Source organism: Halorubrum orientale (assembly GCF_059623105.1).
This window is the reverse complement of sequence record NZ_JBSPSR010000006.1, coordinates 1-54,983: the sequence shown is the minus strand read 5'-3', so window position 1 is coordinate 54,983 and position 54,983 is coordinate 1. Positions and strand designations below refer to the sequence as shown.

Sequence of the window (54,983 nt, the reverse complement as noted above, 5' to 3'; positions counted from 1 at the left end):
CCGCGTGAGCAACACGTAGAACGCGAACACGCCGACGAGCAGCATGACTCCGTACAGGAGCCCGTCGACGACCGGCTTCGGGTTGTTCGGGATGAGCGTCTGCTGGACGAGATCGAGGAACCCGAGATACGGATCCCACAAGAAGAACGTGCGAAGCAGCGCCTCAAGCGGGTCGGTGTAGTTCAAGATGAGGCCGCCGCCGCCGCCGAGCCCGACTGTGTCGGCGCGTAGCCCGAGCGCTGCCGGCACCTCGACCGACTGGAACGTCCGCGACATCATGGTGAACCGGATGATCTCGGAGAACGCAACCGTCACAATGGCCAGGTAGTCGGCGCGGAGTCGCAACGCAGGAAGCGCAACGAGCAGACCGAACAGCCCCGCGACGAGCACGCCAGCGAGGATGCCGATGCTGAGCGGGAGCCCGAACCCGCCGACCTGTGCGGCACCGCCCTCGGCGACCGGCGGTTTCGAGACCAGCGCGGTCACGTAGATGCCGATGCCCATGAACCCGACGATGCCGATGTTGAACAGGCCGGTGTATCCCCAGTGGAGGTTCAACGCCAGCGCGAGCATCCCGAACACGCCGACGTAGAAGGTGAGGTTTGCGATGGAGTTCAACTGCCCGCGGAGTTCATAGCCGAACGCCACCCCCGCGAGCACGTACGCGACGTAGATCACGGCGAGCACCACGAGCACGAGCGATAGATCCCGGTCGAAGAGCGCGTCGAACCAGCCGCCGGTGTCGGCACCACTCATGCTGTTGTCCTCCCGCTGAAGATTCCTTCAGGCTTGAACAGTAAGATGACGATCATGACGAGGAACGCCGCGGCACGGCCGAACTCCGACGGGATCCAGATGACGGAGACAGAGGCGGTGAGACCGATGACGATACCGCCGCCGATCGCACCGTAGATGGAGCCGATACCGCCGAGGATCACCGCAGCGAACACGAGCAACAACAACAGCCAGCCGTCGTTGAACCCGAGCGTCCCCTTCCAGAGGACGAACATGTACCCGGCGACCCCGGTCAGTCCGCCCCCGACGATCCACGTGGTCCGAATGACCTGTTCGGTCGGAATGCCGGTGATCTGTGCGAGGTCTTCGTTGTCAGACATCGCCCGCATCGCCTTGCCGAGTTTGGTCCGCTGTAACAACAGGTGGACTCCGAGCATGAGCCCGACGGCGACGACCACGAGGGCGATGTCGTGGGCCGTGATTCGCACGGTGCCGTCGAGCATCGGGACGTTCACCCGCGGAACCGAGCCCGCGGCGGTCGTCCCCCGAACCCCGGCGCCGAAGACGAACTGGATCAGGTACCGGAGCGCGAACGCGACCCCGATGCTGGTGATGAGCAGCGCGATACCGCTCTCGTCGCGGATCGGTCGGTAGGCAATGCGGTCGAGCGCGAGCGCGAGTACGACCGCAAACCCGCCGGCGACGACTGCGCCCAGAAGCACGGCGAGCGGGGCTGTCGTGACACCGATCCCGAGTGCGCCGCCGAACACCGACCCGCCCGCACCGACGAGCAAGAGCGGCCCGATGCTGTTCTCACCGATGCCGGCGACGAGGTAGCTCGTCGCCATGCCGGCGAATGCGCCACTCGTAAGGTAGTCGCCGTGTGCGAAGTTCGCGAAGTTGAGAATACTGTACGTCATCGATAGTCCGATACCTGCCAGCCCGATGATCAGTCCCCGGAGCAGTCCGTCCCAGACGAGCGACGCGAGACTGCTCACCTGGACTCCCCCGGTCAGTAGCCCGCTCACGAGAGAGAGGACCATCCAGAGGACGACCAGCGCGACCCCGATGGCGAGCGGATCTCCGGCCAGGGTTTGACGGTATCGGCCGTACGTGTCAGCGATACTCACGTGATAACACTCCTCAAAATATCGTGTGAAATCAACGTATAAGACGTTTACTACCTCTCGGGCCGGGCAGTGGAATTTCTGTACGTGTGTTGATGCTCTCTCGGGTCACGCCCTCGATCGAGCCGAGACACCGTGTGAACACGGTCTCCCACAGCCCCACCGAGACGTAGGTATTTGTCCACCGGGCCGCTCGATCTTCATCATGACCACCTCGCATGCACCCACCGCTGACTCGGACATCCCAGCCGACGAGATCCCCGACTCGATACCGGCTCGGTCGCGACTGATCGAGACGAACGACGTCCAGTTGCACGTCGTCGAGGCGGGTCCAGAAGACGGGCCCTTGTTGGTGCTGCTCCACGGCTTTCCGGAGTTCTGGTACGGCTGGCACGAGACGATCGCGCCGCTCGCGAACGCGGGATACCGGGTCGTCGTGCCAGATCAGCGTGGCTACAACCTGTCGGCGAAGCCGGGCGGCGTCACTAACTACCACATCGACGAACTCGCCCGTGACGTGGTCGGACTGGTCGACGCCTACGACCGCGAGACGGCCGCCGTCGCCGGACACGACTGGGGTGCGGCCGTGGGGTGGTGGCTCGCGATCCACCACTCGGACCGCCTGTCGGCGTTCGTCGCACTCAACGTGCCACACCCGACGGTCTTCGAACGCGCGCTGCGCGGGTCGTGGGACCAACGGCTCAAAAGCTGGTACGTCCTCGCCTTCCAGCTCCCGCGGCTCCCCGAAGCCGTCGCCCGGGCCGGTAACTGGCGGCTCGCGACGCGCAGTCTCCGTGAGACCAGTGCACCAGGGACGTTTTCTGAAGACGACCTTCGCCGGTACCGTCGAGCGTGGGATCGACCGGGCGCGTTCGAAGCCATGGTGAACTGGTATCGAGCGATCGTTCGGGATCGCCCACGTCCAGCCACCACCCGCGTCGAGGTACCGACCCTCGTGATCTGGGGTGCACGCGACCAGTTCCTCGAAAAACGACTCGCCGCTGAGAGCGTCGATCACTGTGTGGACGGCCGCCTACACACGATCGACGAGGCGACCCACTGGGTGGTCCACGAGTATCCACATCGCGTCGCCGAGGCGATCGCAGACCACGTCGACCCGGTGCCCTCGTGAGGCCCGGCTGTGGTGTTCACCCTCGGCCGACGCGTTTTAGCACTCGCGCCACAAGCATCTCGACATGACGCTCGACCGATACGCCGATGCAATCGATGACCGCTCTCCGGGGCGCGATGAGGTCGTCACCGCAGAGGTTGCCGTCTCCGATGACGTCCTGGTGAAAGCCTTCATCCTCGGGCCTGGCGGCGAGATCGACCCGCACGAGCACGCAGACGCGACGAACGTATTCCACGTACTGGAGGGTGAGCCCACGGTCGTCCGCGACGGCGACGCCGAACAGCTCGCTGCGCCCGCCGTTGTGTACAACGCGCGCGGCGTGGTCCACGGCGCGCGTAACGAGACCGACGAGCGCGCGGTGCTCACCGCGAGCCTCTGCCCACTCCCCTGATGGACGGCGAGATATCTCCACCAGAGCTGGCCACACTGCTCGCAGGCGACAACGATGACGTCGAACTCCGGATCGTCGACATCCGCAGCGAGCGCGCGTTCGACCGCGGCCACCTCCCCGAGAGCGAGTCGATTCCGTTCCCACAGTTGACGACGCGTGTCGACGAGTTGACCGGTGCCGACCACATTGTGACCGTGTGCCCACACGGGATCTCCAGCCGACAAGCTGCCCAACTCATCGCCAGCTATCAGGAGACGACAGACGCCCGCGTCGAGAGCCTGCACGGCGGCGTCGAAGCCTGGGAACGACAGGGACACGATCTGGTGGCGTCGCCCACTCCCGACACGCCAGCAGAGGGACCGGATGCGCCGTTTTGACGCCGACGGTCACGGTGTCTCGCTCACTGCTTCCCCTCCCGTCGGCGGGCGAGCTGTGCTGTCGCGAGGAGCGCGACGATCGCGACGATCGGCCCGAATCCTGGGGTTGACACCGCTCCGTCGTTGGAGTCAGTGCTCTCCTCGCCCGCGGCCGATTCGGGTTTCGCTGTCTCGGATGCGACAGTCACCGTCGTCTCCGCTGTGCCCTCTGGCCCGAGCACTCGGATGGTAACGGGCAGGGGATCATCGGTGATCTCGTCCGGATCGATCGGTAGTTCCCACTCGACAGCCGTCGCTTCGCCAGCGTCGAGCCAGACCGTGCGAGTCGCCACGCTCTCGCCATCCACTTGGACGACGATCGTCGAGTTCGCTGGGACGAGCGCGTCTGACCCGACCTGGGCTGTCACCCGAACCGACTCACCAGCAGTGAGTTCGTCTCGATCGGTCGTAACGTCACGAATCAGAACCGGTGCTGGCTCGGTGACGACAACGGTCACCGTCTCACCGGCGACGCGGACGGTGTGCTGGCCCGTCTCGGTAAACCGATGCTCGAAGTTGGCCGCGGTCTCGACGCCGGGATCAAGTCGTCCGGTCCGGGTTGCGATCGTTCGGTCGTCGACCGTCAGCGACACCTCGTAGGATCCTGCCCGTCCGCCGGTGTTCGAGATCGTCACCGGCACGATGAGCGTCTCACCCGGGACGAGTTGTACCGGGCCCTGTGCCACCGTTCGGTTTCGGTACGGCCCAGTTGCCTGCACGCCTTCGTCTGCGATCCGATACCCGACGAGTGCTGGCGTCTCACCGAAGGCGTCGGCGTGGGCGCGTCGGTCCCACGGCGTCGCTGTCGCCTCCGTGTCCGTCAATCGGCGCGCCTCCTCGCGAACCGCCGCCGCGGCCGCCCGATCCCCGCTTGCACCCGCAGCCGACTCGACCGCGTCGAGGACCATCTCGTCGGTTACAGGGGCTGGTACCTCGTTGAGGTCGCGGACGACGGTGACGAGAGACGCCTGTCCATCACTCGCGAGCCGTATCTGGCGGTCAAGCTCTCCCGCGACGAGCGCGCCTTTCGTATACGGTGTCTCCACGCGCCATGTGTTCGGGTCGGTGAGTATCGCTGTGGCGTCTGGCTCGTGGGTGCCTCTCGCGAGCACACGCTCGAACGCGTCGAAGTCGACCGCCCCCCGTTCGAAGGCGAAGAGCGCGGCGTAGTACGTCGCCGTCGCTTCGGTGATCCAGCGCGCACTCGGCTCCGCACGATACGTCTGTCGCGTATGAACGTACTCGTGAGTCCAGACGTCGTCGGCAGACGCCGTTGGCTCCATATCACGCACCCAGAGGTCAGCCGAACCAACCTGGGACCCACGGACACCCCACGAAACACCAGCCGTCGTGGGCGCAGCGACGGCGAATACCTCCGTGTCGGGTGAGCCAACCCGAAGGGTTCGCTCGGCGTTCGCGAACGACTCGAAGACGGCTGCCGGCGACGGCTCGAGGGTGGCCGCGTCGGGTACGATCAACCGATAGCTCCCGGTTGGTCCTGATCCGGTGTGGGCTTCGTAGGGGCCGAGCACCGCGATGGACGCCGAAGCGATGCCGTCACCGATCACGCGACTCTCCCGCTCGACCCGGATCTCGCCGCGGCCGACGTACCGCCCGGTGACTCCGACGCGCGGCGTGCGAACGATACCCCACTCGCCGGTGTCGACGAATCGGTAGGTCCCGCCCGTAGCGATCGTGTCGGAGTGGAGGCTCGGTGCGGCAGGAGACTCACTGATGAAAGACGCACCCACAGCGGATGCGCCGACTGCCGTCGACCCCGTATATCCGGCCGGCACTGTCGATGCCGGACCGACCGTATCGTCCACCGTCTCGTTCGCTACTATCGCGTAGGTTAGTGCTGGCCGTGTCGTCTCTCCGTCCCACTCCCAGGTCGTCTCGTCTGCGGTCCGTTCGACCCGCTCGAACCCCTCGGGCCGCACCCTGCCGTCGGTCGGACTCGCGAGCGTGAGCCGGAGCGACGTGACCCGATCTGGAATCTGTCTGGCACGGGTGACGACGCGTACGATTCCTGGTTCGTCGGTCGGCGTCAGTTCGTGCCGGACTCGAATCGTGTCCTCGGTCGACTCGGTCTGCGCTGTCTGGTCGCCGTCGTCAACGGCAGCCCTCGACACGTGATCGGGCGGTCGGTGGACGGTGGCATTGAATGGGCTCGCGGTGGCCGGCCCCGGTGTGAGCGGACGCATCGCGACCGTGTTCTCGGCCGAAGGACCCGCTGTTGAGTGTTCCGTGTCACCAGCGCCTCCCGTCGCCGGCTCGACGCCGGTCACTCCGCCGCCGAGTAGAAGGAGCCCGCAGAGGAGCGCCACGGCAGCAAGGCGGCCGAGCCGGATTGTCTGTGCCCGAGTCATGCCACCTCTGTGTCGGTATTACCTAAAGATGATTGGGCCTGTGAGCACGCACCGGTCGTCTCAGTGTTTTTTTTCTTGTCGGGTGAAAACTCTCTCCGATCACTATCTTGTTGCAACAACAACAGTAAGCTGGCATGTTCTCGACGCAAGCACGCGTAATCGTCCTGTCGTTAGTACTCGTCTCGTCGGTTTCGGTGGCAGCCATGCCGGCGGGCGCGGTAGTCTCTGCGGCTCCGAACGATGGACCATCCGCCACCATACAGCCGGCGAACACGTCGAATACGTCGAACACAACGAACACGTCAAATGAGACGGGAGTCCCGGCGAATCAGACCGTCTCGAACGCCACGGTCACACAACTGCGTGAGCAGCTACGTCAGCGCAACGGAACGCTCAACGACATCGGCGAGCTGCTCCGGCAACAGAACCGCACACATCGGCGGCTCCTCGAGGCCCACCGGCTGGCCGAAGACGCAACCGAGCGTCTCCAGCGCCGCGGTCGCGAGCAGCGTCGGCTCGCTACGACGCTCGGCGAGCAGGCCAGTTCACGGAACGGTCGGGACACCGCGTCCAGGCTTCGTCGGCACGTCGACGAACAGGAAGCGACTGCCGACCACCTTCGGACGCGCCTCACACAGAGCAACCAGACGCTCGCCACCCTTCGCGAGCAGCATCGACGACAAAACCAGACGTACGCCACCCTCCGTACACAGCTGAACCAGACACAAGCACTCGTCGACCAACTCGAGAACGGTTCGACTCGAGACCGTGCCCAGACGATAACAGCGCTTCGCGAACAGCTCCGGGCACAAAACCAAACACTCGAGCGGTTGCGAACACCACCCGAGAATTACACCGCGCTTCGGGTGCACCTGCGAGCCACTGACCGCCTCACTGCGACGCTCCAGACGAACCTTCGCACACAGCGACAGACCGCTCGTCGCTTCGGCAATGGACAGCCGAGTGGTCAGACACAACGTGCGGACCGCGGGCTGTTCACCATCGCTGCGGTCGACACGACCGACGAGCCGGAAGTCCAGCCGTCAACCGTGGGTAGCTACCAGATGATCGTCGACGAACAGATCACGGCCGCCAATGACGTACTGGCCGCGGTCGACGACCAGCAGGGTGCGGTGGACGCTGCCGAGTCGACTGCGGCCGAGATCGACGAGCGAGCCGACACGCTTCGATCACAGACCGACGTCGTGTTGACGCTGACAGCGACGACAGACCAATCGCCAAGCGAGTCAGCGTCGACGGACGAGACGGCCGACGACACGTCTGGGTTCAGCGTGCCGTTGGCTAGTGCGGCCGTTCTCGCGGCTGCCCTCCTCGCTCGTCGACGACGATAGCTGACCCGTGGTCGCCAACGGGGTGTTCCGTGTGAATACCTCTCTCAAAACGCCTGCACCCGTACCGTCCAGAAGTCGCGGAAAGCATCGGTAAGCGCCTCCGCTGGTGTCCCAGTCGCGTCAGTCACGTCGGTGTAGTCGGCGAGATCACGCACCTCCCCCAAGACGCTTCGCTCGCCGACGACGATCGTTCGATTGACGTCGGTCGTGCCCGCGAGGACCGACCGCGCTTCCTCGAGGTGTTCGGCTATCTGATCGTCTCGCCGGCGTTCGAACCGGCCCTGAGAGAAGCCACCCTTCGAGTGTGCGGATTTGACGTCGGTAGTAACTCCCTCGAAATCGACACGTTCGTCCGTCTCATACACACCGCAGGCGAAGGTGTCAGAGCGCACCACTGCGAACGCGAACCGCCCAGTCGGCCGGAACCAGGCTGCGGGCAGTCGCGGGCGAGCGGCCCAGCGGTCAAACGGCTCTGGCGGCAGTGGGGTGGAGAGTGCAACGCTCACCGCATCGGTATCGTCGGCTACCACGACCGCCGGTGCAGCTCGGCGGACCAGCTGGCTACGGTCGCCAAAGTGGTCACGGACCGATTTGGGGAGGGCGTCGTCACTCGGGACGAAGGCGGTGAGGACACCCTCTGGATCGTCACTCTCGACGCCTCGTAGTCGCCCGAGGATGTCGGCTACCTTCGCCCCGGACGCGGCCGTCGTGTGGCGGAACGACAGCGAGTGTTCATCGCGCTCGGCGCGCTCGACCCGGTCTTCGAGCGACGCGATCCGGTCTTCGAGGCGGTTGACGCGGGCCTCCGCGCGCTGGCGGTCTGCAACGGCGTCGGATCGGCGCTCGGATTCGGCTTCGACGCGCCGCTTGAGGTGATGGTTTTCTGATTCGAGCTCGGCGATGCGATCTTTGAGCTCGGCTCGACCGAGGAGTCGGTCTATCATGTGCGCCCATCACGCCACGGGCGCAAAGCGTCGTCGCCATCGAACGGGGCGACTCGACGGTCCTCAGGCGTCGACGCCCGGTTCCCAGCCCTCCCAGCGGAGGAGTCGCTTTGCTCGGTCGGCGTCGGCGAGGAGGACGCCGCGCTTCGATGGGAGGCCATCGTCTGGGGCGAGCTGTCGTGGAATCGCGAGTGTGCCGCTCGGAACTCCGTCGTCGGCTCCGACGGGGAGGTGACCGGTGCCCACCTTCATCACGAGTGGTGCGTCGAGTCGCGTGATCCCTTCCCCATCCGCATAGAGCTGCTCGTTTACCCGCTCGTGGTCAGCTCGCTGGATGACGGCGCGGTCGCCATCATGTGGTTCCACGTACAGTTCACCCAGATAATACCCGCTCGAAAATCGTTCGAACATTCTGTGCATGACACCCTCTAGCACGGCAGCACATAAGCGTTTCTCGCCCACCGATGATCTACAGCGTTCCGCGATGGTGGGAGACCGTCGATCTCTCGAAGCACGTTTCGATGCGGTACTTCCCCCTTCTCGTGCAGTGGCGCGCGCCTCGCAGGCCGCCGGAGGCGGGCTCGCGAGCGCGTGCGAGGGATGAGCGGGTCGCCGAAGGCGACTCGCGAATCGGTTGGGGAGGGTGTGGCTGAAAGTAGTGTCCGTGTGTCGCAGAGTCGTATCGATGACACACCTGCTGTCACACACGTAGAGAATCGACTACTCGGTGCGTGCAACCTCGTGCCGACCGAATCCGTATCGCAGCCGGTTGGCGAGCCGGCGAGAGAACCGACCCTCGTTTCGCGAGTCGAACCGCTCGGCGAGCGCCCCGTAGATGAGCGGCACGGGCACGTCCTGTTCGAGCGCCTCCCGGACGGTCCACGTCCCAGTCGACCCCCCGGCCACGTGGTCAGCGACGTCACCGAGGTCGCTCCCCTCCTCGTGAAACGCTTCTTCACACAGCTCGAGCAGCCACGACCGAATCACTGCGCCGTTGTTCCACGTGTGGGCGACCGCCTCGAGATCGAGGTCATACCGTCCGTCGGCGAGTAACTCGAACCCCTCGCCGTACGCCTGCATCAGTGCGTACTCGACCCCGTTGTGCACCATCTTCACGTAGTGGCCTGCACCAGCCGGCCCCATCCGGTCGTGTCCGTCCGGACCGGTCGCGACCGCATCGAAGACGGGCACCAACGCCTCGTAGGCGGCCGCGGGCCCGCCGACCATGAGCGAGAACCCCGCCTCGGCGCTGGCGGGTCCCCCGGAGGTACCACAGTCGAGGTAGGCGGCGGTCGTCGACTCAGCCCGGCGAACTGACGCCTCGAAGTGTGAGTTACCACCGTCGACAACGACGTCGTCGGCCGTGAGGTGCGGCTCGAGGTCCGCGAGGGTGGCGTCGACGGCGTCGCCGGCGGGCACCATGAGCCAGATCCGCTTGTTGGACCCGAGCCGATCACAGAGGTCTTCCACCGAGTCGGCGGGGTCGGCACCCGCCGCGGCGGCCCGCGCGGTCGCTTCCGCGTCGAGGTCGAACGCGACGACCTCGTGGCCCGCATCGAGCGTTCGCTCGACGACGATCTGTCCCATCCGGCCGAGGCCGACGACTCCGAGTTGCATGCGCGAGCGGTTGCCCGCGATGGTCCTAGTGGTTCCGGTCTCGTCGCGGGCGCCGTCTCCGAGGTTCTGGTCGCGCCGTCGTCGACACCACTCACGTTGACGCCACCACTCACGTTGACGCCACCACTCACGCCGACGCCACTCACTTCGACGACGGCTCCGGAATCACGTCCGACTCGGCGAGCCGCCGCAGGTCCGCATCGTCGTAGCCGTACTCGCCGAGGACCTCGGTCGTGTGCTCGCCGAACGTCGGCGGGTGTCGACGCATCGTCACCGGAGTCCGCGAGAACTTCATCGGCGAACCGGGCACCTCGATCGTGCCGGCGGTCGGATGGTCCATCGTGATGCGCATGTCCCGCGCCTCGATCTGGGGGTCGTCGAACAACTCTTCCATGTCGCGGACGTGACTCGCAGGCACGTCGTGGCTGGTGAGCGTCTCGACCGCCTCGTCGGTTGACATCGCCGCAAACTCGGCTTCGAGCGCCCCGTCGAGCGCCTCGCGGTTGCGCACCCGCTTTTCATTGATCTCGAAGCGCTCGTCGGCGAGCAGGTCGGGCCGGTCAAGCGCCTCACATAGCCGCGGCCAAAATGAGTCGGCCGAACAGCCGACAACGACGTAGTCGTCTTCGGTCTCGTACGCCTGGTAGGGTGCAATGTTCGGGTGTTTACTCCCCATGCGACCCGGTGGGTCGCCGCTCGCGAAGTAGTTCGCAGCCATGTAGCTCATCCAGGCTGCCTGCCCATCGAGTAGGCTCACGTCGATTTTCTGGCCGGTGCCGTCACCGAGCTCGCGCTCGAGTAGTGCGGCTAGGATCGCCTGGGTAGCGTACATCCCGGCGCCGATGTCGGCGAGCGCGACGCCGATCCGCACCGGCGGACCGTCCTCGACGCCCGTGATCGACATCAACCCGCCTTTCGCCTGCATCACGATGTCGTAGGCGGGCGCGTCGCGGTCCGGTCCCCACTCGCCGTACCCGGAGAGCCCGCAGTAAATAAGCCCGGGGTTCTCGTCGACGAGGTCCGGGTAGTCGAGTCCCCACTCGGCGGTCTTGCCGACACGGAAGTTCTCGACGACGATGTCGGCTTCGCGCGCGAGATCCCGGAACACGTCGCGCCCCGCCTCGCTCGCGAGGTTCAACACCACCGAGCGCTTGTTGCGGTTGACGCTGCTGTAGTACGCACTCTCGGCGTCGTCTCCCTCACCGAACGCCGGGGGGACCCACGTCCGGGTCTGGTCGCCGACGCCAGGGCGTTCGAGTTTGATCACGTCTGCGCCGAGGTCGCCGAGTTGCATCGTACAGAACGGCCCCACTAGCACGCGGGACGCGTCGAGCACGGTGACCCCGTCGAGCGGACCGACGTCGCCGTCCGGTGTGCGTGCTTCACCCACCATGGCTGCCTCGCATGTGCGGACCTCCGAGCCCACTCGTATAAACCCGCGGTCGCCGGCTCCCGATGCCGAGTCGCTAATGATTAAATCATCGGGTGCGGAGGACGTCGTATGGACTTAGACATTGCTGGCAACGTAGCACTGACGACAGCGTCGAGCGACGGTCTCGGGAACGCGGCCGCGACGGCGCTCGTTCGCGACGGCGCCTCCGTCGTGATCAACGGTCGCGACGAGGACCGCCTCGAGGCCGCTGCCGAGGCGCTCCGTGAGGAGGCGACCGGTGACGCGCGCGTCCACCCGGTGCAGGGCGACCTCACCGTCGAGGAGGACGTCGTCGGCCTCGTCGAGGAGACGCTCGACGAGTTCGGCCGGCTCGACCACCTCGTGACGTCCGCCGGTGGCCCACCGTCTGGCCCGTTCCTCGGGACCGACGACGACGACTGGTACCACGCGTACGACCTCCTCGTGATGAGTGTCGTCCGACTCTGTCGGGCGGCCGCCGAGCCGCTGCAAGCAGACGGCGGCGGCACCATCGTGAACATCACCTCGCGCTCGGTCAAGGAGGCGATCGACGGACTCGTGCTCTCGAACGCGGTTCGGATGAGCGTCATCGGCCTCGAGAAGACGCTGGCGACAGAGCTCGGTCCCGACGTCCGTGTGAACGCCGTCCTCCCCGGTCCACACGAGACGAGCCGGATCGAAGACCTCGTCGAGCAGGCGGTTGACCGCGGCGAGTACGACTCCTACGAGGAGGGACTCGCGGCCTACGGCGAGGGTGTCCCGCTCGAGCGCATCGGCGACCCGATGGAGCTCGGGAACACCGTCGCGTTCCTCTCGTCGCCGAAGGCCGGCTACATCACCGGACAGTCGATCGTTGTCGACGGCGGATCGGGCAACGCGAATCTATAGGCGCTTGCCGGCCCTCACGCCGGCAGCGTGTCGATGCCGTCGATTTCGACGAACCCGTAGCCACACGCTGGGCACCGCCACTTCGTCTTCTCGCCGAGGTGCAGCGTCATCGCGGCGGTCCGATAAAACGAGCGCGTCTCGCCACAGGACGGACACAGCACGTCCTTCTCAAGTGTCATACCTATCAGGCCGGCCGCGGTCGACATTAACGTACGGGTTCACGGGGGGCGTCTCACACTGCGGTCACCCACACCTTGTAGTCTGCCTCGAGCGCGTACACCTCTCGAAACGCGCGTTCGATGAACCCGGCGACGCGGTTCGCGTCCGACCGGGCGGTGACGACGACGTGGGTTCCCTCGGCCGACTCGGGCGTGACGAGCTCGTCGATCCGAAACTCCGGAAACGCGCCGAGTAGCGTCTTCAGCCTGTCGAGCTCGTCGTCGGTGCAGTCCATGACGAGTTCGGTACCGGCGAGCTGAATCCACGGCGGGATTTTGCCGCCGTCGGTGCCATCGCTGTCGGGGTCAACGTCGACGGTCATCACGTCACTCGACCGGGCTCGGTGGGCCGTCGCCGCCTCCGCGTACAGCGCCAGCCGCTCGGTCTCGGTCGCGGCGTCGAATCGGGTCATAGCTCGTTTCGGTCGCCACGGGACCTAAATCCTCGCGGTCGACGTGGATCATCGCACCTGCGGTCGCCAACGGCACCCGATCTATCGTCTCACCCGCGGTCGGTCTCTTCGAGCACCGCGTCGATGATCTCGAGGGTCTGCTCGGCGTCTGTGAGTCGGTCGTCGACAGCGCCGGAAGCGACCAGCTCGTATTCCCGGTCGTCGAGGGCGTCACGAACCGCCGCGACACGACGAAGTCGGTCGTACTCGTCGGTGCGCGCGAACGACCGAAGCTCCCGGAGGGTTGCGACCGTCTCGTCGTCGGTGATACGCGAGACCAGCGGAATCAACTCGTCGATCTCGTATGGCAGCTCCTCGCCCGGCGCCGGCGGCCACGAAAGTTTCAGCGGATCGGCATCGATCCGGTCGAGAAACGTTCGATGGACGGCCACGGCGGTTCGGAGCGCTCCCGGGTCCGCCACGTAGTGGTCCAGCTTCGAGTTCGAGTAGGCCGCGTACTCGAGCAGTGTCGGAATCGGCTCTGTGCCCGCGTCGTGCTCATCGACGTACGACCGGAGATCAGCCGGTGGGAGGTCGACGTCGACGAAGGGCGTTGCATCCGCGCGCTCCAGAAAATCGAACACCTCCCGTGCCGACCGTTCTCGAAGCGCCGACTCGACGGCCGTTTGCACCGACTCGTTGTACGTGTCGATCGGTTCACGAAGCCGGCCGAGGTCGGCATCGACGTCGGCGTCGGCCATCGATGCAGCCGCCCGGAGCTCCTCGAGCCGGTCGACGAGCGTATCCCGGGCGTCCTCCGCGGCCTTCCGGGCCTCACGGAACGCCGAGACCGCTTCTTCGCGCTCTTCGAGAAGGGCGACGGCCTCACTGGCGGGTTCGAGCGCCTCGCGGGCCGCGGCGAAGTCGCGCTCGGTGAGCCGCCGTTTGTCGACCGCCTCGTCCGCGGCCGCGAACGCGTTGGCCGCGAACGCGTCCGCGTCGACATCGACTGCGTCGGCGAACCGCCCCTCGAATTCGAGGTACGAGCCGAAGTCTCCGGTGCCGACCGCGTCCTCTGCGTACTGGTCGAGTACCCGGTGTGCTTCGCGGTACGCGTCCGCAGCGGCCTCGACGCGCGCCTCACCGATCGTCTCGATCTGGTCGTCAATTACGCCGAGCTCATCGTATCGCTCGCGGAGCACCGCGGCCGCCTCACCAGCATGCCGAATCTCCACGGCATCGCTTCCCCCCGACGACTCCCCGTCTACTGCCGAGCCGTCCGCGCCGACCATCAGTACACCTCGTCGGGGTCGAAGACGCGCTCGCCGACCGCCTCTCCGTCGACCGTTCGGTAGAAACACGACCGGTGGCCCGTGTGACACGCCCCGCCAGCTTGGTCGACGAGGTACAGCAGGGTGTCGGCATCACAGTCGACCCGGATCTCCTCGACGGTTTGGGCGTGACCGGACGTGCCGCCTTTGTGCCACAGCTCCGCTCGCGATCGGGAGTAGTAGTGCGCCTCGCCCGTCTCTCGCGTTCGGGCGAGCGCCTCCGGCGAGACGTACGCCAACATCAACACCTCGCCGCTGTCTGCGTCTTGGGCGATTGCTGGAACGAGACCGTCCTCACCAAACTCGACCGCGACGTCCCCGTTCGCCGTTGATTCGGTCATACCATCCGGCAGACACCCCCGGCGAATAGGCCTTGTGTCACTCCCGTCGCAACACGAGGGCGTCACCGTCCGCGTACGCGTTGGATCGTCGGCCAACGACGGTGAACCCACACGCGTCGTACAACGCGAGTGCGGCGTCGTTGTCGGGATGTGCCTGCAGCGTCACGGCCCCCGTTGTGTCCTCGACGACCGCCTCAAGGAGCCCGCGTCCGCGACCCGCCCGTCGATATGCGGGAGCGACAACGAGCTCGGCGAGGTGTCGGCCGGACCGGTTCGGTGCATCGACCGACAGTGCGTAGCCCGCGACCGCGCCGTCGGCGTCACTCACCCGCGACGACCCAACCGCGAGGCCGTGTTCAAGGAGTGTTGGACTCGGCTCGCGGAGATGTTCTTGGAGGGCACGGATCCGGGGTTCATCCGCTCGTATGGCCGGTCTGACCCGCGGGTCACGGGCGGTGTGTGGTTTCATGTATCGAGTTACAGTCCCAGCCCGAAGCCGAGTGCGACCGCGACGACGCCCCCCGAGAGCGTCGCGAGGAAGTTCACGGCCTCGTTCCCGACGCGGTCGCCTTCGACGGCCGCACCGAGGAGGCTGTCGACGGTCATCCCGCCAACTCCGGCGAGCGCGACGACGAGCGCGGCCGTGGGGTCAACCGGCGCCGCGGTCCCGACGACAGCTCCCCACACTGGCGTCTGAGCTGTGACGACCAGTCCGACGAGCGCCGCCCCGGCGAAGCCGGCCACCTCGCCCTGCCATGTCACTGCACCGTCGGTACCGGCTGGGACGGGACGCAGCGTGGTGACGAGTCGCGGACGATCAAAGAGCCCGCCGACCTCCGAAGAGAGCGTGTCGGCCATCGCCGTCGCGACTGCGCCGGCGAATGCGAGGGCACACGCGGTTGACAACGCGCCCCCATCGCCTGCGGTCGCCGCGAAGCCGACGACCGAGACGAGTGCGACCGCGGAGTTCGCCGCGACATTGCCTGTTCCGCGAGCACCGGCGTTCTCCTGGGCGACCCCACGGGCAGCCTTCTCGTTGAACCGGTACCGCGAGACCAACCCACCGAGCGCGTAGAACGTCGTCAGCGCGAGGAACCACCCGACACCGCCGAGCACGACCGTGAGCAACAAGACGAGGGCCCCGGCGACCATCCCTGATACCGAGGCCGCGCCGAGGGCGTACGCAGCGGCACCAAGACCGGCCGTCATGGCGACCGCCGCGAGCGCGCCGAGCGGAGACAGTGTGACCCCAATTGTGGTGAGTCCCCAGGCGGCGATCGCGACGACGATGACGGTCAAATGCGCGTCGCGCTCGTACACGAGTGACCGGACGACCACCGCGGTCAACACCGAGACGGCGCCGACGACGACGGCAGTGGCGACGGCGGCCGGAGACACGGCGGGCGACGGTGCTCCTGCGGCACCGAGCGAGCCACCCACAGGCGGCGTCTCCCCCCGGAACGCGACCCCAGCGACGAGGGAGCCGACGACGGCGGCCAGGCCGCCTGCGAGGAGGTAGCCGACGACCGGCCGGAGACGCTCGCCGGCGAGTGTGGGGTCCATCGATGCTGGGTCGACGGTCCCCGTGTCGATGGTGGCCGGATCGGGGCTAGTACTGTCTCCACCGTGGGCGATGCCGGTGCCGTCACTCGCGATACCGTTCGTCTCCGCCAGTGCTGGAGCACCCGGTGACCCTTCGGCCCGCGACCGGACGAGTGCGTGGCCGAGCCGGCCGCCACCGATCGCAAGTGTTCCCGCGGCGAGCGCCTCGATCGGGAGTGGAACCCGTGGAAGCGTGGCAGCTGCGGCGAGTCCGGCGAGCGCGAGCGCGAACGCACCGAGGCCGTAGAGCCGTTCTTCCTCGTGGTCTCCCTGGACAGCGAGCACGCGGAACAGCGGTCCCTCCTCGATGCCGAACAGAAAGAGCCCGGCGAGCGCGAGCAGCGGCACGGCGGCGGCGGCGCCGAGCACCGGCGAGACCGTCGCGAGCACCGCGAGCGCGAGGAATATTCCCGCGCGTCTGACCCTCCGATACACGACCTCCGGTACCTCCGACGACCACTTAACCCTCCCGACAACGGATCACAGGTCATCCCGCTGTCCATGGGCCACCCTAGGGCCCGGGGATAACGAACAGTTTGCAGGTCAGTATCGATACTCGTTGAATCGGACCGCGTGCCCTTCTATCACGGGGATGGGGTCGGTATCTACCGAGCGGGCATCACCCGTCTGCTCGGGTTCGTCGGCGCCCTCATCGAGATCTGCTGCCGGTGGCATGCGAGCACATCACACGTCGGGGGGCTTAACTCTGTGTGTCAGATGATTGTCGTGCGTCGTCCACGTTGGCGTCTCACGTCGGTTGACGACCGCCGCCGCACGCCGCGACTCACCCGAGGACGCGGTCTATCTGGCCGAGGTGGTCGACGACGTGGTCTGGCTCGATGTCGCTCTCGGCGATGGCGCCCTCGTCGTCTATCCCCGACCGAACGAGGACAGTGGTCATCCCCGCCCGCTTGCCGAAGGCGATGTCGGTATCAAGGCGGTCGCCGACGACCAGACACGACGCGGGCGGCACGGCGAGCCGATCGCAAACCATCTCGACGGCCGGCTGTGAGGGCTTTCCAAGCACGACGTCTGGTTCGCTGCCGGTGACGGCCGCAATCGACCGGATCACAGCGCCGGACCCTGGTTGATCGCGGTCGGGCGTCGGGATGACGACGTCGGGGTCGGTGCCGATAAACGGGATATCCCGATCCAACGCCCACATCGCGGCGGCCATGTCGTCGTAGCCGAACTCGCGGTCGATCGAGACGACGAGTGCGTCCGCCTCGTCGACGTCGGTCGTTGTCGTGAGTCCGGCGGCAGTGAACTGGTCGACGAGGCCGGACTCACCGATACAGAACAGCGCGTCGTCTGCGTGGTGTTCGGTGAGGTATGCCGTGGTCACGCTGCCAGCGGTGATCACGTCCTCGGCGGACACGTCGTACCCGGCGGCACCGAGCCGGTCAACGTACGCGGCGGGCGGCTTCGTCGGGTTGTTCGAGACGAACCGCGTCTCGACGCCCGCCTCGTGGAGGCGTTTCACCCCCGCCGGAGCACCCGGTATCGGGTCGTCTCCCCGCACGAGTGTGCCGTCGACGTCGAGAACGGCTCCAGCAATCTTCATGTATGGTAGTGGTGCCGCGCGGTCCTAGGCGTTGTGTTCGCTGGGCGACCGACGCTGGGAGCGAGCCGATTCTACGATCGGACTCGATGGTGAGGACCGAATCACTTCCACAGACGGAATCGATTCCACGGACGGGATAACGGAAGGATAAAGCGGCGCGGGTTCCAACCACGGTTTACTGTGACGACGACGCAGGTGACCCTCGTCCAGATCGACAACTACGGCCCGTGGACGGTGACCCCGGAGCCGCGCCGCGAGATGGACCTCCAGTCGCTGCAGTCGCGGCTCTTTGCCGACGTCGCCGAGTTTCTCGGCCACCGCGACGGCTACGCCTTTGCTACTCGATTCGACAACATGATCGCGGTGACGAATGGCGTCGGCGGCGATGCCCACGCAACGCTCCAAGAGTCGATCGGGAACCGCTATCCGGTGACGGTAAGTCTCGGCACCGCTGTGAGCGACCGTCCGGTCGACGCTCTCGAGGCGGCAAACGAGCGGCTCCAGCAGGCCGGAAGCGCCCAAGACGAGACGCGTACCGAGGTGCTCGCCGGCGAGTACCTGACCGAGACGACACCCGCGGACGTCCAGATCGCCCACTTCGACGTGGTGAACGTCACCGGCAAGTACACCGACCGGCTCAACGAGTTCGACACATTCACGACCATCACGCGGGCGTACGCGTCACTCATGGCGTATCTTCGCGAACAACACGGCGCGCTCTCGTTTTTCGTCGGCGGGGACAACGTCGTCGCCGTGTGTCCGGACCTACATGAGGCCGCCTTCGCCGACGCGGTCGATCACGTCGTCGGCGACACCGACGTGGAGCTCCAGGTCGGCGTCGGTCGGGGCGAATCGCCTCACGGGGCGGGCTTTGCGGCCAAGCACGCACTCGAGGACTGCCGACACGCTGGAACAGCCGTCGAGTTGTTCGGCGCCCCCGCCGCGAGCGACTGACGATGTCCAGACGGGCGGTCGACGCCCGAGTCGAGTCCGGCGCTGCACCTACTGTTGGGATCGTCGTCTACGGCGATCTCAACCCGCGGTCCGGCGGCTACCGCTACGACCGCGAGCTCGCCGACCATTTGCTCGAACGTGGTTGGAAACTTGAGGTCGTCTCACTGCCCGAGCGGTCGTGGTCGCCGCCGGCCGTCTCGGCTCCGGGGCTCGTCGCCCGTCTCGAGGCGTGTGACATCGTCGTCGTGGACGCGTACTGTGCGCCGTCGGTGTACTGTACGATACGCGGCCTCGAGACGCCCGTGGTCGCGCTGGTTCACTACCTTCGGTCGGCCGCTGGCAGCGACGAGCATCGGGAGTGGGTTGACCGGGCCGTTGAGCGCGCCTTCTTTTCGGCCGCCGACGCATTCGTGTACAACAGCGAGCCCATCCGTTCGGCGGTCGAACAGCTGTGTGACGGCGACGGACCGGCCGGTGACAGGGGAGAGACGGTGTCGACACCAGACGCCACGGTCGCCGGGTCACCGGCGATCGTCGCACCACCCGCGGGTGACCGACTCGGGAACGCCCCGGCGTTCACTACCGATGGGCCCCAGCCTGACCCGTTTCGTGTCGTTGCCGTCGGCACGGTCACCCCGCGCAAGGGGATTGACACGCTCGTTCGGGGGCTCTCACGGCTCGAAGGCGTCGACTGGCGGTTGCAGGTCGTTGGCGATACGACGGCGGAACCGGGATACACCACGGAGTTGCGCGCGCTCGCCGATCGACTCGACGTTGCGGAGTCGGTCACGTTCGCCGGCCGGGTCTCCGACGCGGCCCTCCGGACAGCGCTACGGCGTGCACACGTCCTCGCCGTTCCCTCACGGTACGAGCCGTTCGGGATCGTCTACGTGGAGGGGATGGCGTTCGGGTTGCCCGCCATCGCTTCGGCCCACGGCGGCGCGAGTGACGTCGTGAACGAGGAGAATGGCGCGCTTGTGCCTCCCGAGGACCCGGACGCGGTGGCCGCCGCTATTGAGCCGCTGGCGACGGATTCGGCCCGACTCGCGCGGGCAAGCCACGCTGCGCGCGAGACGGCTGCGGCCCACCCGACGTGGGCAGACACCTGTGATCAGATCCGGCGGTTCCTCGCCACGATCGTCGACGAGCGGTGATCGATTATTAGCTCTGAGAATTTGACGCGGAGGTTTTTGACTTCGCTCCATCGACCTAGCGACACGTATGTCTGAAGAGGTGGTGTTCGTCTGTACTGCACCGGCGTGTGATGCGGGTCCCTGGGAGGGCGCTCACGATGCGATGGCGCACTGTGCCGATCACGCGGGGCACGGGTACACCGGGCGACCTCGGTCAGCTGTCGAGACGCCGATTCCGGCGAGTGATACCTATCCGCGGGACACGCGGAATCTTCAGCACAAAGGTCACCCGCAGGGAGCGCTCGCGACTGACGACGGATATCGGCCTCCAGCGGACGATTGAGCGAGGTGGCAGACCGGCGCGCCTAGCGGCCCAGCGTGTCGGCGGCTCAAGATTCTTCGACGAGACCGAGGTCTCTCGCGACGAGGTCGGCGAGTTGGTCTTTGACTCCCGGGTCGACCTCGGCGACCGGCTCGCCGTCGTGTGCGTTCTCGTTGTGTCTCGAGAGCGCGTCCTCGAGCTCGTTGAGGGGCACTCGCGTCTCCGTCTCACACGCTGTACACACGATCGGGACGGTTGGCTCCTCGGATACCATGCGTCGAATCGTCGTGAGTGGCCGGTATATGCCTTCGGGAACGCTCGTGGTCCGAACACCAGCCCACAACTAGACAAGCAGTGCTGTGGCGCGTGCGAGGGATGAGCGAGTCGCCAGGGGCGACTCGCGAATCGGCTGGGGAGGGTGTGGCGGAAAGTGATGTCCGGGTGTCATGCGATAGCGTTCGTCACAAAATTGCTACCACACACGTACAGAATCGGCTGGGAAGGGTGTGGCCAATTGGTATCCGGGTGTCGTGCGGTCGTATTGTACACACACACACCTACAGTCACACACGTACGGAATCGGGAGACGAGTATGTGGTCAGCGGCGGGACTCGTGTGCCGTACCGCGTGGCGAAGTGACCCACAACCCGCTGTCGCTCCAACCCACTAAGGTGTACGGTATCAACACACGCCCAGCGATACCGGTTCCTGAGACGACTCGAAAGCCCCTAACGGCCGGCCGTCGAAAGCCATCCATGGTTGAGGCACCACCGACGGAGGAGGGGATGTTCGCGCTACATGAGTTCCGGTCCATCGACTGGGACGCCTGGCGCGACGCGCCGGAGCGCGAGCGCGAGCGAGCGATCGAGGAGGGCCGGTCGTACCTGAGCGCGTGTGAGAACGTCGTTGACGCCGACGACGGTGACTCGGCGCTCTTCTCTGTGCTCGGGCACAAAGCCGACCTGCTGACGATCCACTTCCGGCCGACGCTTGACGACCTCTCAGCACTCGAGCGCGGCTTCGAGACCACGGCGCTCGCCGGCTTCACCGACCGCGAATCGTCGTACGTCTCCGTCACGGAGGTCTCTGGATACGTCTCTGACGACTACTTCACCGAGGACGACGCCGACCTCGACGAGGGGCTCCGCCGGTATATCGAGGGCAAACTCGACCCGGAGATTCCCGACGACGAGTACGTCTCCTTCTATCCGATGAGCAAACGGCGCGGCGCGGAGTACAACTGGTACGACCTCTCGTTCGACGAGCGCGCCGAGCTCATGTCGAGTCACGGTGATATTGGCCGGCAGTACGCCGGCCGGATCAAACAGGTGATCGCCTCCTCTGTCGGCTTCGACGACCACGAGTGGGGTGTGACGTTGTTCGCCGCCGACCCAACCGATCTTAAAGACATCGTCTACGAGATGCGCTTTGATCAGGCCTCCTCACGCTACGGCGAGTTCGGTCAGTTCTACGTGGGCCGCCGGTTCGCGCCCGCAGACCTCGGCGCGTACCTCGCAGGCGAGTCAGTGCCGGCAACCGGTGATACGGCCCGCGGCGCCGGTGAGGCACACGCCCACGGCGATGCCGGTCACACCCACGACACCGCCGCATCATCTGGCCACGGAAGCTCAGCCCATGGCGACCACCCGCACGGCGGCGACGCGGGCGGAGAAGGCGACCATCCACACGGCAGTGAGGCGGGCGCGGAGACGACGAGGGGGGGCCAGCCAGATGCCGACAGCGTCTCTGATGACCAGATCCGTGGCGAACTCGCCGAGCTCGACATCTACGCAGGCCAGCCGCACGGCGAGGACGTCTTTGCGACGGTGTTGTACAGCGAGGCCGACGTCGACGAGCTGTTCGAGGAGGTTGAGGGCCTGCGCGCGAACTTCGATCACTACGGCACACACCTGAAGACGGCCGTCTACGGGGGTCGGTCGACCGATCGCGCTGCCGTTGTCTCGATCTGGGAGACGGGCTCCGCAGCGGAGACCGCGGCCGGCTTCCTCTCAGATCTCCCCGAAGCCGTCGGTCGCGCCGGCGAGGAGTCCGGCTTTGGTACCATGGGGATGTTTTACACGACGAAACCCGAGCGCCGCGACGACTTCGTCGAGGCGTTCGACGAGGTTGGTGAGCTTCTCGCCGAGATGGACGGTCACTTAGAGACAGACCTGATGGTGAACGTCGAGTCAGAGACGGACATGTTCATCGCCAGCCAGTGGAACGCAAAGGAGGACGCGATGGCCTTCTTCGGCTCCGAGGACTTCCGGGAGGCTGTCGCCTTCGGTCGCGAGGTGCTCGCCGACCAGCCGCGACACGTCTTCTTGGCGTGAGACCGGGTCGGGCACACGGACGTGACTCTGGCGTACACACACGAGGCGCGGCCGTTCACTCCACACACGAGGCGCGGCCGTTCACTTGTTTTCGAGCGCGTCGAGCACACAGGCGGTCGCGACGACGGCCTCTCGTGGCACACTGCTCGCGTCGTCGATGGTCACGGTGTACGTGTCTCGAAGCGAGAACTGGCCGTCGATGCTGCCGACGTGTGCACCCGTCGGGTCACGGATCTCGTACGCGTTTGGGATGACATTCGCGAGCGAGACGAGGTGTCGTGCCGCGGTGAGGAACGTGTTCTTCGATTCGATCGTCGCCAGCGGCGCTTCGGTTTCGGGGTCGCGGATCGTCCACTGCTCTGTGAACAGCGAGAACGCCTCGTCGAGGACGACGACGGCTTCGTCGGTGCCGTCGTCGACGAGGGAGTACGTGCCCGCGACGTCCACGACGCCACCGGCTTTCACGGTGAACGCCGGCTCCTCGTCGGCGGTGAGAAACGGAAACGCCTCTTTCAGCTGGAACAGTTTCTGTGTCGTCTGCAAGACGACGGTGTCGGTGCTGTCGCGGACCGTGTAGGCGTTCCGGATCCCCGACTGGGTGATCTCGTAGGTGGTGTCGTTGAGGTCGACCGTGGAGAGCCGGTACGCGTCGGTGGTGGAGGGATCGGTCACGGGTATGGTCTGTGTCACCAGTCACAAAAGGCTGTGCTCGTGTGTGGTCGGCGGTCTCGAAGCGTGGACGGCACCCTAACGGGCAGGGTCTAGCCGGCCCGTTTCAAGATCTGTGGGGTCACGAGGACCTCGATGGCGGCGATTCCGAGTGCAGCCAACTGCATCGTTCCGTCGAGGAGGGTGAGCGCGACGACCACGACGACGCCGGCGCTCATCGCTGGCATTCCGTAATGTACGAGTGGGTTTTGGAGGACGGAGGACATGTGAGGGGACGGTGTAGACGTGTCGTCAAAAAAGTGGTTACACGACACTGGGTGAGCAACAGCACTGGTTGGTCGCGTTCGTGCGGTGAGTCAGTGCGGTTGTGATGGTGACAGTGTGAACGAGGCGATTCGATGACTCCCGGACATCACTTTCAGCCACACCCTCCCCAATACGCATGTGGCGGTGGTAGTGCACCCAACACGACCGCACGACCTCCGGGCACCAACTACCGCCACACCCTCCCCAGCCGATTCGCTCGTCGCCCACGGGCGACTCGCTCATCCCTCGCACGCGCTCACGAGTTCGCCTCCGGCGACCTCGAGAGGCGCGCGCCACCGCACAAGAGTTCCTCTGTGACCACGGAATACCGGCCCATTTTAACATCCGCGTCGACGAACCGGCGAGTATGTTCGACACGATCGTGGTCGCTACGGACGGCTCCGACAGCGTCGGTCGCGCCGTCGACGTCGCGATCGAGATGGCGGAGCGCTTCGATGCGACGGTCCACGCGCTGTACGTCGTCGACGACGACGAAATCGCGTCCTCACCCGCAGCAGTACGCGACGAGCACCGCACCGCACTCGCTGAACGTGGTGAGCGTGCGCTCGCGTCAGTATGTACGGTCGCAAACGCAGTGGATGAGCGTCTCGACGTCACCACAGCCGTGCGCGAGGGGGCACCGGGCGAGGAGGTCGTCGATTTCGCCGACCAGGTCGGTGCCGACCTCGTCGTCACCGGAACCCGGGGTCGCCACGGCGAGGACCGCTTTCTCATCGGATCGGTCGCCGAGACGGTCGTCCGGACGTGTCCGGTCCCCGTGTTGACCGTTCGCCGACTCACCGACGAGGACCCTCGGCGCGTCACGATCTGAGCCGTTCGGTTCCGGCCGCCTCAGAACGCGCGGTTTTCGAGCGTCGCATCGGGGTCGTCAAGCCGCTCAAGATTCGTCTCGAGCACGTCGGTGAGTCGCTCGAAGTATCGCGGCGTATGCCCCGCGTTGTGCGGGGTAATCGTGACGTTCGTGAGCCCCCAGAGCGGGTGGTCTTCTGGAAGTGGCTCGGGGTCGGTCACGTCGAGGGCTGCTCCCCGGATCGCGTTCGAGCGAAGCGCGTCCACGAGTGCGTCGGTGTCGACGACCCCGCCACGAGCGATGTTGACGAGCACGGCGTCAGTATCCATCGTGCGGAACACGTCTGCGTCGACGAGTGTTTCGGTCGCATCGGTGAGTGGACAAGCGAGCACGACGAATCCGGCGTCGGCGACCGCCTCGTGGATCTGATCGAAGCCGTACACCTCGTCGGTCGGACCGCCCTTCTCCGGTGAGTACCGAACACCGACCGTCTCAGTGTCGAACGCCTCAAGTCGATCGACGACTGCCTGGCCGATCGAACCGAGACCGACCACAACGACCCGTGAGCCTGTGACCTCGGTTGTCGGGTACGAGCGCCACTCGCGGCGGGCCTGCTGTTGTTTCGCGCGGGGGAAGCCGTGGGCGTGTCCGATCATCGCACCGATCACGTACTCCGAGATGTTCGGTCCGTGGACACCGGAGGCGTTCGTCACCGTGACGTCGTGTGCTTCGAGCGCCTCCCGGGGGAGGTGTCCGGTTCCGGCGAACACACAGGCGAACAGCTCGAGGTTCTCAGCGAGCGCGAGTGCTTCCTCGTCGATGGAGAAGCCGGTTGCGACGCGCGCCGCTGCGAGATACTCGCGCTCTTCGGCCGGGGTTCGAGCGACCACAATCTCCCGATCTGGCAGTCGCTCACGGAGCACCGCGGCGAAGTCGTAGCCGTCGATCCCGTGGATCTTCTGTCGCAAGACGACGATGTCGGGCGCTTTCATACCGGCATCACGAACACGATCGTAAAAACACCGCCGTCTTGACTCTGTGGGTCGTACGCGCCAGCCGAACACTACGTCGTCACAAGACGAGTTGTCACTCACCGTGTATTCAATGAATGCTCGGTCAGGGATTTGAACCCTGGTCGTCGGCTGTCTTCCGAACGGGCACACTTCGTGCCCCGCTCGCCGAAAGGCCAACATGATTGGCCGGACTACACCAACCGAGCGTACTCACTAGTTGCGACGCGACCGATTTAACTCTTCGCAACTCACCGCAGCGTGCCACTCATCGGCATACCGCATCCCCGTGGTTTCGCTCCGTCGTGGGCTCCCTGCAGCGCCTCCCACACACGTCGCCGGTGACCCTCGCCGCGCCACAATGTGTGGTATCATCCTGGCGGTCAGCTGTCTGGTATATACATCGCTGCGGTGCTATGTATTACTCGTTTTGATTCGCCCTGATCGTTTCCGGTATCGCTTCATCGGCACCATATGGTCGTACAAGGCCCTCAGTACGGGTATCGGCGAGCTATATATTTTACACAGATTTAACATCCTACAGCGATGATGGCCGGTATGGAAACGCGGAAGGTGCAGGTCACCGGGGGGTCGACGTATACTGTCTCGATACCGAAGACGTGGGCGACCGAACACGATGTGGGCGCCGGCAGCGAGGTCGAGTTCTATCCGGACGGCGACTCACTATTTCTCACACCACACTCCGATGCGGAGCGGACGCGAGGGACCCTCGACGTCACCGGGCTCACTGGGCAAGCGCTCACACGAGCGGTGACGACGATGTACGTGAGCGGGTTCGACGTGATAGAGCTGGAGGGTAATGAGATCGCCACCGACCAACACGCGACGATCCGCGACGCGGTCCAGAGTCTCGTCGGCCTCGAGGTGCTCGAAGAGACCCGTAGTCACGTCGTCATCCGTGACCTGCTTGACTCCTCTGAGCTCTCGATCCACAACGCGGTCACCCGGATGCGGTTGATCTCGCTGTCGATGCTCGAGGATGCCATCCGTGCGCTCGCCGAGCTTGACCACGACCTGGCCCGAGATGTGATTGCTCGTGACGACGACCTTGACCGACTCTGGCTCGTCGTATCACGGATCTTCCGCGGCACGCTTCGCACCCCGAAGGCCGCCGAGGCGGTGGGGCTCCCCCGTGAGGAGTGTTTTGATTACCACTCGAGTGCACGCCAGCTCGAACGGGTTGGCGACCACGCAACCAAGATCGGCCACCTCACGTGTAACATCGACGAGACGCTGCCCCCGGACGTGATCGATGCCATCGACGATCTCCACGACGACGCTGTTGAGGTGATAGACACCGCGATGGACGCGCTGTTGACCGAAGACACCGACGAAGCGTCCCGGCTAGCGAACGAAGCGCGAACCGGTGTGCGGGCGATAGACGAACGCGTGCGGGCGATAGATGAGCTGCTCCGCGGACTCGACCCCACCCGCGCACAGCTTCTCGGGCTCGTCGTCGACTCCGTCCTCCGGTCAGCCGACTACGGCGGAAACATCGCCGAGACGGCACTCCAGAAGGCCGCCCCGACGCCCTGAGACCGCCCTCGACGCCGCAAAACTGTTTTCGACGTCCTGAGACGACCCAGACACACGTCGATGATTCCCGGCCGCTGGGGTTTTTTGTTCGTCGCCGTCGCACGCAGGGATATGCCAGCCATCGAACTCGGCGTCCCGCGTGGTGTGGTCGAGTCGCTCCCCGAATCGGACGAAACTGCCGCCCAGGACATGCAGCGCGCCATCGTGGGGATTCAGTCCCGGCTGAACGAGGAGATCGACGGGTCGGATCCAGCCGCGGCCGCCGAGGTCGTCGTCGACGCCATCGAGCGTATGGAGGCGCAGGCGAGCACGTACCACGAGTTCGTCCCCGAGTTGCGCGCGTGGGGACAATCGCCTATCTACGCAATCGCCTGGCGGAACCTCTACGTCGAGCTGATCGGACAGCTGTACGACCACGACTGGCTTGCCGACGAGCTCGACCGCGAGCGAAACTTCCGGCTGGTCGACGACGGCATTCGGCTCTCCGATCTGTGAGCGCACCGCCGAGAGGCGTCGGTGTCACATCCGCGGGGCGGTGTCTACGACGTCCCGACCGCTTCCAGTAGGTTTTACTCCCGTTCTGTGGTACGCCCGCTCATGAGCGACGACTACCGGACCGAAGCGGACAGCCTCGGCGAGATGCAGGTTCCCGCGGACGCCTACTGGGGCGCACAGACCCAGCGCGCCGTGGAGAACTTCCCGATATCGGGAATCCCGATGGGGCGGCGATTCATTCGAGCGCTCGGCGTAGTGAAGCAGGCGGCTGCACAGGCGAACCGCGACCTCGGACTCCTTGACGACGACACGGCCGAAGCGATCGTCGCGGCGGCCGACGAGGTGATAGCCGGCGACCACGACGACCAGTTCCCGGTCGACGTCTTTCAGACCGGCTCCGGCACCTCCTCGAACATGAACGCCAACGAGGTCATCGCCAACCGTGCGGCCGAGATTGCGGGTGCCGAGATCGGCGACCGCGCCGTCCACCCGAACGACCACGTCAACTACGGGCAGTCGTCGAACGACGTGATCCCGACCGCGATGCACGTGGCCGCACTCGAGGCCGTCGAGAAGGACCTCGTCCCTGCACTCGAGACGCTCTACGCGGAGTTAGAGGCCAAAGAGGCCGCCTTCGACGGCGTGGTGAAGACGGGTCGCACGCACCTCCAAGACGCCACGCCAGTCCGGCTTGGCCAGGAGTTTGGTGGCTACCGAACACAGGTCGCAAAGGGGATCGAACGCGCCACCAGCGTCCAGTCGAATCTCCGCGAACTGGCGCTTGGGGGAACCGCCGTCGGGACGGGGCTCAACACCCACCCGGACTTTCCCGCGCTCGCGGCCGAGTATATCTCCGAGGCGACGGGCACCACGTTCCACGAGGCCGAGAACCACTTCGAGGCGCAGGCCGCTCACGACGCGATGGCAGAGGCACACGGGGCACTCCGCACCGTCGCCGGCAGCCTGAACAAGATCGCCAACGACCTGCGGCTGCTCGCATCGGGGCCGCGTAACGGCTTCGGTGAGATCGAACAGCCCGAAAACCAGCCCGGCTCGTCGATCATGCCGGGGAAGATCAACCCGGTAGTCGCGGAGTCGGTAAACCAGGTGCACAAGCAGGTGGTCGGCAACGATGCTGCCGTCTCGGCTGGGGCCGCCCGCGGCGAGCTCGATTTGAACCTCTACAAGCCGGTGATCGCGCACAACTTCCTCCAGTCGGCCGCGCTGCTCTCGAACGTCGCCGAGGCGTTCGGCGAGCGATTCGTCGCGAAACTTGAGGCCAACGAGGCGTACTGTGCGACCCGTGTCGAGCAGTCGATGGCGCTCGCGACCGCGCTCAACCCGGCCATCGGCTACGACGCGGCCGCGAAGGTTGCAAAGCAGGCGCTCGCCGAGGAGAAGAGCGTCCGCGAGGTGGCCGTCTCTGAGGGGTACCTCTCGGAGGCCGAGGCCGACGAGGTGCTCGACCCAGCGGCGATGACCCGGCGCGTCATTCTCGGCGACGACTGAGAGACGCGCGACACCCGGCCTGTAGAGACTGGCCGGTGTATCGGCACCTTCGTTGACGATATGTGAGCGACTCGTGAAAACACACTCACAACCCACGCCAACACCCTGCGGTGGCGCGCGCCTCGTGAGCCCGCCAGAGGCGGGCTCGCGAGCGCGTGCGAGGGATGAGCGAGTCGCCAGGGGCGACTCGCGAATCGGCTGGGGAGGGTGTGGCGGTAATTGGTACCCGGAAGTCGTGCGGCCATGTCGGTCACACACCCACTGCTACCAACGTATCGAATCGGCTGGGGAGGGAGTGGCTGTAAGGAGTGCCCGGCTATCGTGGAGTCGTGTTAGTTACACAGTCGCCACCGGACACGTATTAGGGAAGAAATGAATAACGCTCGCGACCGACCGAGCCATCCACCCGCGGTACACACGACCGTCGCAGTGTTCGCACCGAACCGGCACCATTTAAGCCGGCGTCGGACGCGGGTGTACGTGAATGAAACTGCACGAGTACCAGGCGAAATCGATCTTCGCCGACGCCGGGATCCCGGTACCGGAGTCTCGGCTCGCGTCGACCGTCGAGGAGGCGCTCGCCGCCGTCGACGAGATCGGCTACCCAGCCGCGATCAAAGCACAGGTCCACGTCGGCGGACGCGGCAAAGCCGGCGGCATCGAGATCGCGACCGACCGCGAGGAGGCGGCCGACTACGCCGAGGCGATCCTCGGAATGGATCTCAAAGGGTACACCGTAGAGGAGGTCCTCGTGGAGTCGGGCGTCGACTTCGTCGACGAGCTCTACGTCGGCGTCACGATGGACCGCGGCGCCGGCGAGCCCGTCCTCATGGTGTCGACAGAGGGTGGCGTCGACATCGAGGAGGTCGCCGAGACGACCCCGGATGCGATCGCACGCGAACACGTCGACCCTGCCTTCGGCCTCCACCCGTATCAGGCCCGGAAGGTCGTCTACGAGGCTGGTGTCGACGGCGACGTCGCCCTCGAGGTCGCGTCGATCCTCTCGACGCTGTACGAGCTGTACGAGTCGAACGACGCGTCCGAGATCGAGGTCAACCCGGTGATGATCACGAGCGACCGCGACGTTGTCGCCGCCGACGCGGTGATGAACGTCGACGAGGACGCGTTGTTCAGACAGCCCGACCTCGCCGACCTCGCCGAGGCCTCCTACGAGGACGACTTAGAGCGCAAAGCGGGCGAGTACGGCTTCGATTACGTTCGACTCTCGGGCAACGTCGGGATCATCGGTAACGGCGCGGGCCTCGTGATGACGACGCTCGACTTGGTCGACCACTACGGAGGCAAGCCTGCGAACTTCCTTGACATCGGTGGCGGCGCGAAAGCCGAACGGGTCGCAAACGCCCTCGACATGGTGTTTGCAGACCCCAACGTCGACAGCGTCGTCTTCAACATCTTCGGTGGGATCACCCGCGGTGACGAGGTGGCGAAAGGAATCAACGAGGCGCTCGGTCGGTTCGAGGAGATCCCGAAGCCGGTCGTCGTGCGACTCGCTGGGACGAACGCCGAAGAAGGGATGGCGATACTGAACACCGACCTGATCGAGGTCGAAGAGACGCTGGAGGCGGCGGTCCAGCGTGCGGTCGCGGACGCCACGGAGGTGACACAATGAGCGTATTCGTCGACGACGACACCCGAGTGGTGGTCCAGGGGATCACCGGCGGGGAGGGGGGCTTCCACGCCGAACAGATGATCGAGTACGGGACGAACGTCGTCGCCGGCGCGGTGCCCGGTAAGGGCGGCCAAGAGGCCGCAGGCGTCCCCGTGTACGACACTGTGAGCGCAGCCGCCGCGGCCGAAGACGCGGATGCGTCCGTGATCTTCGTGCCGCCGGCGTTCGCGGCGGACGCGATCTTCGAGGCACTCGACGCCGACCTCGACCTCGCGGTCGCGATCACCGAGGGAATCCCAACCCAGGACATGGCGAAGGTGAATCGCGGGCTCGCCGACACCGACACCCGGCTACTCGGGCCGAACTGCCCTGGGATCATCACTCCCGGTGAGGCGAAACTCGGTATTCTCCCCGGAAACATTTTCGCGGACGGCAACGTGGGGCTCGTCTCGCGCTCGGGTACACTGACGTACCAGGTCGTCGATAACCTCACTGAACGGGGGATCGGCCAGACGACCGCCATCGGCATCGGCGGTGACCCGATCATCGGCACCTCCTTTGTCGACGCCTTAGAGGCGTTCGAGAACGACCCTGAGACCGAGGCAGTCGTGATGTGTGGTGAAATCGGTGGCGAAGACGAAGAACAGGCGGCACGGTTTGTCCGCGACCACATGGACACGCCTGTCACGGGCTTTATCGCCGGCCGGACGGCCCCGCCGGGCAAACGTATGGGTCACGCGGGCGCCATCGTCTCGGGGTCGGGTACCGGTACCGCGGCGTCGAAGATCGAAGCGCTCAACGATGCGGGCGTGCCGGTCGGTGATACCCCCGAGGAGGTCGCTGACCACGTCGAGCGCATCCTCTAGGCGCGGCCCCTGCGGACGCACACGACCGATCGCGCGTGTTGGCCGCGCCGCGCGGTCGGACGCTTGTTGGTCACACGACCGGGTGTGCGCACCCGGCGCACAGCCGGACCACGATTATCCTCGCGACGACCCATAACCTGATATGAACGAATCCGTACGCGATCGGCTCGATCCGCTTCCACCGAGCGCCAAGCTGGTATATTACGTGCTTGACGCGGAGGGGCGGTACGACCAGACCGGACTCGCAGAGGCCACCCGCCTTTCGACGCGAACGGTCCGATTCGCGGTCGACAAGCTCGGGGATGCCGGGCTCGTCGAAGAAGGCTTCTGTCCGACGGACGCCCGCCGGTCGGTCTACGAGCCGGCCACGGGCGTCGATACCGAGACCAGCCCCGCTGCGGCAGTCGCCGAAGAGTGAAGACTTGGCAGCCGAACCGTTGGTAGTCTCCACCTCCGAGACCGGACAGTAGACATATGACGGTCCGGGCGTGAGGTACCAACATGTCACTCGAAGCGACCCTCGACGCGGATCCCACGCAGATCGCCTCGATACTCGACCACACCAACGTCGACCCGGCAGCGACCGCCGCAGAGATCCGCACGCTCTGTCGTGAGGTCCGCGACCACGGCTTCTGTTCGGCCGTCGTTGTACCGTACCACGCGCCACTCGCCCACGAGTGTCTCGACGGGGCGGCAAACGTCGTCGCCGTCGTCGGTTTCCCGTACGGGATTCAAAACGCCTCCGCAAAGCGGGCGGAAGTTGAGGCGCTTCGGCCGTACGTGGACGAGTTCGATATGGTAATGAACCGGACGGCGTTCGCAAACGGCGACGACGAGGCCGTGATCGACGACGTCGCTGCCGTTCGAGACGCTGTCGGTGATCGAACCCTCAAGTGCATTATCGAGTCGCCGGCGCTCGACCCCGAGGCGATCACCCACGCCGCCGGGCTCGTTGAGTCGGGCGGTGCCGACTACGTGAAGACGGCAGTCGGCTACGATGGCCCGACGACCCGCGAGGAGATAGACGCAATCCGTGCGGGAATCGAAGACGACACCGCGATCAAAGCCTCCGGTGGCATTTCGACGTACGAGGAAGCGATAGCGATGGTGCGTGCCGGTGCGAGCCGGATCGGCGCCTCCTCGAGCGTCGAGATCCTGGAGTCGAGTCGCGACCACGTCGCCGACGCGTGAGGGGTGCACACAGCGCAGTTATGTGACACCGACGGCCAAATGTCTCATACACTGAGAACAGCACACAGGTTGACACACCGTCGCCGGCCATATCGGCGCATGAACTTCGACGAGTTCACCGGGCAGGCACAGAACCGACTCGGTACGGCCGACACCGGACAGACGCTCCGGGCGATCCGTGCCACCCTCTCGACGCTCGGCTCGCGGATCCCCGAGGAGAACGCTGCCGACCTCGCGGCGTCGCTGCCGATCGAGATCAAGTGGTACCCCACTGGGGCGGTCACGGAGCACGGTCAGCGATTCGACTGGCCGACGTTCATCGAGCGCGTGAGCGAGATCGAAGGCTGTGACCAGTCCGATGCGGCCTACCACGCCCGCGTGATTGTGGCACTCGTGAGCGAGGTGGCGCCGCGCTCGGACGTCGAGCAACTTCGTGACATGCTCCCTGGCGGCCACGGGAGCGACGGGTGGGGTAGTCTCTTCGAACTCGTGGACACAGAGGCGGACGTCTCTGCAGGCGCCGAGTGAGCGGCGTCTCATTGTGAGGAGGCGCCACCACTCATCGACGCCACCGATCCCCACGATCCGTCGCGTTTTTGCGTGGCGACCGTCAACGAATGGTAGCTGATGGCGACGTACCACATCGAAACGTACGGGTGTAGTTCGAACCGGGGTGAGAGCCGGGAGATAGAGCGGGCGCTCCGTGACGGCGGCCACCGCCCGGCGGCGGGTCCCGAGACGGCCGACGTCGCCATCCTCAACACGTGTACGGTCGTCGAGAAGACCGAACAGAACATGCTTCGGCGCGCCGAGACGCTCGCCGAGGAGACCACGGAGCTCGTGGTCACGGGCTGTATGGCGCTCGCACAGGGAGAGGCGTTCCGCGAGGCCGACATCGACGCCGAGATCCTCCACTGGGACGAGGTGCCGGAACACGTGCTCAACGGCGAGTGTCCGACGGTCACGCCCGACGCCGAGCCCATCCTCGACGGTGTCGTCGGCATCCTCCCGATCGCTCGGGGCTGTATGAGCAACTGTTCGTACTGTATCACGAAGTTCGCCACCGGCCGCGTCGACTCGCCGTCCGTCGAGACGAACGTCGAAAAGGCTCGGGCATTGGTGCACGCGGGCGCCAAAGAAATTCGCGTTACGGGCCAAGACACCGGGGTGTACGGCTGGGACACCGGCGAGCGAAAACTCCCCGAGCTGCTCGACCGGATCTGTGCGATCGAGGGCGACTTCCGCGTCCGACTCGGGATGGCGAACCCCGGTGGGATCCACGGCATCCACGACGAGCTCGCCGACGTCTTCGCGCGTAACGAGAAGCTGTACAACTTCATCCATGCCCCGGTGCAGTCGGGCAGCGACACCGTACTCGCAGACATGCGCCGACAACACCGCGTCGCCAAGTTCCGCGAGGTCGTCGCCGCGCTCGACGAGCGGCTCAACCACTGGACGCTCTCGACCGACTTCATCGTGGGCTTCCCGACGGAGACCGACACTGACCACGAGCAGTCGATGGACCTGCTACGTGAGGTGCGCCCCGAGAAGATCAACGTCACCCGGTTCTCGAAGCGTCCGGGCACCGACGCGGCCGACATGAAGGGGCTCGGCGGCACGATAAAGAAGGAGCGCTCGAAGGCGATGACCGAAGTGAAGATGGACGTCGTCGGCGAGGCGTACGAGGCGATGGTCGGCGAGACGTTCGACGTGCTCGTCGTCGAGCCCGGCACGGGCGACTCCGTCAAATGCCGTGACGGCGCCTACCGCCAGATCATCGTCCAGCACGCGAGCGACCACGGGGTCGCGGTCGGTGACTTCCTCACGGTGCGCGTGACCGGCCACAACACCGTCTACGCGTTCGGTGAGCCGACGACGCCAGGCGACGCCACCGGCGGCACCGACACCGTCACAGCCGCCGACGGCGGGGTCGAGTTGACCGACGAGAGTACAGAGTCGACACAGAGCGACAGCAGTGCAGAAGCGAGACCCGTCGACGACGCCCACGCCGCGCCGTCATTCTCGCCGTGACGGTCGTTTGAGGGAGCATCGACGACGACAGCGAGCAGCCGCATCTATCGGTGACTCGAACGCTCCAGATGCTTCTTGATGAACCGACAGTGTGGACAGCTAAGTCGACTCCTCGTCTCCGAGGAAGCGGTCGTACGGGGAGGTGAAGTCGACGTCCGCTTCGGCCAGCGCCTCCCAGGCCGCGAGTCCGCGCTCCTCGTCGGTCCCACCGATCGTGTTGTCGAGTACGACCGCGACGATGCCGCCAACGGCCATTCCGGTCGACGCGATGACGTAGATCGTGTTGGCGACGACGTCACCGCCGAGTAGCGGACCGAGCAGGAAGGTGCCGGCGAGCCCCTCCTGAAACGCGCCTGCGCCCCCGACGTTGCGCACGTACTCTGGGATTGCCATCCCAGTGAAGAGCGTGATGCCGAGCACGAAGATATTTCGCGACGAGTTGAGGTCGACGTGCGTGAGATTCGAGAGCCCGATAGCAACGATCTGTCCGAACATCGCGATGTAGAGCCCGCCGACGATCGGCCCCGGGATGGTGGCGACGAGCTGCCCGAAGTACCCCACGAATCCGACGAGGAGCATGACCCCCGCACCGACTTGGACGACATAGCGCGAGGCGACGCCAGTGAGACCGATGGCACCGACGTTCTCGGAGTACGATGTTGACCCGCTCGTGCCTATCAGTCCGGAGAACACGTTCATCAATCCCTCCATGCCGATCCCGTGTGTCATGCGCTTGCCGCTCGGTGCGCCCTCACCCGAGAGATGAGCGACGGCGTGGTAGTCGCCGATCGACTCGATTATCGAGGCGGCGACACCGGCGAGCATGCCGATGACGAACGCCGGCATCACGCTCGGGGTCCCCCACTGCAGCGGGTAGATGAGGTGGACCGGATCGGCCGCTGCGACGCTCGCGAGGTCGACGTAGCCGGACGCCTCTGGACCGAAGACGCCGGCGACCGAGAGGACCGCCGCGACGAGCCACGCCGTCACGATCCCGAGTAGCACCGGAAACAGCTCGAACAGCCTGGCGTTCACGTCGAGATACTGTGAGAACCCGACGATGGCGACCAGGGTGAACCCGGTGAGCCACCAGTTCTGTGTCGCCGTCGTGATGTCGGGGGAGTTGAACAACGAGAGCCCGATGAGCGCGATGACCGGCGCGATGACGACGGGTGAAAGGAACCGTCGCAGCCGCCCGATGAGGCCGAGATAGCCGACGGCGACCTCGACGAGCGCGGCGACGATGATGGCGCCCTGAAGCTGTACCAGTGCGGCTCGCCACGCTTCGATACCCTCGGGCGGGTTCGCGGTCACGACAGCGACGATCGCGAGTGCAGGCGCGAGCATCGAGAAGGGAGCCCCCTGTACGATCGGGTACCGGTTGCCCACGGTTGTCTGTGCGAGCGTGGCGACTCCAGATACCACGAAGAACGTGCCGACGAACCGTGGAATGATCGCCTCCGGCATCCCCATTGCTGCCGCGAGAATGAGCGGCACCGCGATGTTGGCGCCGACCATCGTGAGGTAGTGCTGGATGCCCAACAAGAACGACGTCTTCAACGGCGGTTTGTCTTCGATCCCGTACTGAACGAGCGACCCAGAGTCGTCGGTGTTAGGCATCTACCAGCATAATACAAACACCAAATATAAAACGTGGATATTTCTGCGCGTGTTTACCTGTCAACAACGTCACTGGTTGACGAATGGCCACACCGACACGGCTATCTCGCGCGTCGTCACGCGTACATCGACTCGACCGCATCGTCGAACCGCTCGCGTATCGCCTCGCGCTTTTGTTTCAGCGTCGGAGTGAGCAGTCCGTTCTCGGGGGTGAGCCGCGTCGGGAGCACGCGGAACCGCTTCACGCGCTCGACGGGTTCGAGGTCGTCGTTGGCCGTCTCGACGGCGGCCGCGAGCCGCTCACGCAGCCGGGGGTCCCGACTCGCTGCCGGTCGGTCGGTCGGCAGGTCGACGCCGGCGTCTGTGGCCCACCGCGCCGCGGCGTCGAGGTCGGGGACGACGAGCCCCGAGACGAACCGTCGGTCGTCGCCGAGTACGACACACTGGTCCACGAGTGGGTCGTCGGTGAGCCGTGTCTCGATGCGTCTCGGCGCGATGTTCTCGCCCGTCGAGAGGACGAGGAGGCGCTTCGTGCGTTCCTGAAAGACGAGGTGGCCATCGGCGCGGAGCCGCACCACGTCGCCGGTGTGAAACCACGGCTCGTCCGGGTCACCGCCCCACGTTGCCGGCGACGGCCCGGCAGTGACGAGATCCGGAAGCGACTCCGGCGACGAGAACGCCTCCCGCGTGGCGTCCGGTCGATTCCAGTAGCCGTCGGTCACCTGCGGGCCGCGGACGAGAAGTTCGCCGACCGGCTCGTCGCCGTCGTCGCGTCCATCGACCAGGTCGCTGTCGCGTCCGCTGTCTCCATGCGCGTCGTCGCCATCGCGCGTACGCGCGTCGATACCATCGCCGACCCGCTCGTCGATCGCAATCTGGGTGTCTGCGACCGGGGGGCCGATCGTCCCGACGGCGGGGTCCGTCGGGGCGTTTACGCTCACGACCGGCGCGGTCTCGGTGAGCCCGTACCCCTCGAGGATTGGGATCCCGGCCTCGTGGTAGGCTGCACATAGCGAGGGCGAGAGCGCCCCGCCGCCGGAGACGAGCCAGTCGATCTCCCCGCCGAACGCCGCCCGCGTCGCCGCGTCTGAGTCGGGGTCGACTAGCCCGGCGAACAACTTCTCGTAGATCCGTGGGACACCGGAAGCCATCGTCGGCCGGACCAGCGACAGGTCCGCCGCCAGCGTCTTCGGCCCTTCTGCATACGCGACTGTGCCGCCGGCACCGAACACCAGGTAGTGGCCCATCGTCCGCTCGAAGACGTGGGTGAGCGGAAGGACAGATAGCGCCGTCGAGTCCGCGTCGAGGCTGGGGCCGTCGTCGTCCGCGTCGCCACCGAGACGGTCGAGACACTGGGCGATGTTCGCGCGGAATGCGGTGTGGGTGAGTCGAACACCTTTGGGTCGGCCGGTCGTCCCCGAGGTGTAGACGAGACTCGCGAGGTCGTCGGGAGCGACTGTCTCGACCCCCGCTCGATACCGATCGGCGTCGAACGCCGTCTCGCCCCGTTCGTACACGTCGCCGAGCGTGCAGACGTCGACGCCGATACCGACGTCAACGTCGGCAGCGGGGTCAGAGCGCGCATCGAGTGTGCCCGTCTCTGCGACCTCGTCCATCGTCACCACGGCCGTGGGGCCGGTCTCTCCGTTGAACACGACGTCGTCACCGAGCGTCTCGAGTGCGTCGACTTCGGCTGTGCCCCCCACGACGACGAGTGTCGGGTCGGCGTCTGTGAGGAGCGCGCCCAGCCGGTCGGGTGAGCCACCGGGGTACGCCGCCGTGACGACGCCGCCCGCGGCGAGCGTCGCGAAGTCGACGTGTGCCCACTCCATGCGGGTCTCGGCCACGATGGCGACTCGGTCTCCTGGGTCAAGCCCGAGCGCCCGAAGCCCAGTCGCGAGTCGCCGGACGATGTGGCGCAGTTCGGCGTAGGTGAGCGACGCGTACGCACCGTCCGGAGCGGGATCGACGACGCCTGCGTCGACAAGTGACCGGTCGTAGACGCCGCCTTTGTACTGCTGGGCGACGCGGTCGGGAACGTTTGCGGCGACGCGCTCGAACAGCTGCGGGAGGGTCTCCTCGCGCACTGACGGCGACACCACCTGGCCCGTCTCTCCGGAGTACACACCGGCGAGGAGCCGCGCGATGCACATAACCGATCCGGTGGAGTGAGCTACGCCGCGAGCGACGCCACCGACCTCCGAGGGTTTAATTCGGAGAGCGCACCAGAGAGTCGTGTGGACCCCGACCGGATTCCAGACGCGTTCCCGGCGCCGAGCTTTCGCGGCGCACAGGCGCAGGCGGTCGCCGACATCCGTGACGCCTTCGCCGCCGGCAACGAGGTCGTCTTGGTTCGCGCGCCGACCGGCAGCGGCAAGTCGTTGCTCGCGCGCGCCGTGATGGGCGCGGCCCGGACCGCCGGGGAGGCCACACCGAGCGATCCGACCGGCGCGTACTACACGACGCCACAGGTGTCACAGCTCGACGACGTCGAAGGCGACGAGCTACTCGCTGATCTCCGGATCATTCGCGGAAAGTCGAACTACGACTGCATCCTCCCGGGTGAACACGACACGCCGGTCGACCGCGCTCCCTGCGCTCGCGAGCAGGGATTTGACTGTTCTATCGAACACCGCTGTCCGTACTTTTCAGACCGGGCGATCGCCTCGGGCGGGCGATACGCGGCGATGACACTCGCGTACTTCATGCGCACGGCCGGCTCCGAGTTGTTTCGCACGCGCGACGTCGTCGTGATAGACGAGGCGCATGGACTCGCTGAGTGGGCCGAGATGTACGCGACCATCGAGCTCACTCCCGAGCGGGTGCCGGTCTGGGACGACGTGGGCGTGCCCGACGTCGAGCGAGACGCGGCCGCAGACGAGGACGCTCTCGATCGCACCGCGCGCTTCGCCGAGACGCTGGTCGGCGTCGCGACCCGCGCGAAAGACGAGCTCACGGGACAACCGGAACTCACGCCGGAAGCGGTTGTTCGCCGTGACCGTCTCCAGGAGCTGATCGGCGAGTTACGCTGGTTCCTCGAGGACTACCGGGACCGGACGTCGCCGACGACGTGGGTCGTCGACCAGTCGCCTGGGGCGGGCGACGGCGGTGGACCGATCGCGATCAAACCGCTCGATCCGGCTCGCTACCTCAGACACACCGTCTGGGACCGCGGTGAGCGATTTGCGCTGCTTTCAGCGACGATCCTGTCGAAGTCAGCGTTCTGTCGCGGGGTCGGACTTGACCCGTCACGGGTCGCGCTCGTCGACGTCGAACACACGTTCCCACTCGAACACCGCCGGCTGTACGACGTCACGCAGGGGTCGATGACGTACGAGCACCGCGACGAGACGATCCCGAAGATCGCACGACTGATCGTCCGGTTGATGACACACCACCCGGACGAGAAGGGGTTGATACACGCACACTCATACGACATTGCTGAACGACTCGTCGACCGGCTGGGCGCCTTCGGCGTCGGCGCGCGCATCAGACATCACACACGGGCAAACCGCGACGCGGAGCTCGATGCGTGGAAGGCGAGCCCCGAGCCGTCGGTGTTCGTCTCGGTGAAGATGGAGGAGGCGTTAGACCTCGCCGACGACACCTGCCGCTGGCAGGTGGTGTGTAAGGCGCCGTATCGCAACACGAACGACTCGCGGGTCGCTCGTCGGCTGGCAGACGACCAGTGGGGGTGGTACCATCGCGTCGCGTTGCGAACCGTCATCCAGGCGTGTGGGCGGGTCGTGCGCGCGCCAGACGACTACGGCGCGACGTACCTCGCAGACGACTCCCTACTCGACTTGTTCGACCGCGCGCGTACCGACACCCCCTCGTGGTTTCGCGACCAGGTCGACGCGATCACGACGCCGTCACTGCCCCCGTTCGACCCTGCGGCGGCGCTCGCATCGATCGACGCTGACCCGACCGGAGCGGTTGGGACCGGCGCGTCGGAGTCGACAGACACCACCACAGCACGCACAAACGCCGAGCCTCGTTCACACGCCGAGAGCCGGACGCGCTCTGAGTCCGACGCCCACCGGCGAGAAAATCACCCGCTCTCTGACGTCTGGGGCGACGGGTGAACGGTCACGATTAGGAATGTTGCGGAGGTGGACGCTGTCGTCGACGACTTGGCGCTCCCGACCTCACAGGAAACTGATGCCCCACGCGAGCATGGAGCTCACCATGAGAAACGCGAAGAACAGGGCCATGAGCTGCTGTCTGTCCATACACATTCTCGGACCGCCCGAAGTATAGTGGTTCCGGGAGATACACCTGCGTGTGGATATATGTCACATCACTCACTGCCGAGAACGAATGATAATATATATCGTATAAGGTGTATCAGGCCCCTGAATGAAGTAGTAATCTTCATAAACGTTCACGCAGAAGGGTGAGGTATGACATCGACTGCGCTGTCGAGTGCGCTGACGCTGTACGGTGCGCGGACACTCACACTTTCCCAGGCGGCGACCCAGGCCGGACTCAGCGAGGCGTCGTTCGTCCGTCAGCTCGAACGCCGTGGCATCGAGGTGCCCGAAGCCGAGCGTTCGACGGCCGCCACGACCGAGCCGGTGGCTCGCGCCGACTAACACGCGCTTTTTGTAGCAGTCCGTTCCGTCACTACGTCTCCGGCGGAACGAGATGTACCGCGTCGCCGTGTTTGAACGCGAGTACCGTCTCCGCACCCGCGTCGACGAACGAAGGATTCGGTACCGTCCGCGCCGCGTACGTCTCTGGGTCGAGCACCTGAATCGCGTGGTCGTCTTCGACGGTTACCACCGTCGTCTCACTCGCGTCCTCGCGAATCCCGAGTCGCGTCGCCTCGGGCGCGGCCCCCGCCTCAAACGAGGACGCGTACGACGCGCCGGTCGCAAGCCGCACGCCACTGAGCCGCCCAGAGACGCCGGTGACGAGCACTGGGCCGTCACCGTCTTTCGGGTCGAGTATCTCGCCGGGGGCATACCGCGGGAGCCGCACCGCAAACGTCACCCGATACACCTCGTTGCCGTCGCCGTCTTCGGTGACGAGCGTCGGATACGACTCGTAGCTGCCGCCGAGTTCCGTCGTGATCTGCGTTGCGACGTTCTGGGCCAGTCGGTTCGTCGAGAGCTTCACGTTCGGTCCGTCGGGTGTCTGTTTCACCTCCGTGACGAACGCCTCGCGGTCGCCGTCGGCCTCTTGGTCGGCCACGTAGGACTCGGCAATCTCGACTGCTCGCGCCCGCTCCGTCGGCGTGAGCTCGCGGTCGTCGGCGCGCACCTGGACGACCCCGGCGTAGTACCCGCCGGCGATCCGGCCACAGCGCTCACACGTTCCGCGGGAGATCTTCACCGGAACGGTCACCTCGGCGTCTCGGAGCGTTCCGCGGACCACGCCCGAGAACCGGCAGTGCATCCGAATCGTGTTCTCGTCGACCTGCTCGGGCTCGACGCCCCATTCGACGGAGTCGGCCGCGACGTGGACGCCGAGGGCGCCGGCAACCTCGTCGACGGCGACGTCGGTGTAGTCGTTCGCGCCGACGTCACGCCAGGAGTCACCGCGGTGGACCGCGCCACAAGCGGCACAGACGAGGACCTCGATCCGGTCGGGAGCGTCGACAAGCGAAAAGTCCGCAAAGTAGCAGTCGTCACACAATAGCGCGTCCCGACCGCTTGGCTCGCCGGGGAGGGGGTCGCGACGCTCGGGGACCGCGTCGCCACACCGTGGGCAGAACTCACGCGACTCGCTCATACCGACGTGTAGGGCGGTGTCGCGTTTAAGCGGCCCGACCCGGTGCGGGGCGGTGGCTGACGGTCGGACTGGCAGCTGGACTGCACGAGCCTCCGAAATGGTTTTTCGCCCGGACCGTGAATACGGTCTATGAGCGGTAGCCCAGACGACGACCGACTCGAAGAACTGCGCGAACAGAAGCTTCAGGAGCTCCAAGACCGTGCCGGCGGCGACGGCGACACTGGAGCCGAGGCCCGTCAAGAGGCCCAACAGCGCGCGGAAGCCCAACAGGAGGCGGTGTTGAAACAGTACCTCACCGACGGCGCCCGCCAGCGGCTCAATGCCGTCGAGATGTCGAAACCCGACTTCGCAAAGCAGGTGAAACAACAGGTGGCGTCGCTAGCCCAAAGCGGCCGTGTCCAGGGGCGTATCGACGAAGACCAGATGCGCGACCTGCTCAAGGAGCTCCAACCCGAACAACAGAGCTTCGACATTCGGCGGCGGTAGATGGAGCTCGCGCTGCTGTACAGTGGCGGGAAAGACTCCTCACTGGCTGCCGTCTTACTCGACCGCTTTTATGAGGTCCGGTGTGTCACCGGGAGCTTTGGGCTCACCGACGACTGGGAGCACGCGGCGCGAGCCGCTGACGCCCTCGGGTTTCCCTTCGACCGCGTCGACCTGGATCCGGACGTCGCCGCCGAGGCGGCCGCGACGATGGTCGCCGACGGCTATCCGCGCAACGGGATCCAACGCGTCCACGAACACGCACTCGAGACGATCGCCGACCGGGACGTCGATGCGATCGCCGATGGCACCCGACGCGACGACCGCGTTCCGACGGTTTCGCGCGCACAGGCACAGAGTCTCGAAGATCGCCATGGCGTTGACTACCTCTCGCCGCTGTCCGGGTTCGGCCGACACGCCGTTGACCGGCTCGTCGAAGCGACCTTCGAAGTCGAACAGGGGCCGAGCGAGGAGGTGCCGAAAGCAGACTACGAAGACGAGCTGCGGACGCTCATTGCCGAGGAACACGGCACAGAGGCCGTAGAGGAGGTCTTTCCGGCACACAACCAGACGTACGTGCGCGGCCGAAACGATTGATCGCGCGCGACTAGACTCCAGCGCCCGATCGTGACGCGCGTGACTAGTCTCGCGCGGAGCGTGCAGCGGCTTCCCGACGTACCGGAACGTCCGAGTAGTGTTTTATGACTGGCCGCCAAAGAAGTAGTATGGCATCTGACCGCGTCGTCGACTTGTTACAGGCCGCGTACATGGACGAGCTAGAGACCGTGATGAACTACCAGACGAACGCCATCGTCCTTGATGGCGTTCGCGCCGAAGAGATCAAAGAGAGTCTCAAGACCGATATCCAAGAAGAGCTGGGACACGCTGAACAGCTCGGCCAGCGTCTCAAACAGCTCGACGCGCGCCCGCCGGGCTCCGCGGAGTTCGTCGCCCGACAGGAGTCGCTGCAGCCGCCGACCGACTCAACCGACGTATTGGCCGTCATCGAGGGCGTGTTAGACGCCGAAGAGGATGCGATTGCGACCTACCGCGAGCTGGTCGACGTCGCCGACGACGCTGGCGACCCGGTCACCGAAGACCTCGCCGTGATGTTGCTTTCCGACGAGGAGGCCCACCGAACCGAGTTCCGGGGCTTCGCAAAAGAGTACCGAGCAGACTGAGGCGGCTACACGCCGCCGAAAGGATGGTTTCAAGCGGGCGCTCGGCGAATCGCCGTGCATGTACGATCGACTCAAAGGCTTTCGCGACTTTTACCCCGGCGAGCAGTCTGCTCGTCGGGAGGTGACCGACACGGTCGAGCGAGCCGCGGCGCGCTACGGCTTCCGGGAGGTGGCAACGCCTGCGCTTGAGCGGACCGAGATGTACGTCGACAAGTCCGGGGAGGCCATCGTTGACGAGCTGTACGCTTTCGAAGACAATGGTGGGCGGGAGGTGGCGCTCACCCCAGAGTTGACGCCGACGGTGGCGCGGATGGTCGTTGCCCGCGGCCAAGAGCTCTCAAAGCCGATCAAATGGGTCTCGACCCGGCCGTTCTGGCGCTACGAGCAGGTCCAGCAGGGTCGGTTCCGGGAGTTCTACCAGACGAACATCGACGTCTTTGGCTCCGCGGCGCCGGAGGCCGACGCCGAGGTGCTCGCGGTCGCCGCCGACGCGCTCACCGACCTCGGGCTCACCGCAGACGACTTCGAGTTCCGGGTCTCACACCGAGACATCCTCGGCGGGCTCGTGCGGGCGTTCGCCGACGAGCCCGACGCCGTCGACACGCCGGCCGCGATCCGAGCCGTCGACAAGCGGACAAAAGTCGACGAGGGCGAGTACCTTGGGCTGCTCTCAGACGCCGGGCTCTCGCGGTCGACCGCCCGCGAGTTCGACGAGCTGATCGCGGGCGTCGACACCGTCGACGACCTCGACGCGGTCGCTGCGGCCGGCGGTGACGACGTCGCCGACGCGGTCGAGAACCTTCGAAACGTACTCGCGGCCGCGGCTGACTCCGGCGCAGGTGACTACTGTACGGTCTCGCTCACGACCGCACGCGGCCTCGATTACTACACCGGGGTCGTCTTCGAGTGTTTCGACTCGACGGGGACGGTCTCCCGCTCCGTCTTCGGTGGCGGCCGCTACGACGACCTCATCGAGAGCTTCGGGGGGCAGCCGACGCCAGCAGTCGGTGTCGCACCCGGCCACGCCACGCTTGCGCTGTTGTGTCAGCGCGCCGGCGTCTGGCCCGAAGAGACGCTCTCGACGGACTACTACGTGCTCTCGGTCGGAGACACCCGCGAGACGGCCGCACGAATCGCCCGGGATCTCCGGGCAATCGACGACGAGGTCGTCGTCGAAACTGACGTCGCCGACCGGTCGTTCGGCGCACAGCTCGGATATGCCGATTCGATCAACGCCGAGACCGTCGTGATCGTTGGCGAGCGCGACCTCGCGAACGGCGAGGTGACGGTCAAAGACATGGCAAGTGGCGCAGAGACGACGGCGCCGGTCGAGACGTTCCCGCCAGCAATCGGGCGGCCGACGTACGACGACTTCGCGTGAGGACGGCGGGGACGCAGCGTCCTCGGCGCGGCTTTTTTTAGGGAGCCGTCGACACCTCGATCCGATGGTAGCCACGCCCTCTCTCAACGCACCTCTGATGTCGACGGCCAACCCGCTTGTCGCGATGCCCCCGGTCGAGATCGGGCTTCGGGTGCTTGCGGGGGTCTTGTTGATCCTGATCAACGCGTACTTCGTCGCGGTGGAGTTCGGTCTCACGCGACTCAGACAGTATCCAGCCTCCGATATCGACACGCCGGCGCTAGAGCGCGCTTGGGAGATGACGGACGACCTTGAGTTCTACCTGACGACGTGTCAGGTGTGGATCTCTGGAACGAGCATCGCCCTCGGCGTCGTCGCAGAGCCCGGGCTCACCGCGTTGTTCGAGCCGTTGTTCACGAACACCGCGCTCGCGTCTGCGGGTGCTGGCTCGGTGCTCGGCTTCGCGCTCATCAACATGGTGCACCTCACCCACGGCGAGCAGACGCCGACGTATCTCGGCGTGGAGCGCTCGAAGCAGGTCGTCGCGTACGGTGCCCGGCCGCTGTACTGGTTCGCGTGGCTCATCTCGCCGCTGATTCGAGTCGGCGACTGGGTCGCGAAGGCGACACTCCGGCTGTTCGGCGTCGAGATGACGGGCTCGTGGACCGAAACCGAAACGGACGTCCTGGAGTCGCGCGCCGAGTTGCGGACCCGACTTGGCTCGATGATGGAAGACGTTGAGCTCCCCGAAGAGCGCCGTGAGGAGGTGTTGAACGCCCTCGACGTCGACGAACGGCCCGTCGCCGAGATCGCGACACCGCCCGAGGATGTCGTCGCGCTGTCGACGGCCGTCTCCGTCGAGACGAACCTCGACCGAATCCGGGGCACGCCACACAGCCGGTTCCCGCTCGTCGGCGACGGGCTCGAGGAGTTCACGGGGATCGTGTACGCCCCCTCGATCGTGTCCAACTTCGAAGCACTCACGGCCGGTGACGTGACGTTCGCCGACATTGCCGCGCCACCAATGACGGATAGCAAGCGGAAGCCTCGCCCTTCAGGGCGGGGTCCAAGTGACAGCACAATGCCACAACCCACGTGCTACGATTCGTCTGGATGTTCCACCGCTTCCAATCCTGCTTCGATAATTTCTCGGTAGGCTTCTTCAAGACTCACGCCTTGATCTTCGGCGTAGTCTTTCACGCGGCCGTTCAGGGTGTGTGAAATGTTGATATTTGGTCGCATTGTTTGTGTCCAAAAGACATTTAGACGTAGAGCTGTAAATGTCTGTTGTCGCGAGGCGAACCAACACGTTCGCGGTACGTCCGCTGTCCGACGGCGACGAGCGGCTACTCCGAGAGCTGTTGGACGCCTCTGCGAGCCTGTGGAACGAGCTCAATTACGAGCGTCGCCAGCAATTCTTCGACGGTGAATCAGTGTGGGACACTGCCGACTATCGCAAGCAGTATGTCGATGTGACCGGCTCTGGAACCGCACAGCAAGTGATCCGGAAAAACAAGTCTGCGTGGAAGTCGTTTTTCGCCGCCCTAGACGACTGGCACAACGGCAAACGTGATGAACGTCCCTCGCCCCCCGGATACTGGGGGAACGAAGACGATGGACGAGAACTACGCACGTTCATCCGGAACGACTTGTATACGCTGGAAACTGGCGACCGGTCACGAATTGAGATCCCAGTTGGATCCGCTCTGAAGGAAGAATACGACCACACTGGTCGCCTCCGTCTCGAAGTCGCTGGCGACCCGAAGTGGGACGGCAAACAAGGTCGTTTGGAGATACAGTACGACGAGATAGACGACACGTTCAGGGCCTTTCAGCCTGTTACCGTACCTGATTCACAACAGGATTCACCACTGGCTTCGGAAGAAGCCGCACTGGACGTGGGCGCAAACAACCTCATCGCCTGTACCACGACAACCGGCCAGCAGTACCTCTATGAGGGCCGCGACCTGTTTGATCGCTTCCGTGAGACGACTGCCGAAATTGCCCGCTCACAGTCGAAGCTCCGTGAGGGGCGATACAATAGCAACCGAATTCGGCAGCTGTATCAGAAACGGACACGCCGGCGTGATCACGCACAGGAGGCGCTAGCCCGGGATCTGATGGAACGCCTCTACACCGACGGTGTCAAGACGGTGTACGTCGGCGACCTCACGGATGTCCTCTCGACGCACTGGTGTACTGAAGTGAACGCAAAGACGCACCAGTTCTGGGCCTTTCGGGCGTTCATCGATCGCTTATCGTACACGGCTGAGGAATACGGCATTAGTATTGAGGTGCAGTCAGAAGCCAACACAACCCGAACGTGCCCGGTGTGTGGCGAGCAAGAGGATACCGATCGCGACGGCGACGTGTTCCGATGTCCGTGCGGCCACGAAGCGCACGCCGATCTGTGTGCGTCTCGGACATTCCTCGAACAGCAGGCTTGCGAACTCGAAGTCGGGTCGATGGCTTGGCCCGTGCGTCTCAAGTGGGACGACCACAACTGGTCGGAGATACCACACTCCCCCGAAAGGGAAAGTCCCAACGAGGAGCGCACAAACCAGAGTACCGACAGCGGGAAAGTTGCCTCCGTGGGTACGGCATAGCCAACATCCCACCGGAGGAATCCTCGCCCTTCAGGGCGGGGAGGAAGTCAAGCGCGAGACGAGACCGTGACGGCGCCACGCCGTCCGTGATCGAGACGCGAGACTACCCCCAGTTCCACCGAGCGTGGAGCCGACGAACCGAGAGGTCAAGCCAAAACCCGATGAACCCGATCACCAGCATGATCGCGGGGATCTCTGCGTAAGCGAACCGGTCACGGGCGTCTAAGATCAGGTACCCTAATCCGGTATTTACTCCGAGCATCTCCGCGGGGACAAGGATTATCCAGAGGATGCCGATCGACAGGCGGATTCCCGTCAGCATATCCGGTATCACAGCAGGGACGATGACGCGGCGGAGCAAGGCGCGGGTGTCTCCGCCGAGCGACTCGCCGACCGTTATCCAGTCGTCGTCGATAGTCGCGATGCCGTGAGCCGTGTTCAACACGATAGGCCAGAGCCCAGCCACGAACATCACGAACACCGCCGACTGAGTCCCGACGCCAAAGACGATGATAGCGATGGGGAACCACGCAAGCGGTGAGATCATGCGCATGAACTGGAACAGCACCGTGGTCGCGCGCTCGGCCGACTCGAAGTAACCGACGAGGACTCCCACCGGAAGCCCGACGATCAGACAGAACCCGAGCGCGACCGCAAACCGATAGACACTGACGAGGACGTGGTCGTAGAATTCGGTCGAGACGACCAACTCCGAGAGGACGGTGAACGCTGCCGCCGGCGCGAAGTTCGTGATGATGCCGCTGCCGAACGCCGTCACCGCCCACCAGACAGCGAAGCCGCCGAGGAGCCCAACCGCCGGTAGCAGGCGGCCAGCGTCCCCAACCAGCTCAGAACTGTATCGTTTCTCGTCTTTCGTAGCCATCGTCCTCGGGAACGTCGAATTCTGTTGGTCCACCGGCCGCTTCCAGCGCCGTCCGAACGGGGTCGTACGCGACGAGGTCGTCGGCGACCTCGCTCGGGTCCAACTCGTCGAGGAAGGCATCTTCTCCCTCCACGCGCGTCTCGCGCATACGCCGCACCAACTCCTCCGTGTACGACGGGTACGGGTACGGATAGAAGCCGATGCGGTCACTTTCCCACTCCTCGTTCTGGATCGCACCCGACTCACGGTACGGCTGGTGGTCGTCGTAGTGGGTGAGTGCGCGGTCAATCGGCTCCGAGCCCTGTGGAAGCAGGCCGCTCTCTTCAGAGGAAAGCAGCCGCGCGGCCTCGGAGCGATTCTCGCGGAGGTACTGCTGGGCGTCGACGAGCCCGCCCATTACGTCAGTCGTCCACTCGGGCTGCGCCTCCACCAGCTCCTCACGCATCACGACGACACAACAGGCGTGTTCGCGCCAGACGTCACCGGTGAACCGGAGGACCTTCCCACCGGCCTCCAGCTCGCCGATCGCGTTGAATGGCTCGGCGACAATGTACCCGTCAATGGAGCCGTTTTCGAGCGCCGCAGGCATGTCCGGCGGTGGCGTCACGACGAGGTTGACCTCGTCGGCTGCGACCTCTTCGGCCGACGAGTTCGTTCGGGGCGTGAGCCCGGCCTCACGGAGCCCGAGCTGGAGGATGACGTTGTGAATCGAGTACCAGAACGGAACAGCGACGGTACCGCCACCGAGATCGGACCACTCGTTAATCTCGTGTCTAACTGTCAGCGCAGACCCGTCGGTGTGGTCCCACGCGACGACCTGCACGTTCGCGTCCAGCTCGTCGCCGTAGCGCATCCACACGGTCATCGGCATGAGGAAGTGCGCGACGTTGACCTCGCCGGCGAGGAACGCCTCTGCGAGGTCCGACCAGCCCCGGAACAGGGTCGGCTCCGCGGCGTCGACGCCATGGTCCGTGAAGTGGTCGTTGGCGTACCCCGTCAGCAAGGGCGCTGCGTCCGTAATCGGCAGATAGCCGACCTCCGCAGTCGGCGGGCCGGCGTCGTCACCAAGACACCCCGCAGTAGCGCCGACGCCGGCTGCCGCGAGTGATGCGAGGCCAGACTCCTTCATGAACTCGCGTCGGGAGAGCCCACTCGTGCGGGCTCTCTCTGAGGGATTACGCCAGCCCGAGCCGCCGACGAGCGTCCTTGCGCTCGCAGCGACGTCGGGGTCGATATGATCGTGGTCTGTATGATGGCCGTGTGTCATTCGAATCCAACTGCCTCCAAGCGTTCGAAGGTCGCTGCCCGCTCCGCGAGGAACACCTCGTCGTCTCGTGATCGCGTGTCGCTGTCGATCGGTTCAACGTGTTCGATGCCCGCGGGGATCGGTCCCATGACCGCGACGCGGTCACCGAGGTACACCGCTTCGTCGATGTCGTGTGTGACGAACACAGCGGTGACGCCGAGCTCGTCGACGATCCGCAACAGCTCGTCCTGTAGTTCCATTTTCGTCAGCTGATCGAGCGCCGAGAACGGCTCGTCGAGGAGCAGCACCTCCGGCTCGTTCGCGAGCGTCCGCGCGAGCGACGCGCGTTGTGCCATCCCGCCGGAGAGATCTGCGGGGTCTGCAGCCTCGAAGCTGTCGAGCCCGACCAGTTCTAGCAGTTCGTCGACATGGTCGATGTCGGGTTCCTCGCCACGGAGCCGCGGACCGATCGCGGCGTTCTCACGCACCGAGAGCCACGGGTAAAGGAGCGGGTCCTGAAAGACGACACCCCATCGGTAGTCGGGGCCCGTCACGGCCTCACCGTCGATCTCGACGCGGCCGTCCGTCGGGTCTTCGAGTCCCGCGAGCAGGTGCAACAACGTCGTTTTGCCGCAGCCAGACGGCCCGAGGAGACAACAGACCTCGCCGGGGTCGACCGAGAGGTCGAGCCCGTCGAAGACAAGCGTCTCGTCGTACCGTTTCGTGAGGCCGTCGGCGACGATCGACGCCGCGTCGTCGGCACGGTAGTCCGCGTCGTCGCCGACCACGGGTTCGGCGTCGGACCGGGGCTCGGGCTCGTCTCCACTGTCGTCGGTCGTCGCGCGGGACTCGAGCGACATCGATCAGTCCGCCGTCGCCTCGGGCTCGTCCGTCTCGGAGTCGGACTCGTCGTCCGGGAGCACGCCCCCGTTTTCGAGCTCTTCTGCGGTCCCGATATCGGCGTCGTCCGGGACGAACCCCTTCTCGCGCATCCAGCTCGTGGTCGCGTCGATCCGTTCCTCGTCGGGCGCGCGCACGGGAAGAAACTCGCGGAGTTCAAACTCCTCGTGGAGCCGCTCGAAATTCACGTCGTCAAAGGCGGGTTTGTCGGCAGCCTCCGCTTCGAGCAGCTCAACGTAGCGGTCAGTGTATCCCTCAAGATCGTCGTTGATGTCGGCGACCGCACGGTTCAGCGCCGCGAGGAATCCTTCCAGCTTCTCTGGTTCGGGCTGTTCGCGCGTCGTGATGGCGGCGCGGCACGGTCCCTCGAACACCTGCTTCAGCTCCTCGTCGTAGCGGCCGAGCGTGACGAACGGCTCTAACACCGCGATAGAGTCGACCTCGCCGTCTTTTACCGCGTCGAAGCGCTCCTCGGCCTCGCCGACGTGTTCGAGGACGATGTCGTTGTCTTCGAACCCCGCTTTCTCCAGCATCTCTTGCATCGAGTAGAACGAGGTGGCGTACTTGTTGATCCCCATCGGCCGACCCTTGAGGTCGTCGACGGTTTCGGCTTCGTCGGTAGCGCGGACAAAGACGACGCGGTCCCACTCGCTGTAGGAGCCGACGATGTCGCGATCAGTCTCAGAAGCCTCCTGAACCGCGTTCCACTCGCAGACGCCGTGGGTGCTTCCTTCCTCGTCTAGGTCGTCCCACCAGTCGGCGTCGTGGGCATTCTCGCCCTCGAAGTCCTGCGTCCCCGGAGCGAAGTACGAGAGGTCCGCCTCGACGCCCTCCTTCTCGAAGTAGCCGTTCTCTTGTGCAACGTCTTGTACCAGTTTCCACGTGAAGTACTCGTGAGAGACGTTCAGGTCTGACATCGAACACTCGTTGGCCGTCTCGAAGCCTATACCCCCCGAAACCGACAAGCATGGGGGGTGCGACCGCCTTTGGGCAAGCGTTGCGGCTACCGAACACGCTCGACACTCGGCCCAGAATCGTAGCGGGGTCGAGCCGACGGGAACGCCGCATGGTTCTGCAGCCAACTGCGGTCGACCAAACTCGTCGTCGACGGAGCTAGCCGCAAGAATTGTCGGCACCCCGGTGACACGGCGGCGACGTTGCCTCAGGCGGGATCGAGGCGGTCGAGCAGCGTACGGGTCGCGTCGTCGTCGAACGCCAGCGGGCGTCGCCACCACGGGCCCTTCCCGGAGTCGCTCGACAGTGCGGTCACCAGGCGGTTCGCTGTCGTGCCGGCGGTTGGGTCGCTCAGCGGCACGACCCGGTCGAGACACCCCGATTCGGTCGGGTCGCCGGCGACGACGACGCGGGCGTCGAAGGGATCGCGTTTGAGGTGGGCGTTGGTGGGGACGCGGTCGGCGGCGGCCTCGCGTGTCGGGGTCTCGAGCACCTGCTCGACGCGGATGGCGGCGACGAGGTACGCGCCCCACGTGGGTGCGAGGTCGTCGTCGACGGCGATCCCGCGTTCGGACAGCCACTCGCCGCCACGGTCGTCGGCACCGTCGTCGCCGACGCGCGTCGTGCCCGGTCCACGCCAGTCGTGTGGCCGGAGCGTGAGGGTGGCATAGAAGCACAGCCAGTCGCCGGGTGTGAGAGCCGCGATCCGGCCGGCTTTCACCGCGTAGGGGTCGCCGTAGGTCGCGCTCTCGCGGCCGTGGACGCCAGGAAACTCCGGGTCCGCGTGGACGGGCGTCGACCGAAGGGTGTCCGGTACGTCGAACGAGAGCGACAGGTCGTCGTACGTCGGGAGTGGCTCGTCGGTTGGGAACCGGTCGCGCGGGAGGGTCGCCGCGGACTCGGGGATCGGCACGTACGCGAAGGTGCCATCCGGGTACACCGGGCCGCGGAAGCCCGGTTCGTTCGTGTTGGCGGCGACGTTGACGGCGACAGCGCGGACCACGGTGGTGGGGCTACTGGTCGGGTGCCGGCTCGGGTGGGTGATCTTTGGTCGACTCGGACGGCTGGTCTGGCGTCGACTTCGGATCCGTCGCGGTCGGTGGGGTTCGGTCGCGGTCGAACTCGTCGAACGGCTCGAAGTCGTCAGGGAGGTCGTAGGCAATCTCGCGGTCGTCGTCGCGGTCGGGGAGGCGGCCGTCCTCTAACTCGTCGGCGACCGACTCCCAGCCGGGTTTGACGCGCACGCTCCGTGCGGGGGTGCCGACGACGACGTGGTGTGCGGGGACGTCTCCTTGGACGACCGACCGCGCGCCCACAACACTGTTCTCGCCGACCCGACAGCCGGCCCGTACCATCGCGTCGTAGGTGACGCGGGCGTCATCCTCGATGACCGTGTGGAAGGTACGCACCGCAGTCTGGTCGACGAGGTCGTGGTCGTGGCTGTAGACGTGGACGCCATCTGAGAGTGAGACACGGTCGCCGATGGTGAGTGTGCCGCGGTCATCGAGGTGGACGTCGTCGTGGATCACGACGTTGTCGCCGACCTCGATGTTGTGGCCGTAGGTGACCGAGATACCTTTGAAGAAGCGACAGTCGTCGCCACAGGACGCAAAGAGGTGTTCCGCGAGCATTTGGCGAAAGCGCAGCGCGAACTCGACGTTGTCGGCCATCGGGGTGGCATCGAACTGCCGCCAGAGCCACTGGAGGTGTTTCGAACGCTGGAAGCGCTCTTCGTCTTTTTCGGCGTAGTACTCCGACTCTACGGTGGCGTTACACGGGTCGTATCCCTGGAGTCGGACGCGCTCGGCCTTCGAGACCGACTCGCCGTTTTGCCAGGCCTCGTAGCGGTCGCGGTCGCCGTGGAGGTCGATCAGCGTGTCCCGAACGACGTCACAGGTGTCCTCGTCCGACGCGAGTCGCGTGTCCACCTCGTCGATGAACCCCTGTACCGCCGCGTCCGCCCCCTCGGGGAGGGACACGTGTCGCTTTGTCATTGGCCGCCGTTCGACTGGCAGGGTGAAATGGGTTCGGTTGTGCACAGCCGGCGCCCGAGGGCGGCGGGGTCCCCACGGTTCGAGACCGACCGGGCCCGATAAGTGTGCGCGCGCGCAACAAATGTTCATGCAGTACCGGGAACTCGGGTCCTCGGGGGTTGAAGTGTCTGAAATCGGCTTCGGCGCGTGGGTCGTCGGCACCGACTGGTGGGGCGACCGCACGACGGAGCAGGCCGTCGGGATGGTCGGAGACGCCCTTGATGCGGGGGTCACCTACATTGACACCGGCGACGTGTATGGCCACGGCGACAGCGAGCGGGTCATCGGCGAAGCGATCGATAGCCGCCGCGAGGAGGTCACGCTCTCTACGAAGGTCGGCTACGACTTCTATGACAATCCGCAGGCGGGCCACGGCGAACTACCCAAAGAACTCACCGAGTCGTACCTTCGGGAGGCGCTCGAGGCCTCACTCGACCGACTCGGCACCGACTACGTCGATGTGCTCCAGTTGCACAACGCGAATGTCGCCGAGGTTGACGCCGAGGTGCGCGACCTCCTCCGCGAGTGGAAAGCCGAGGGACGCGTTGGGGCGCTCGGGTGGGCGCTCGGGCCCTCTATCGGGTGGCTGGCCGAGGGCGACGCAGCCGTCGAGTACGACGAGTTCGACGCGGTCCAGACCGTGTTCAACCTCTTCGAACAGGAGCCGGGACGCCACTTTATCGACACGATCCGTGAGACCGGCTCCGACACCGCCGTCATCGCACGGGTCCCCCACTCTTCGGGGCTGTTGAACGAGCAGGTGACGTCTGATACGGTCCTCGAAGACGGCGACCACCGCGCACACCGACCGAAGGAGTGGTACGAGACCGGCTGGGAGAAGGTCGAGGCGATTCGGTTCCTCGAATCTCCCGATCACGCCGAGGAGCCGCGGACGATGGCACAGGCGGCGATCCGGTGGCTACTCGCTCACGACGAGGTGGCCTCCGTGACACCGACGTTCCGCGACGCCGACGACATCGCCGCTTGGAGTGCCGCCAGTGACGTCCCGGCGCTGTCTGAAGCCGAGTACGACCGGCTCGAGGCACTGTACGCCGACAACTTCGGGATCGACGGCGACGACGGGATGGACGTGCTTCGCACCTCCGTCGACGGCGACGACATCGCCGCGGCCGGGCTCGACAAGCGCGCCGCCTCGTACTGAGGCGCTGTGAGTTGTCGGGCGTCATTGGTGTCGCCCGGTTGATATCGCTCGGTTGGTGTCGCCCGGTTGATATCGCTCGGTTGGTGTCGCCCGGTTGATATCGCTCGGTTGGTGTCGCCCGGTTGATATCGCTCGGTTGGTGTCGCCCGGTTGATATCGCTCGGTTGGTGTC

The 54,983-nt window shown here is 65.6% G+C and carries 56 protein-coding genes and 1 tRNA gene (1 of these 57 running past the window's edge); 28 read left to right on the top strand and 29 right to left on the bottom strand.

Annotated elements, in window-relative coordinates; translation table 11 throughout:
* On the bottom strand, nt 1-756 hold the 5' portion of the coding sequence (locus tag ACWUI7_RS07075; RefSeq protein WP_496641520.1) for a branched-chain amino acid ABC transporter permease. The gene continues 600 nt to the left of window position 1, outside the view; only the first 756 of its 1,356 coding nucleotides appear in the window; the start codon lies at nt 754-756; its stop codon lies off the left edge, out of view.
* Nucleotides 753-1,865, bottom strand: a complete 1,113-nt coding sequence (locus ACWUI7_RS07070) for a branched-chain amino acid ABC transporter permease (protein WP_496641519.1) — start codon at nt 1,863-1,865, stop codon at nt 753-755. The genes ACWUI7_RS07075 and ACWUI7_RS07070 overlap by 4 nt, the downstream gene beginning before the upstream one ends.
* A 202-nt stretch (nt 1,866-2,067) precedes the next feature.
* Here ACWUI7_RS07070 and ACWUI7_RS07065 point away from each other — a divergent pair, with 202 nt between their 5' ends.
* The 3 genes from ACWUI7_RS07065 to ACWUI7_RS07055 all read left to right on the top strand — a co-directional run bounded on the left by ACWUI7_RS07065 (nt 2,068) and on the right by ACWUI7_RS07055 (nt 3,762).
* Nucleotides 2,068-2,994, top strand: a complete 927-nt coding sequence (locus tag ACWUI7_RS07065; protein ID WP_496641518.1) for an alpha/beta fold hydrolase — start codon at nt 2,068-2,070, stop codon at nt 2,992-2,994.
* 64 nt (nt 2,995-3,058) lie between these two features.
* The gene (locus ACWUI7_RS07060) at nt 3,059-3,385 is read left to right on the top strand and encodes a cupin domain-containing protein (RefSeq protein ID WP_496641517.1); all 327 of its coding nucleotides are present in this window, start codon (nt 3,059-3,061) and stop codon (nt 3,383-3,385) included.
* Nucleotides 3,385-3,762 carry a rhodanese-like domain-containing protein gene (locus ACWUI7_RS07055; RefSeq protein WP_496641516.1) on the top strand — a complete coding sequence of 126 codons (378 nt, stop codon included), beginning with the start codon at nt 3,385-3,387 and terminating at the stop codon, nt 3,760-3,762. Before ACWUI7_RS07060 ends, ACWUI7_RS07055 begins: the two co-directional genes overlap by 1 nt.
* Before the next feature lie 23 nt (nt 3,763-3,785).
* On the opposite strand, the gene ACWUI7_RS07050 is transcribed toward ACWUI7_RS07055, so the two are convergent.
* Nucleotides 3,786-6,170: a PGF-CTERM sorting domain-containing protein gene (locus tag ACWUI7_RS07050; protein ID WP_496641515.1), complete on the bottom strand. Its 2,385-nt coding sequence runs from the start codon at nt 6,168-6,170 to the stop codon at nt 3,786-3,788.
* Nucleotides 6,171-6,304: 134 nt separating this feature from the next.
* On the opposite strand from ACWUI7_RS07050, the gene ACWUI7_RS07045 reads away from it, so the two are divergent.
* The gene (locus ACWUI7_RS07045; protein WP_496641514.1) at nt 6,305-7,522 is read left to right on the top strand and encodes a PGF-CTERM sorting domain-containing protein; all 1,218 of its coding nucleotides are present in this window, start codon (nt 6,305-6,307) and stop codon (nt 7,520-7,522) included.
* A 44-nt stretch (nt 7,523-7,566) separates the two neighbouring features.
* Here the strand turns inward: ACWUI7_RS07045 and ACWUI7_RS07040 are convergent, their stop codons facing one another.
* The 4 genes from ACWUI7_RS07040 to ACWUI7_RS07025 all read right to left on the bottom strand — a co-directional run bounded on the left by ACWUI7_RS07040 (nt 7,567) and on the right by ACWUI7_RS07025 (nt 11,476).
* Nucleotides 7,567-8,466 (bottom strand): Vms1/Ankzf1 family peptidyl-tRNA hydrolase, encoded by a 900-nt coding sequence (locus ACWUI7_RS07040; RefSeq protein WP_496641513.1) that lies wholly within the window; start codon nt 8,464-8,466, stop codon nt 7,567-7,569.
* 63 nt (nt 8,467-8,529) lie between these two features.
* Nucleotides 8,530-8,877: a DUF5802 family protein gene (locus ACWUI7_RS07035; RefSeq protein ID WP_496641758.1), complete on the bottom strand. Its 348-nt coding sequence runs from the start codon at nt 8,875-8,877 to the stop codon at nt 8,530-8,532.
* 309 nt (nt 8,878-9,186) lie between these two features.
* On the bottom strand, nt 9,187-10,083 hold the full coding sequence (locus ACWUI7_RS07030) for a decarboxylating 6-phosphogluconate dehydrogenase (RefSeq protein ID WP_496641512.1): 897 nt from the start codon (nt 10,081-10,083) through the stop codon (nt 9,187-9,189).
* Between the two features lie 142 nt (nt 10,084-10,225).
* A complete protein-coding gene (locus ACWUI7_RS07025; protein ID WP_496641511.1) occupies nt 10,226-11,476 on the bottom strand; it encodes a CaiB/BaiF CoA transferase family protein in 1,251 nt (416 codons plus the stop codon).
* Between the two features lie 108 nt (nt 11,477-11,584).
* Between ACWUI7_RS07025 and ACWUI7_RS07020 the strand changes: the two genes are divergently transcribed.
* Complete coding sequence (locus ACWUI7_RS07020) at nt 11,585-12,382, top strand: SDR family oxidoreductase (RefSeq protein ID WP_496641510.1); 798 nt, start codon at nt 11,585-11,587, stop codon at nt 12,380-12,382.
* Nucleotides 12,383-12,396: 14 nt separating this feature from the next.
* Here the strand turns inward: ACWUI7_RS07020 and ACWUI7_RS07015 are convergent, their stop codons facing one another.
* From ACWUI7_RS07015 to ACWUI7_RS06980, 8 genes are all read right to left on the bottom strand, one after another.
* A complete protein-coding gene (locus ACWUI7_RS07015; protein WP_496641509.1) occupies nt 12,397-12,561 on the bottom strand; it encodes a DUF7838 family putative zinc beta-ribbon protein in 165 nt (54 codons plus the stop codon).
* Between the two features lie 53 nt (nt 12,562-12,614).
* On the bottom strand, nt 12,615-13,013 hold the full coding sequence (locus ACWUI7_RS07010) for a DUF7975 family protein (protein ID WP_496641508.1): 399 nt from the start codon (nt 13,011-13,013) through the stop codon (nt 12,615-12,617).
* A gap of 89 nt (nt 13,014-13,102) precedes the next feature.
* A complete protein-coding gene (locus ACWUI7_RS07005; protein ID WP_496641507.1) occupies nt 13,103-14,284 on the bottom strand; it encodes a DUF7118 family protein in 1,182 nt (393 codons plus the stop codon).
* On the bottom strand, nt 14,284-14,664 hold the full coding sequence (gene hisI / locus ACWUI7_RS07000; protein ID WP_496641506.1) for a phosphoribosyl-AMP cyclohydrolase: 381 nt from the start codon (nt 14,662-14,664) through the stop codon (nt 14,284-14,286). The genes ACWUI7_RS07005 and hisI overlap by 1 nt, the downstream gene beginning before the upstream one ends.
* Nucleotides 14,665-14,701: 37 nt before the next feature.
* Nucleotides 14,702-15,133, bottom strand: a complete 432-nt coding sequence (locus ACWUI7_RS06995) for a GNAT family N-acetyltransferase (RefSeq protein WP_496641505.1) — start codon at nt 15,131-15,133, stop codon at nt 14,702-14,704.
* 8 nt (nt 15,134-15,141) lie between these two features.
* On the bottom strand, nt 15,142-16,701 hold the full coding sequence (locus ACWUI7_RS06990) for a DUF92 domain-containing protein (RefSeq protein ID WP_496641504.1): 1,560 nt from the start codon (nt 16,699-16,701) through the stop codon (nt 15,142-15,144).
* 108 nt (nt 16,702-16,809) lie between these two features.
* Nucleotides 16,810-16,941 carry a hypothetical protein gene (locus tag ACWUI7_RS06985; protein ID WP_496641503.1) on the bottom strand — a complete coding sequence of 44 codons (132 nt, stop codon included), beginning with the start codon at nt 16,939-16,941 and terminating at the stop codon, nt 16,810-16,812.
* Nucleotides 16,942-17,050: 109 nt separating this feature from the next.
* Nucleotides 17,051-17,830, bottom strand: a complete 780-nt coding sequence (locus ACWUI7_RS06980) for an HAD-IIA family hydrolase (RefSeq protein ID WP_496641502.1) — start codon at nt 17,828-17,830, stop codon at nt 17,051-17,053.
* 180 nt (nt 17,831-18,010) lie between these two features.
* Here ACWUI7_RS06980 and ACWUI7_RS06975 point away from each other — a divergent pair, with 180 nt between their 5' ends.
* The 3 genes from ACWUI7_RS06975 (at nt 18,011) to ACWUI7_RS06965 (ending at nt 20,260) form a co-directional block, all read left to right on the top strand.
* Nucleotides 18,011-18,784: a GTP cyclohydrolase III gene (locus tag ACWUI7_RS06975; RefSeq protein WP_496641501.1), complete on the top strand. Its 774-nt coding sequence runs from the start codon at nt 18,011-18,013 to the stop codon at nt 18,782-18,784.
* A gap of 2 nt (nt 18,785-18,786) precedes the next feature.
* Nucleotides 18,787-19,938: a glycosyltransferase family 4 protein gene (locus ACWUI7_RS06970; protein WP_496641500.1), complete on the top strand. Its 1,152-nt coding sequence runs from the start codon at nt 18,787-18,789 to the stop codon at nt 19,936-19,938.
* A 67-nt stretch (nt 19,939-20,005) separates the two neighbouring features.
* Nucleotides 20,006-20,260, top strand: coding sequence for a hypothetical protein (locus ACWUI7_RS06965; protein WP_496641499.1), 255 nt, complete (start codon nt 20,006-20,008; stop codon nt 20,258-20,260).
* Nucleotides 20,261-20,306: 46 nt separating this feature from the next.
* On the opposite strand, the gene ACWUI7_RS06960 is transcribed toward ACWUI7_RS06965, so the two are convergent.
* Nucleotides 20,307-20,513: a DUF8149 family protein gene (locus tag ACWUI7_RS06960; protein WP_496641497.1), complete on the bottom strand. Its 207-nt coding sequence runs from the start codon at nt 20,511-20,513 to the stop codon at nt 20,307-20,309.
* Nucleotides 20,514-20,994: 481 nt separating this feature from the next.
* Here ACWUI7_RS06960 and ACWUI7_RS06955 point away from each other — a divergent pair, with 481 nt between their 5' ends.
* Entirely contained in the window at nt 20,995-22,572 is a 1,578-nt protein-coding gene (locus ACWUI7_RS06955) for a heme-binding protein (RefSeq protein WP_496641496.1), read from the top strand.
* Nucleotides 22,573-22,653: 81 nt separating this feature from the next.
* Here the strand turns inward: ACWUI7_RS06955 and ACWUI7_RS06950 are convergent, their stop codons facing one another.
* The gene (locus tag ACWUI7_RS06950) at nt 22,654-23,244 is read right to left on the bottom strand and encodes an LURP-one-related family protein (RefSeq protein ID WP_496641495.1); all 591 of its coding nucleotides are present in this window, start codon (nt 23,242-23,244) and stop codon (nt 22,654-22,656) included.
* Between the two features lie 89 nt (nt 23,245-23,333).
* Complete coding sequence (locus ACWUI7_RS06945; RefSeq protein ID WP_496641494.1) at nt 23,334-23,507, bottom strand: hypothetical protein; 174 nt, start codon at nt 23,505-23,507, stop codon at nt 23,334-23,336.
* Nucleotides 23,508-23,914: 407 nt separating this feature from the next.
* On the opposite strand from ACWUI7_RS06945, the gene ACWUI7_RS06940 reads away from it, so the two are divergent.
* Nucleotides 23,915-24,379: a universal stress protein gene (locus ACWUI7_RS06940; RefSeq protein WP_496641493.1), complete on the top strand. Its 465-nt coding sequence runs from the start codon at nt 23,915-23,917 to the stop codon at nt 24,377-24,379.
* A 20-nt stretch (nt 24,380-24,399) separates the two neighbouring features.
* Here the strand turns inward: ACWUI7_RS06940 and ACWUI7_RS06935 are convergent, their stop codons facing one another.
* Nucleotides 24,400-25,350: a D-2-hydroxyacid dehydrogenase gene (locus ACWUI7_RS06935; RefSeq protein ID WP_496641492.1), complete on the bottom strand. Its 951-nt coding sequence runs from the start codon at nt 25,348-25,350 to the stop codon at nt 24,400-24,402.
* Nucleotides 25,351-25,467: 117 nt separating this feature from the next.
* A tRNA-Glu gene (locus tag ACWUI7_RS06930) sits at nt 25,468-25,577 on the bottom strand.
* A 349-nt stretch (nt 25,578-25,926) separates the two neighbouring features.
* On the opposite strand from ACWUI7_RS06930, the gene ACWUI7_RS06925 reads away from it, so the two are divergent.
* The 9 genes from ACWUI7_RS06925 (at nt 25,927) to ACWUI7_RS06885 (ending at nt 34,647) form a co-directional block, all read left to right on the top strand.
* Nucleotides 25,927-26,925 (top strand): PhoU domain-containing protein, encoded by a 999-nt coding sequence (locus ACWUI7_RS06925; protein ID WP_496641491.1) that lies wholly within the window; start codon nt 25,927-25,929, stop codon nt 26,923-26,925.
* A gap of 111 nt (nt 26,926-27,036) precedes the next feature.
* Nucleotides 27,037-27,420: a DUF7971 family protein gene (locus ACWUI7_RS06920; RefSeq protein WP_496641490.1), complete on the top strand. Its 384-nt coding sequence runs from the start codon at nt 27,037-27,039 to the stop codon at nt 27,418-27,420.
* Nucleotides 27,421-27,522: 102 nt separating this feature from the next.
* Nucleotides 27,523-28,929 carry a class II fumarate hydratase gene (locus ACWUI7_RS06915; RefSeq protein ID WP_496641489.1) on the top strand — a complete coding sequence of 469 codons (1,407 nt, stop codon included), beginning with the start codon at nt 27,523-27,525 and terminating at the stop codon, nt 28,927-28,929.
* 484 nt (nt 28,930-29,413) lie between these two features.
* On the top strand, nt 29,414-30,559 hold the full coding sequence (gene sucC / locus ACWUI7_RS06910) for an ADP-forming succinate--CoA ligase subunit beta (protein WP_496641488.1): 1,146 nt from the start codon (nt 29,414-29,416) through the stop codon (nt 30,557-30,559).
* Nucleotides 30,556-31,425 carry a succinate--CoA ligase subunit alpha gene (gene sucD / locus ACWUI7_RS06905; RefSeq protein WP_496641487.1) on the top strand — a complete coding sequence of 290 codons (870 nt, stop codon included), beginning with the start codon at nt 30,556-30,558 and terminating at the stop codon, nt 31,423-31,425. The genes sucC and sucD overlap by 4 nt, the downstream gene beginning before the upstream one ends.
* A gap of 142 nt (nt 31,426-31,567) precedes the next feature.
* Complete coding sequence (locus ACWUI7_RS06900; RefSeq protein ID WP_496641486.1) at nt 31,568-31,843, top strand: ArsR family transcriptional regulator; 276 nt, start codon at nt 31,568-31,570, stop codon at nt 31,841-31,843.
* An 83-nt stretch (nt 31,844-31,926) separates the two neighbouring features.
* Complete coding sequence (deoC, locus tag ACWUI7_RS06895) at nt 31,927-32,616, top strand: deoxyribose-phosphate aldolase (RefSeq protein WP_496641485.1); 690 nt, start codon at nt 31,927-31,929, stop codon at nt 32,614-32,616.
* Between the two features lie 99 nt (nt 32,617-32,715).
* Nucleotides 32,716-33,144, top strand: a complete 429-nt coding sequence (locus ACWUI7_RS06890) for a DUF2267 domain-containing protein (protein ID WP_496641484.1) — start codon at nt 32,716-32,718, stop codon at nt 33,142-33,144.
* A 99-nt stretch (nt 33,145-33,243) separates the two neighbouring features.
* On the top strand, nt 33,244-34,647 hold the full coding sequence (locus ACWUI7_RS06885) for a tRNA (N(6)-L-threonylcarbamoyladenosine(37)-C(2))-methylthiotransferase (protein ID WP_496641483.1): 1,404 nt from the start codon (nt 33,244-33,246) through the stop codon (nt 34,645-34,647).
* A gap of 99 nt (nt 34,648-34,746) precedes the next feature.
* On the opposite strand, the gene ACWUI7_RS06880 is transcribed toward ACWUI7_RS06885, so the two are convergent.
* Complete coding sequence (locus ACWUI7_RS06880; protein WP_496641482.1) at nt 34,747-36,267, bottom strand: uracil-xanthine permease family protein; 1,521 nt, start codon at nt 36,265-36,267, stop codon at nt 34,747-34,749.
* Nucleotides 36,268-36,383: 116 nt separating this feature from the next.
* Nucleotides 36,384-38,393, bottom strand: coding sequence for an AMP-dependent synthetase/ligase (locus tag ACWUI7_RS06875; RefSeq protein WP_496641481.1), 2,010 nt, complete (start codon nt 38,391-38,393; stop codon nt 36,384-36,386).
* Between the two features lie 111 nt (nt 38,394-38,504).
* Here ACWUI7_RS06875 and ACWUI7_RS06870 point away from each other — a divergent pair, with 111 nt between their 5' ends.
* Nucleotides 38,505-40,352 (top strand): helicase C-terminal domain-containing protein, encoded by a 1,848-nt coding sequence (locus ACWUI7_RS06870; protein WP_496641480.1) that lies wholly within the window; start codon nt 38,505-38,507, stop codon nt 40,350-40,352.
* A gap of 318 nt (nt 40,353-40,670) precedes the next feature.
* The gene (locus ACWUI7_RS06865; protein WP_496641479.1) at nt 40,671-40,862 is read left to right on the top strand and encodes a DUF7317 family protein; all 192 of its coding nucleotides are present in this window, start codon (nt 40,671-40,673) and stop codon (nt 40,860-40,862) included.
* A gap of 31 nt (nt 40,863-40,893) precedes the next feature.
* Here ACWUI7_RS06865 and ACWUI7_RS06860 read toward each other — a convergent pair whose 3' ends face one another.
* Nucleotides 40,894-42,003: a 60S ribosomal export protein NMD3 gene (locus ACWUI7_RS06860; RefSeq protein ID WP_496641478.1), complete on the bottom strand. Its 1,110-nt coding sequence runs from the start codon at nt 42,001-42,003 to the stop codon at nt 40,894-40,896.
* Nucleotides 42,004-42,132: 129 nt separating this feature from the next.
* On the opposite strand from ACWUI7_RS06860, the gene ACWUI7_RS06855 reads away from it, so the two are divergent.
* From ACWUI7_RS06855 to ACWUI7_RS06830, 6 genes are all read left to right on the top strand, one after another.
* Entirely contained in the window at nt 42,133-42,489 is a 357-nt protein-coding gene (locus ACWUI7_RS06855; RefSeq protein ID WP_496641477.1) for a DNA-binding protein, read from the top strand.
* Nucleotides 42,490-43,083 carry a DUF7411 family protein gene (locus ACWUI7_RS06850; RefSeq protein WP_496641476.1) on the top strand — a complete coding sequence of 198 codons (594 nt, stop codon included), beginning with the start codon at nt 42,490-42,492 and terminating at the stop codon, nt 43,081-43,083.
* 128 nt (nt 43,084-43,211) lie between these two features.
* Entirely contained in the window at nt 43,212-43,667 is a 456-nt protein-coding gene (locus ACWUI7_RS06845; protein ID WP_496641475.1) for a ferritin-like domain-containing protein, read from the top strand.
* A gap of 58 nt (nt 43,668-43,725) precedes the next feature.
* Nucleotides 43,726-45,048, top strand: a complete 1,323-nt coding sequence (gene hisS, locus ACWUI7_RS06840) for a histidine--tRNA ligase (RefSeq protein WP_496641474.1) — start codon at nt 43,726-43,728, stop codon at nt 45,046-45,048.
* A 124-nt stretch (nt 45,049-45,172) separates the two neighbouring features.
* Nucleotides 45,173-46,183, top strand: a complete 1,011-nt coding sequence (locus ACWUI7_RS06835) for a CNNM domain-containing protein (RefSeq protein WP_496641757.1) — start codon at nt 45,173-45,175, stop codon at nt 46,181-46,183.
* A 124-nt stretch (nt 46,184-46,307) separates the two neighbouring features.
* Nucleotides 46,308-47,633 (top strand): RNA-guided endonuclease InsQ/TnpB family protein, encoded by a 1,326-nt coding sequence (locus ACWUI7_RS06830; RefSeq protein ID WP_496641473.1) that lies wholly within the window; start codon nt 46,308-46,310, stop codon nt 47,631-47,633.
* Nucleotides 47,634-47,736: 103 nt separating this feature from the next.
* On the opposite strand, the gene ACWUI7_RS06825 is transcribed toward ACWUI7_RS06830, so the two are convergent.
* From ACWUI7_RS06825 to ACWUI7_RS06800, 6 genes are all read right to left on the bottom strand, one after another.
* Entirely contained in the window at nt 47,737-48,516 is a 780-nt protein-coding gene (locus tag ACWUI7_RS06825; protein ID WP_496641472.1) for an ABC transporter permease, read from the bottom strand.
* Nucleotides 48,482-49,783 carry an ABC transporter substrate-binding protein gene (locus ACWUI7_RS06820; protein ID WP_496641471.1) on the bottom strand — a complete coding sequence of 434 codons (1,302 nt, stop codon included), beginning with the start codon at nt 49,781-49,783 and terminating at the stop codon, nt 48,482-48,484. The genes ACWUI7_RS06825 and ACWUI7_RS06820 overlap by 35 nt, the downstream gene beginning before the upstream one ends.
* Nucleotides 49,780-50,622: an ABC transporter ATP-binding protein gene (locus ACWUI7_RS06815; RefSeq protein ID WP_496641470.1), complete on the bottom strand. Its 843-nt coding sequence runs from the start codon at nt 50,620-50,622 to the stop codon at nt 49,780-49,782. The genes ACWUI7_RS06820 and ACWUI7_RS06815 overlap by 4 nt, the downstream gene beginning before the upstream one ends.
* A 3-nt stretch (nt 50,623-50,625) precedes the next feature.
* Nucleotides 50,626-51,579, bottom strand: a complete 954-nt coding sequence (locus ACWUI7_RS06810; protein ID WP_496641469.1) for an ABC transporter substrate-binding protein — start codon at nt 51,577-51,579, stop codon at nt 50,626-50,628.
* A gap of 245 nt (nt 51,580-51,824) precedes the next feature.
* Nucleotides 51,825-52,619, bottom strand: coding sequence for an Nmad3 family putative nucleotide modification protein (locus ACWUI7_RS06805; RefSeq protein WP_496641468.1), 795 nt, complete (start codon nt 52,617-52,619; stop codon nt 51,825-51,827).
* A gap of 10 nt (nt 52,620-52,629) precedes the next feature.
* The gene (locus ACWUI7_RS06800; RefSeq protein ID WP_496641467.1) at nt 52,630-53,610 is read right to left on the bottom strand and encodes an acyltransferase; all 981 of its coding nucleotides are present in this window, start codon (nt 53,608-53,610) and stop codon (nt 52,630-52,632) included.
* A 127-nt stretch (nt 53,611-53,737) separates the two neighbouring features.
* Between ACWUI7_RS06800 and ACWUI7_RS06795 the strand changes: the two genes are divergently transcribed.
* Entirely contained in the window at nt 53,738-54,811 is a 1,074-nt protein-coding gene (locus tag ACWUI7_RS06795; protein ID WP_496641466.1) for an aldo/keto reductase, read from the top strand.
* The last annotated feature ends 172 nt before the right edge of the window (nt 54,812-54,983 follow it).

What these genes read in the sequence shown, in the direction of transcription:
- ACWUI7_RS06825 (WP_496641472.1), bottom strand. Translation starts at nt 48,516, where the DNA reads ATGGCTACGAAAGACGAGAAACGATACAGTTCTGAGCTGGTTGGGGAC.
- ACWUI7_RS07055 (WP_496641516.1), top strand. Translation starts at nt 3,385, where the DNA reads ATGGACGGCGAGATATCTCCACCAGAGCTGGCCACACTGCTCGCAGGC.
- ACWUI7_RS07015 (WP_496641509.1), bottom strand. Translation starts at nt 12,561, where the DNA reads ATGACACTTGAGAAGGACGTGCTGTGTCCGTCCTGTGGCGAGACGCGC.
- ACWUI7_RS06985 (WP_496641503.1), bottom strand. Translation starts at nt 16,941, where the DNA reads ATGCCACCGGCAGCAGATCTCGATGAGGGCGCCGACGAACCCGAGCAG.
- ACWUI7_RS06800 (WP_496641467.1), bottom strand. Translation starts at nt 53,610, where the DNA reads ATGACAAAGCGACACGTGTCCCTCCCCGAGGGGGCGGACGCGGCGGTA.
- sucC (WP_496641488.1), top strand. Translation starts at nt 29,414, where the DNA reads ATGAAACTGCACGAGTACCAGGCGAAATCGATCTTCGCCGACGCCGGG.
- ACWUI7_RS07035 (WP_496641758.1), bottom strand. Translation starts at nt 8,877, where the DNA reads ATGTTCGAACGATTTTCGAGCGGGTATTATCTGGGTGAACTGTACGTG.
- ACWUI7_RS07030 (WP_496641512.1), bottom strand. Translation starts at nt 10,083, where the DNA reads ATGCAACTCGGAGTCGTCGGCCTCGGCCGGATGGGACAGATCGTCGTC.
- ACWUI7_RS06915 (WP_496641489.1), top strand. Translation starts at nt 27,523, where the DNA reads ATGAGCGACGACTACCGGACCGAAGCGGACAGCCTCGGCGAGATGCAG.
- deoC (WP_496641485.1), top strand. Translation starts at nt 31,927, where the DNA reads ATGTCACTCGAAGCGACCCTCGACGCGGATCCCACGCAGATCGCCTCG.
- ACWUI7_RS06880 (WP_496641482.1), bottom strand. Translation starts at nt 36,267, where the DNA reads ATGCCTAACACCGACGACTCTGGGTCGCTCGTTCAGTACGGGATCGAA.
- sucD (WP_496641487.1), top strand. Translation starts at nt 30,556, where the DNA reads ATGAGCGTATTCGTCGACGACGACACCCGAGTGGTGGTCCAGGGGATC.
- ACWUI7_RS06815 (WP_496641470.1), bottom strand. Translation starts at nt 50,622, where the DNA reads ATGTCGCTCGAGTCCCGCGCGACGACCGACGACAGTGGAGACGAGCCC.
- ACWUI7_RS07050 (WP_496641515.1), bottom strand. Translation starts at nt 6,170, where the DNA reads ATGACTCGGGCACAGACAATCCGGCTCGGCCGCCTTGCTGCCGTGGCG.
- ACWUI7_RS07065 (WP_496641518.1), top strand. Translation starts at nt 2,068, where the DNA reads ATGACCACCTCGCATGCACCCACCGCTGACTCGGACATCCCAGCCGAC.
- hisS (WP_496641474.1), top strand. Translation starts at nt 43,726, where the DNA reads ATGTACGATCGACTCAAAGGCTTTCGCGACTTTTACCCCGGCGAGCAG.
- ACWUI7_RS06830 (WP_496641473.1), top strand. Translation starts at nt 46,308, where the DNA reads ATGTCTGTTGTCGCGAGGCGAACCAACACGTTCGCGGTACGTCCGCTG.
- ACWUI7_RS06940 (WP_496641493.1), top strand. Translation starts at nt 23,915, where the DNA reads ATGTTCGACACGATCGTGGTCGCTACGGACGGCTCCGACAGCGTCGGT.
- ACWUI7_RS06925 (WP_496641491.1), top strand. Translation starts at nt 25,927, where the DNA reads ATGGAAACGCGGAAGGTGCAGGTCACCGGGGGGTCGACGTATACTGTC.
- ACWUI7_RS06955 (WP_496641496.1), top strand. Translation starts at nt 20,995, where the DNA reads ATGGTTGAGGCACCACCGACGGAGGAGGGGATGTTCGCGCTACATGAG.
- hisI (WP_496641506.1), bottom strand. Translation starts at nt 14,664, where the DNA reads ATGACCGAATCAACGGCGAACGGGGACGTCGCGGTCGAGTTTGGTGAG.
- ACWUI7_RS06885 (WP_496641483.1), top strand. Translation starts at nt 33,244, where the DNA reads ATGGCGACGTACCACATCGAAACGTACGGGTGTAGTTCGAACCGGGGT.
- ACWUI7_RS06970 (WP_496641500.1), top strand. Translation starts at nt 18,787, where the DNA reads ATGTCCAGACGGGCGGTCGACGCCCGAGTCGAGTCCGGCGCTGCACCT.
- ACWUI7_RS06960 (WP_496641497.1), bottom strand. Translation starts at nt 20,513, where the DNA reads ATGGTATCCGAGGAGCCAACCGTCCCGATCGTGTGTACAGCGTGTGAG.
- ACWUI7_RS06890 (WP_496641484.1), top strand. Translation starts at nt 32,716, where the DNA reads ATGAACTTCGACGAGTTCACCGGGCAGGCACAGAACCGACTCGGTACG.
- ACWUI7_RS06980 (WP_496641502.1), bottom strand. Translation starts at nt 17,830, where the DNA reads ATGAAGATTGCTGGAGCCGTTCTCGACGTCGACGGCACACTCGTGCGG.
- ACWUI7_RS06860 (WP_496641478.1), bottom strand. Translation starts at nt 42,003, where the DNA reads ATGAGCGAGTCGCGTGAGTTCTGCCCACGGTGTGGCGACGCGGTCCCC.
- ACWUI7_RS06900 (WP_496641486.1), top strand. Translation starts at nt 31,568, where the DNA reads ATGAACGAATCCGTACGCGATCGGCTCGATCCGCTTCCACCGAGCGCC.
- ACWUI7_RS06920 (WP_496641490.1), top strand. Translation starts at nt 27,037, where the DNA reads ATGCCAGCCATCGAACTCGGCGTCCCGCGTGGTGTGGTCGAGTCGCTC.
- ACWUI7_RS06935 (WP_496641492.1), bottom strand. Translation starts at nt 25,350, where the DNA reads ATGAAAGCGCCCGACATCGTCGTCTTGCGACAGAAGATCCACGGGATC.
- ACWUI7_RS07060 (WP_496641517.1), top strand. Translation starts at nt 3,059, where the DNA reads ATGACGCTCGACCGATACGCCGATGCAATCGATGACCGCTCTCCGGGG.
- ACWUI7_RS06820 (WP_496641471.1), bottom strand. Translation starts at nt 49,783, where the DNA reads ATGACACACGGCCATCATACAGACCACGATCATATCGACCCCGACGTC.
- ACWUI7_RS06965 (WP_496641499.1), top strand. Translation starts at nt 20,006, where the DNA reads ATGTCTGAAGAGGTGGTGTTCGTCTGTACTGCACCGGCGTGTGATGCG.
- ACWUI7_RS07010 (WP_496641508.1), bottom strand. Translation starts at nt 13,013, where the DNA reads ATGACCCGATTCGACGCCGCGACCGAGACCGAGCGGCTGGCGCTGTAC.
- ACWUI7_RS06995 (WP_496641505.1), bottom strand. Translation starts at nt 15,133, where the DNA reads ATGAAACCACACACCGCCCGTGACCCGCGGGTCAGACCGGCCATACGA.
- ACWUI7_RS07025 (WP_496641511.1), bottom strand. Translation starts at nt 11,476, where the DNA reads ATGGTGGGTGAAGCACGCACACCGGACGGCGACGTCGGTCCGCTCGAC.
- ACWUI7_RS06865 (WP_496641479.1), top strand. Translation starts at nt 40,671, where the DNA reads ATGACATCGACTGCGCTGTCGAGTGCGCTGACGCTGTACGGTGCGCGG.
- ACWUI7_RS06855 (WP_496641477.1), top strand. Translation starts at nt 42,133, where the DNA reads ATGAGCGGTAGCCCAGACGACGACCGACTCGAAGAACTGCGCGAACAG.
- ACWUI7_RS07020 (WP_496641510.1), top strand. Translation starts at nt 11,585, where the DNA reads ATGGACTTAGACATTGCTGGCAACGTAGCACTGACGACAGCGTCGAGC.
- ACWUI7_RS06835 (WP_496641757.1), top strand. Translation starts at nt 45,173, where the DNA reads ATGCCCCCGGTCGAGATCGGGCTTCGGGTGCTTGCGGGGGTCTTGTTG.
- ACWUI7_RS06845 (WP_496641475.1), top strand. Translation starts at nt 43,212, where the DNA reads ATGGCATCTGACCGCGTCGTCGACTTGTTACAGGCCGCGTACATGGAC.
- ACWUI7_RS06795 (WP_496641466.1), top strand. Translation starts at nt 53,738, where the DNA reads ATGCAGTACCGGGAACTCGGGTCCTCGGGGGTTGAAGTGTCTGAAATC.
- ACWUI7_RS06810 (WP_496641469.1), bottom strand. Translation starts at nt 51,579, where the DNA reads ATGTCAGACCTGAACGTCTCTCACGAGTACTTCACGTGGAAACTGGTA.
- ACWUI7_RS06850 (WP_496641476.1), top strand. Translation starts at nt 42,490, where the DNA reads ATGGAGCTCGCGCTGCTGTACAGTGGCGGGAAAGACTCCTCACTGGCT.
- ACWUI7_RS07045 (WP_496641514.1), top strand. Translation starts at nt 6,305, where the DNA reads ATGTTCTCGACGCAAGCACGCGTAATCGTCCTGTCGTTAGTACTCGTC.
- ACWUI7_RS06945 (WP_496641494.1), bottom strand. Translation starts at nt 23,507, where the DNA reads ATGTCCTCCGTCCTCCAAAACCCACTCGTACATTACGGAATGCCAGCG.
- ACWUI7_RS07005 (WP_496641507.1), bottom strand. Translation starts at nt 14,284, where the DNA reads ATGGTCGGCGCGGACGGCTCGGCAGTAGACGGGGAGTCGTCGGGGGGA.
- ACWUI7_RS07040 (WP_496641513.1), bottom strand. Translation starts at nt 8,466, where the DNA reads ATGATAGACCGACTCCTCGGTCGAGCCGAGCTCAAAGATCGCATCGCC.